This window comes from Hydrogenophaga bisanensis, assembly GCF_042665135.1.
GTDB classification, from domain to species: Bacteria; Pseudomonadota; Gammaproteobacteria; order Burkholderiales; family Burkholderiaceae_C; genus Hydrogenophaga; species Hydrogenophaga bisanensis.
In genome coordinates this window covers 167,733-223,665 of record NZ_JBHTBX010000003.1, presented here as the reverse complement: position 1 = coordinate 223,665, position 55,933 = coordinate 167,733, and the positions used below count along the sequence as shown (strand labels likewise).

Below are 55,933 nucleotides of genomic sequence, written 5' to 3'. Positions count from 1 at the left end.
GGCCACCCAGGCGCGCTTTGCCCGTGAAGTCGCGAAGTACCCGGCCGAGCAGGCCCAGTCGGCCGTGATGGCCTGCCTGTCGATCATCCAGCAGGAGCAGGGGTATGTCAGCCGGGAAGCCGAGCTGGCCATCGCAGCCTATCTGGGCATTGCCCCGATGGCCGTGCATGAGGTGACCACGTTCTACAACATGTACAACCAGCAGCCGGTGGGCAAGTACAAGCTCAACGTCTGCACCAACCTGCCGTGCCAGCTGCGCGGCGGCAACGAGGCGCTGGCCCATCTGGCCCGCAAGCTGGGCATCGAGATGGGGGGCACCACCGCCGACGGCCTGTTCACCCTGCAGCAGTGCGAATGCCTGGGCGCCTGTGCCGATGCACCGGTCATGCTGGTGAACGACCGCAACATGTGCAGCTTCATGAGCAACGACAAGCTCGACCAGCTGGTCGACGGCCTCAAGACCGCGGAGGGCAAGGCATGAATGCCCAGCAAGTGATCGAGCAGTTCCGCGCCACCGGCGTGCAGACCTGCTTCCATGACCGGCACATCAACCCGCAGATCTACGCGGGTCTGAACGGCAGCAACTGGTCGCTCAAGGACTACGAAGCGCGTGGAGGCTACCAGGCCCTGCGCAAGATCCTGGGCAAGGACGGCGGTGAAGGCCTGACGCAGGATCAGGTCATTGCGACCGTCAAGGACTCTGCGCTGCGCGGCCGCGGAGGCGCAGGTTTCCCCACTGGCCTGAAGTGGAGCTTCATGCCCCGCCAGTTCCCGGGTCAGAAGTACCTTGTCTGCAACTCTGACGAAGGGGAGCCGGGTACCTGCAAGGACCGCGACATCCTCATGTACAACCCGCACATCGTCATCGAAGGTATGGCGATCGCGGCGTATGCCATGGGCATCAGCGTGGGCTACAACTACATCCACGGCGAGATCTTCGAGGTGTACGAACGCTTCGAGGCGGCCCTGGAAGAAGCCCGCGCGGCCGGCTACCTCGGCAACAACATCATGGGCTCGAACTACTCGTTCCAGCTCCATGCCCACCACGGCTTCGGCGCCTACATCTGCGGCGAAGAAACCGCGCTGCTCGAATCCCTGGAAGGCAAGAAGGGCCAGCCCCGCTTCAAGCCGCCGTTCCCGGCCAGCTTCGGTCTGTACGGCAAGCCCACCACCATCAACAACACCGAAACCTTCGCGGCGGTGCCCTGGATCATCCGCAACGGTGGGCAGGCCTACCTGGAGTGTGGCAAGCCCAACAACGGCGGCACCAAGATCTTCTCGGTCAGTGGTGATGTCAACCAGCCGGGCAACTACGAGGTGCCGATGGGCACCCCCTTCGCCAAGCTGCTGGAGCTGGCCGGTGGCGTTCGCACCGGCCGCCAGCTCAAGGCGGTGATTCCCGGCGGTTCTTCGGCCCCCGTGCTGCCTGCGCACATCATGATGGAGTGCACCATGGACTACGACTCGATCTCCAAGGCGGGATCGATGCTGGGTTCGGGCGCCGTGATCGTCATGGATGACAGCCGCTGCATGGTCGAGTCGCTCAAGCGACTGTCCTATTTCTACATGCACGAATCCTGTGGACAGTGCACGCCCTGCCGCGAAGGCACGGGCTGGTTGTGGCGCCTGGTCGACCGCATCCACCGCGGCGAGGGACGTCCTGCCGACATGGACCTGCTCGACAACGTGGCCGAGAACATCATGGGCCGCACCATCTGCGCGCTGGGCGATGCCGCTGCCATGCCGGTGCGGGCCATGCTCAAGCATTTCCGGCCGGAGTTCGCGGCCATGATCAAGTCCGACGCCGCCAGCACCAGCTCCACCACTGGACAGGCCGCCTGAACACGAGACGAACAGCCATGGTTGAAATCGAAATCGACGGCCAGAAGGTCGAAGTGCCCCCGGGCAGCATGGTGATGCATGCCGCCGAAAAGGCCGGCACCTACATCCCTCACTTCTGCTACCACAAGAAGCTCTCCATCGCCGCCAATTGCCGCATGTGCCTGGTGGATGTGGAAAAGGCGCCCAAGCCCATGCCCGCCTGCGCCACGCCCGTGACGATGGGCATGATCGTGCGCACCAAGTCCGAGAAGGCCATCAAGGCCCAGAAGTCGGTCATGGAGTTCCTGCTGATCAACCACCCGCTGGACTGCCCGATCTGCGACCAGGGCGGTGAGTGCCAGCTGCAGGATCTGGCCGTCGGCTACGGCGGCGGAGCCTCGCGCTACGAGGAAGAAAAGCGCGTGGTGTTCCACAAGAACGTCGGGCCGCTGATTTCCATGGAGGAAATGAGCCGCTGCATCCACTGCACCCGGTGTGTGCGGTTCGGTCAGGAAATCGCCGGTGTCATGGAACTGGGCATGTCCCATCGCGGCGAGCATTCCGAAATCGAGACCTTCGTGGGTGCCACGGTGGATTCCGAGCTGTCGGGCAACATGATCGACATCTGTCCGGTGGGGGCCCTGACCAGCAAGCCCTTCCGCTACAGCGCCCGGACCTGGGAGCTGTCGCGCCGCAAGAGCGTCAGTCCGCACGACTCGACCGGCGCCAACCTGATCGTCCAGGTCAAGAACCACAAGGTCATGCGCGTGGTGCCCCTGGAGAACGACGCTGTCAACGAGTGCTGGATCGCCGACCGGGACCGCTTCTCGTACGAGGCGGTCAACAGCGAGGAACGCCTTACACAGCCCATGCTCAAGCAGGGCGGCCAGTGGCAGACCGTCGACTGGCAGACGGCCCTCGAGTATGCGGCGCACGGCCTCAAGTGCGTGAAGGACAAGCATGGTGCACAGGCGATTGGTCTGCTGGCCAGCCCGCACAGCACCGTCGAGGAGCTGGCGCTGGCTGGTGCTCTGGTGCGTGGTCTGGGCAGCCAGAACATCGACAGCCGTCTGCGTCACGCCGACTTCACCAACCTGGCACCTGCGGGCAAGTCCCGCTGGCTGGGCACTTCGATTGCCAGCCTGTCGTCCCTGCAACGCGTGCTGGTGGTCGGCTCCAACCTGCGCAAGGACCATCCGCTGTTCGCCCAGCGCATCCGCCAGGCGGCCCGCAAGGGCGCCCAGGTCAGCGTGATTGCCGGCGCTGCCCAGGACTGGGCGATGCCGCTGGCCACCACGGTGGTGGCTGACGCGAGCGTCTGGGTGGCCGCTCTGGCCAATGTGGTGGCCGCCATCGCGGCCGAGCAGGGCGTGTCTTCGCCCGTGGCCGGTCAGGTGACCGACGAAGCCAAGGCCATCGCCAAATCCCTGCTGGGTGGCGAACACAAGGCGGTCCTGCTGGGCAACGCCGCTGCACATCACGAGAAGGCTTCCAGCCTGCTGGCCCTGGCCAACTGGATCGGCCAGCAGACGGGTGCATCGGTGGGCTACCTTACCGAGGCAGCCAACACCGTCGGCGCGCAGCTGGTAGGCGCCGTGCCTGCCCAGGGTGGGCTCCACGCGGGTCAGATGCTCGCCACGGGTGGCCTGAAGGCGGCGATTCTCCTGAACAACGAACCTGATCGCGACAGCGCGGCCGGTTCACAGGGCCTGGCCTCCGCCGAGATGGTGGTCACCCTCAGCCCGTTCAAGACCAATCTGGACATCAGCGATGTGCTCCTGCCCATCGCGCCCTTCACCGAAACCTCGGGCTCCTTCGTCAACGCCGAGGGGCGTCTGCAAAGCTTCCATGCGGTCGTGCGTCCCTTGGGCGAAGCCCGTCCGGGCTGGAAGGTGTTGCGCGTGCTGGGCAACCTGCTGGGTCTGCCGGGATTTGACGCCGATTCTTCGCAGGCCGTGCTGGCCAGTGCGCTGCCTGGTGTGGCCAGCGGTGACACCGTCGACGCTGCGCGCCTGTCCAATGCCGACACCGTGACCGGTCCTGCCGGGGCAGACCTCACGCCGGCCCGTCAACAGCCTTGCGTGGCCGCCATCTACGAGCTTGACTCGCTGGTGCGCCGTGCCACCTCGCTGCAACTCACGAGCGATGCACGCGCCGCCCGCGCTGCGGAGCAAGGAGCCCACGCATGATCGACGCGATGTACAACGGAGGTCTCGGCCTCATCAACGCTTCCTGGTGGACGACCGCCGCCTGGCCGGTGATCTGGGGCTTGCTCAAGATCGTCGCCTTGCTGGCGCCGCTGATGGGTGCCGTGGCTTACCTCACCCTGTGGGAACGCAAGCTGCTGGGGTTCATGCAGGTGCGCTACGGACCCAACCGCGTGGGGCCTGCAGGCCTGCTGCAACCGATCGCCGACGCCGTCAAGCTGCTGACCAAGGAGTTGATCCGTCCGTCTGCGGCCGCCAACGGCCTGTTCCGCCTCGGTCCCATCATGGCCATCATGCCCGCGCTGGCCGCCTGGGTGGCGGTGCCCTTTGGCCCGGAAGCCGTGATCGCGAACATCAACGCCGGCCTGCTGGTCATCCTGGCCATCACCTCCATCGAGGTCTACGGTGTGATCATCGCCGGCTGGGCGTCAAACTCGAAGTACGCCTTCCTGGGCGCCTTGCGAGCCTCGGCGCAGATGGTGAGCTACGAAATCGCCATCGGTTTCTGTTTCCTGGTGGTCGTCATGACCGCCGGCAGCCTGAACCTGGGTGAGATCGTCGCTTCGCAGTCGCGCGGCATGGGCGCCGACATGGGCCTGAATTTCCTCTCCTGGAACTGGTTGCCCCTGCTGCCCATCTTCATGGTGTACCTGATCTCCGGCGTGGCCGAAACCAACCGGCACCCGTTCGACGTCGTCGAGGGAGAGGCCGAGATCGTGGCCGGCCACATGGTCGAGTACTCGGGCATGGGTTTCGCGATCTTCTTCCTCGCCGAGTACGCCAGCATGTGGCTGGTGTCCATCCTGGCGGTGCTGATGTTCCTGGGTGGCTGGCTGCCGCCCATCGACAGCGCCGTCTTCAACTGGATCCCGGGCTGGATCTGGCTGGGCATCAAGACCTTTGTCGTGGTGTCCATGTTCATCTGGATCCGTGCCACCTTCCCCCGTTTCCGTTACGACCAGATCATGCGCCTGGGCTGGAAGATCTTCATTCCCGTGACCCTGGTCTGGCTGCTGCTGGTCGGCGGCCTGATGCAGACGTCCTGGAACATCTGGAAATAAGCTGGGACCACAGACCATGAGCACCACCGCTGTCGCCCCGTTTTCGATCCGCGACTTCTTCAAGAGTTTCCTGCTGGTTGAACTGTTCAAGGGCATGGCCCTGACCGGCCGCTATGCCCTGCGCCGCAAGGTCACCGTCCAGTTCCCGGAAGAGAAGACCCCGCTGTCACCGCGTTTTCGCGGACTGCACGCCCAGCGCCGCTATGAGAACGGCGAAGAGCGCTGCATTGCCTGCAAGCTGTGTGAAGCGATCTGTCCGGCCATGGCCATCACCATCGAGGCCGGCGAGCGCGAGGACGGCACCCGCCGCACCACCCGCTACGACATCGACCTGACCAAATGCATCTTCTGCGGCTTCTGCGAGGAAGCCTGCCCGGTCGATGCGATTGTCGAAACCCACATCCTCGAGTACCACGGTGAGAAGCGGGGTGACCTGTACTTCACCAAGGAAATGCTGCTGGCGGTGGGCGACCGCTACGAACCCGAAATCGCCGCGGCCAAGGCAGCCGATGCGAAGTACCGCTGAGCGACGGGGAAAGACACAGACCCATGGACTACCAGACCGGTTTCTTCTACCTCTTCGCGGCGGTGCTGCTGTTTGCAGCCTTCCGCGTGATCACCTCGCGCAATCCTGTGCACGCGGTGCTCTATCTCATGCTGGCCTTCTCGCAGGCCGCCGCCTTGTGGCTCATCCTGAAAGCGGAGTTCCTGGGTCTGACCCTCGTGCTGGTGTACCTGGGTGCCGTGATGGTGCTCTTCCTGTTCGTGGTGATGATGCTGGACATCCGCATCGAGGGTGATCGCTGGACCTTCTGGCAGCACTTTCCTCTCGCGGCCGTGATCGGTGCCGTCGTCGCGGCCGAGATCGCTGCCGTGATGTGGGTGGGCTTTCCCTCGCTTGCTTCCAGCGCACCGGCTGTCTCTAGCGACGTGTCCAACACCAAGGCGCTGGGCATCCTGCTCTACACCGAATATCTGTATCCGATCCAGGTGGCGGCCGTCATCCTGCTGGTGGCGATGATCACCGCCATCGCACTGACGCTGCGCCAGCGCAAGGACAGCAAGGCCATCAACCCCGGCGATCAGGTGCGTGTGCGCGCCGCCGACCGCCTCGTCGTGGTCCCGATGGCCGTGACCCAGAAGGCCGCCGAAGCGGCCCCGACCCCGGAGGAGGGCAAGGCATGAGCCTCACACTCGGACATTTTCTGACGGTGGGCGCGATCCTGTTCGCGCTCTCGGTGATCGGCATCTTCCTGAACCGGAAGAACCTGATCGTCCTGCTCATGGCCATCGAGCTGATGCTCCTGGCCGTGAACATGAATTTCGTGGCGTTCTCCCACTACCTGGGTGACATGCACGGCCAGGTGTTCGTGTTCTTCATCCTGACCGTGGCTGCCGCCGAGTCGGCGATCGGCCTGGCCATTCTGGTCCTGCTGTTCCGCAACCGCTCCAGCATCAGTGTCGAGGAACTCAACACCCTCAAGGGTTGAAGCCCGCGAAAGAACAGGCAAGAAGATGAGCACAACCCTTTCTGCAAGCACACTGCTGGCGGTACCGCTGGCTCCCCTGGTGGGCTCGGCACTGGCCGGCATCCTGGGCACCACCTTTGGCGGCAACGTCATCGGTCGCCGTGCCTCGCACACCTTCACCATCCTGGGTGTCTTCGTCGCGTTCATCCTGTCGGCGATGACGCTCAAGGATGTCATCGGCGGCGCCCGCTTCAACGAAACCATCTACGAGTGGATGGTGATCGGCGGCCTGAAGATGGAAATCGGCTTCATGGTCGATGGCCTGACCGCCATGATGATGTGTGTGGTGACCTTCGTGTCCCTGATGGTGCACATCTACACCATCGGCTACATGGAGGAAGACGCCGGCTACAACCGCTTCTTCGCGTACATCTCGCTCTTCACCTTCTCCATGCTGATGCTGGTGATGAGCAACAACCTGCTGCAGCTGTTCTTCGGCTGGGAAGCGGTGGGTCTGGTGTCGTACCTGCTGATCGGTTTCTGGTTCAACAAGCCGACGGCCATCTTCGCCAACATGAAGGCCTTCCTGGTGAACCGGGTGGGTGACTTCGGCTTCATCCTGGGCATTGGCCTGATCGTGGCCTACACCGGCACGATGAACTACACCGAGATCTTTGCCAAGGCTGGCGACCTCGGCCAGATCACCTTCCCGGGCACGACCTGGATGCTGGTGACCGTGATCTGCATCTGCCTGTTCATCGGCGCGATGGGCAAGTCGGCCCAGTTCCCGCTGCATGTGTGGCTGCCGGATTCCATGGAAGGCCCGACCCCGATTTCGGCGCTGATCCACGCGGCGACGATGGTGACGGCCGGCATCTTCATGGTCTCGCGCATGTCGCCGCTGTTCGAGTTGTCCGACACCGCCCTGAACTTCGTGCTGGTCATCGGTGCCATCACTGCCCTGTTCATGGGCTTCCTGGGCATCATCCAAAACGACATCAAGCGTGTGGTGGCCTATTCGACGCTGTCGCAGCTGGGCTACATGACCGTCGCGCTGGGCGCCTCGGCCTACTCGGTGGCGGTGTTCCACCTGATGACCCATGCCTTTTTCAAGGCCCTGCTTTTCCTGGCGGCCGGCTCGGTCATCATGGGCATGCACCACAACCAGGACATCCGCTGGATGGGCAACGTGCGCAAGTACATGCCGATCACCTGGATCACCTCGCTGCTGGGTACCCTGGCCCTGATCGGCACGCCGCTGTTCTCGGGCTTCTACTCCAAAGACTCGATCATCGAGGCGGTGCATTTCAGCAACCTCCCGGGCAGCGGTTTTGCCTACTTCGCGGTGCTGGCCGGCGTGTTCGTGACCTCGTTCTACTCGTTCCGTCTCTACTTCCTGGTCTTCCACGGCAAGGAGCGCTACGACCAGAACCCGGACGCCCACCACGACGATCATCACCACGATGATCACGGGCACCATGGTGATGGCAAGCCGCACGAGTCGCCCTGGGTGGTGACAGTGCCGCTGCTGCTGCTGGCGATTCCTTCGGTGGTCATTGGCTACCTGACGATCCAGCCGATGCTGTTCGGTGACTTCCTCAAGGACGCCATCACCATCAACGCCGCGGCACACCCGGCCATGACGAAGTTCGCCGAGATCTTCCACGGCCCCTTGTCCATGGCCGCGCATGCGCTGTCCACGCCGCCGCTGTACCTGGCCCTGGCCGGAGCCGTGTCGGCCTGGTACATGTACCTGATCAACCCGGCCGTACCCGCCGCCTTCGCCCGTGCCTTGCGTCCGCTGATCGTCATCCTCGAGAACAAGTACTACATGGACTGGTTCAACGAGAACGTGCTGGCGCGCGGTGCCCGTGCGCTCGGTGTCGGTCTGTGGAAGGGTGGCGATCGCGGAGTGATCGAGGGCGGCGTCGTCAATGCCAGCTGGAAGCTGATCGGCGCCATCTCGGGGGTGGTCCGTCGCCTGCAGTCCGGCTACCTCTACCACTACGCGCTGATGATGATTGTTGGCGTGCTGCTGTTCATGACCTGGTTCGTCTGGCTGGCCAAATAAGGAGAACAAGAACATGGGTTTGCTGAGCCTTGCGATCTGGGTGCCGATCTTTTTCGGCGCCGTGCTGCTGGCCTTTGGCCGCGATGAGCATGCCAATGCGGTCCGCTGGATCGCCCTGGTGGGCGCACTGGCGGGACTGGCCGTGACCATTCCGCTCTACACCGGCTTCGAGGTCGGTTCGGCTGCGATGCAGTTTGTGGAGAAGAGCGTCTGGATTGAGCGCTTCAACATCCACTACCACCTGGGTGTGGATGGCATCTCCCTGTGGCTGGTGCTGCTGACTGCTTTCATCACGGTCATCGTGGTCATTGCCGGCTGGGAAGTCATCACCGAGCGCGTGAACCAGTACATGGGCGCCTTCCTGATCCTCTCGGGCCTGATGATCGGTGTGTTCGCTTCGCTGGATGCGATGCTGTTCTACGTGTTCTTCGAGGCCACACTGATCCCGATGTATCTGATCATCGGCATCTGGGGCGGACCGAACAAGATCTACGCGGCTTTCAAGTTCTTCCTGTACACGCTGATGGGTTCGCTGCTGATGCTGGTGGCCCTGATCTACCTGTACTTGCAGGCGGGCGGCAGTTTCGATCTGGCGACCTGGCACAAGCTGCCGCTGGGCGCCAACGCGCAGACCCTGCTGTTCTTTGCCTTCTTTGCGGCCTTTGCCGTGAAGGTGCCGATGTGGCCGGTGCACACCTGGCTGCCCGATGTGCACGTCGAAGCCCCGACCGGCGGTTCGGCCGTGCTGGCCGCCATCATGCTCAAGCTCGGTGCCTACGGCTTCCTGCGCTTCTCGCTGCCCATCGCACCCGATGCCTCGCACGAGTGGGCGTGGCTGATGATCACCCTGTCGCTGGTGGCCGTGATCTACGTGGGCCTGGTGGCGATGGTCCAGCAGGACATGAAGAAGCTGGTGGCCTATTCGTCGGTGGCCCACATGGGCTTCGTGACGCTGGGCTTCTTTGTGTTCAGCGACCTGGGGGTGTCGGGCGCCATCGTCCAGATGATTGCCCACGGCTTCGTCTCGGCCGCCATGTTCCTGTCGATCGGCGTGCTGTATGACCGCGTGCATTCCCGCGAGATTGCCTCTTACGGTGGCGTGGTCAACACGATGCCCCGGTTTGCCGCCTTTGCCCTGCTGTTCACCATGGCCAACTGCGGCCTGCCGGGAACCGCTGGCTTCGTCGGCGAGTGGATGGTGATCCTGGCCGCTGTGAAGGCCAACTTCTGGATCGGCCTGCTGGCGGCGTCGGCGCTGATTTTCGGCGCGGCCTACTCGCTGTGGATGTTCAAGCGGGTCTACCTGGGCGCGCCCGGCAACGATGACGTGAAGGCGCTGACCGACATCAACAGCCGCGAGTTCCTGGTGATGGCGCTGCTGGCGATCATGGTGCTGTACATGGGTATCCATCCCAAGCCTTTCACCGACGTGATGGATGCTTCGGTGGCCGAGCTGCTGCGCCATGTGGCCATTTCCAAGCTGAACTGAGATCCGGACCTGGCCAGAAAGACAAGAGAGCGTTCACATGATTGACAACCTCAGCTGGGTCGTGGCGTACCCTGAAATCCTGTTGCTGGTGATGACCTGCGTGATTGCGCTGCTTGACCTCGGGGTCAAGACGCCGATGCGCGGCGCCACCTACGTGCTGGCGCTGCTGACGCTGGTTGTGGTGGCGATCCTGACGGGCAACTACGCGGCCTCCGGCAAGACCCTGACCGGCTTCGGTGGCATGGTGGTCAGCGATCCCATGGGCAATTGGCTCAAGTGCTTTGCCGCGGTGGCCATGATCGTCACTTTTGTTTATGGCCGGGCCTATTCGGCTCAACGTGACATGCTGCGCGGCGGCGATCTGTTCACGCTGGGCCTGTTCTCGCTCCTGGGCATGTTCGTGATGATCTCGGGCCAGAACTTCCTGGTCATCTATCTCGGGCTTGAACTGCTGACCCTGTCCGGCTACGCCCTGGTGGCCCTGCGCCGCGATGATCTGCGGGCCACCGAGGCGGCCATGAAGTACTTTGTACTGGGTGCCCTGGCCAGCGGCTTCCTGCTGTACGGCCTGTCCATGGTCTATGGCGCCACCGGCTCCCTGGACTTGTCTGAGGTGCTCAAGGCCATCGCCGGCGGCGAAGCCACGCTCAAGGGCTCCAAGCAAGTACTGGTGCTGGGTCTCGTGTTCGTGGTGGCCGGTCTGGCGTTCAAGCTGGGTGTCGTGCCTTTCCACATGTGGGTGCCCGACGTGTACCACGGCGCCCCCACGTCGATCACGCTGATGATCGGCGGTGCGCCCAAGCTGGCGGCATTTGCGATCGTGATCCGTCTGCTGGTGGAAGGTATGGCCGCCCTGGCCATCGACTGGCAGCAGATGCTGGCCGTGCTGGCGGTGGCCTCGCTGCTGGTGGGTAACCTGGCGGCCATTGCACAGACCAACCTCAAGCGCATGCTGGCCTTCTCCACGATTGCGCAGATGGGTTTCATGCTGCTGGCGTTGGTGGCCGGTGTGGGCAAGGACGGTGCCAACATGGCCAACGCCTACGGCTCGGCGATGTTCTATGTGGTTACCTATGTGCTGACGACGCTGGGCACCTTTGGTGTCATCCTGCTGCTCTCGCGCAACGGGTTCGAATCCGAAGAGGTGGCCGATCTGGCTGGCCTGAACCAGCGCAGCCCCTTGTACGCCGGCGTCATGGCCATCTGCATGTTCTCGCTGGCCGGTGTGCCGCCGCTGGTCGGCTTCTATGCCAAGCTGGCGGTGCTGCAGGCCCTGGTGGCCGGTGGTACCAGTTTCCACATCGGTCTGGCCGTGTTCGCCGTGCTGATGTCCCTCATTGGCGCCTTCTACTACCTGCGCCTGGTCAAGGTCATGTACTTTGATACCGCCTCGCAGACCGCACCGATCGAGGCGGGAGCCGATGTGCGTTCTGTGCTGTCGATCAACGGCGCACTGGTGTTGGTGCTGGGTATCGTGCCGGGTGGACTGATGGCCTTGTGCGCGCAGGCCGTGGCATCGTTGATCGGGTGATTTTCCCGCCTCACTACGGAACCTTGGGGGCCCGCGAGGGCTCCCACGCCCCATGTCCCTGAACGCATCTGTCTGGCTGGTGATTCTGGTGGCCTTGCTGGCCGCCAATCTTCCCTTCTTCAATGACCGCATCCTGGCCGTCGGGCCACTCCGGCAGCCCAAGACCCTGTGGTGGCGTGTGCTCGAGTTGCTGGTCTGCTACTTCGTGGTCGGTGCCGTTGGCCTGGGGTTGGAGCATTCCGTGGGTCAGATCTATCCTCAGGGCTGGGAGTTTTACGCCACCACCGCTGCCCTGTTCCTCACCTTTGCATTCCCTGGGTTCACCTGGCGCTATCTGTTCCACCGGCGCCACTGAGTACAGGGGACCCCGTTGATGAGCGAGAACGACCGGCACCTGCGCGAGATTGCCTTGCGGCGAGACGAGTTGCTCAAAGGTCACTTCCTGCACGTGGTCCGGGACGAGGTTCGCCTGCCTTCGGGGCGCACGGCCACCCGTGAGTTCGTGTTGCACCCCGGCGCCGTGATGATCGTTGCCCAGCTGGATGATGGACGCATCGTGATGGAGCGGCAGTACCGGCATCCCATGGGTGAGGTCATGCTGGAGTTGCCGGCAGGCAAGCTGGACGCCGGGGAAGGCAGCTTGGCTTGTGCCCGGAGGGAGTTGCGCGAGGAGACCGGCTACGAGGCCAGCGAGTGGGCCTTTGCCGGGCAGCTGGCACCCACGATCGCCTATTCGAACGAGCGCATCGACATCTGGTTCGCCAGGGGCCTGCACCCTGGAGAACGGCAGCTGGATGAGGGTGAGTTCCTGGATGTGCTGAGCCTGTCACCCGACGAGTTGCTGGCCTGCTGTCGAGACGGACGCATCCAGGATGCCAAGACACTGGTGGGCGCGCTCTGGTTGCAGAATGTCCTCTCGGGCCATTGGACCCTGGCGTGGTCAGACGGCGTGGAGTCGGGGGTTGCCGGATAATCCGCCGCATGAAGGTTCTCGATCTGCAGTGCGAGCGCCAGCACGTCTTTGAGGGCTGGTTTGCTTCCGAAGATGACTACCACCAGCAGCTGGAACGCGGTCTGCTGGGGTGTCCTGTGTGCGCGAGTGTCCGGGTCGAAAAGAAGCTGTCGGCACCGCGTCTGAATCTGGGCCGTGGAGACGTGCAGGAGGTGCCTGCGCCGGCCGGTGCCGTCCAGTCGGCGGTCAAGGCACAGGGACTGCCCCATGGCATTCAGGCGCAGGTACTGCACGCCATGCGCGAGTTGATGGCGAGGACCGAGGACGTTGGGGAACGCTTCGCCGATGAGGCCAGGGCCATGCACCATGGTGATATCGAGCAGCGAAACATTCGTGGGCGCACCACCGCGGATGAGGCCCGCGAGTTGATCGAGGAGGGCATCGACATTCTGCCGCTCCCCGATCTACCGGTCATCAAGGAAACACTTCAGTAATCAAGGGTAGAGTCCCCGCAGGTCGCGGGCATGCAGGATCCGTTTGCAGGCCACGATGAAGGTGGCGGTGCGAAGGCTCACCTTGTGCTCTTCGGCCACCTGCCAGACCCCTGCGAAGGCGCCCTTCATGATGCGCACGAGGCGCTCGTTGATCTCTTCCTCGCTCCAGAAGAAGCTGGAAAAGTCCTGCACCCACTCGAAGTAGCTCACGGTCACGCCACCGGCGTTGGCGATCACGTCGGGCAGCACCAGCACGCCGCGCTCGTGGAGGATGTCATCGGCCAGCGGTGTGGTCGGGCCATTGGCACCCTCGATGATCATGCGCGCCTGGATGCGGCCGGCGTTGGCTTCGGTGATCTGCTGCTCCAGCGCCGCGGGGATCAGGATGTCGCAAGGCGTGTCCCAGAAGGCGTCGCGCGAGAGAGCCTCTGCCTGGGGGAACCCGGCCACGGTACCGTGGCTGGCCACATGGGCCAGCAGGGCAGGCACGTCCAGACCACTTTCACGGTAGACGGTGCCGCCGTGGTCCTGCACGGCCACGATCTTAGAGCCCGCTTCGGCGAACAGCTTGGCCGCCACGCCGCCCACGTTGCCGAAGCCCTGGACGGCAACGCGTGCCTGGGTGATGTCCATGCCGATGCGCTGGGCAGCCTCGGTGCCCACGGTGAAGACGCCGCGCCCAGTGGCTTCCCGACGACCGAGCGATCCACCGAGGTCCACCGGCTTGCCGGTGACCACGCCGGTGGCGGTGGAGCCCTCGTTCATGGAATAGGTGTCCATCATCCACGCCATCACCTGTTCGTTGGTGTTGACGTCGGGGGCGGGAATGTCCTTGGTGGGGCCGATGATGATCCCGATCTCGCTGGTGTAGCGCCGGGTCACCCGCTCAAGCTCTCCCCGGGAGAGCTGCCGCGGGTCCACACGGATGCCGCCCTTGGCGCCGCCGTAGGGCACGTTGACGGCGGCGTTCTTGATCGACATCCAGGCCGACAGGGCCATGACTTCGGACAGCGTGACGTCCTGGTGGAACCGCACACCGCCTTTGCCGGGGCCGCGGGAGGTGTTGTGCTGCACGCGGTACCCCTCGAAGTGGGCGGTGGTACCGTCGTCCAGCAGGATCGGCACGTCCACGATCAGGGTGCGCTTGGGGCGTTTGAGGGTTTCGACCCAGCGGGCCAGGGACCCAAGATAAGGGGTCACCCGATCGACCTGCTGCAGGTAAATGCCCCAGGGGCCGAGGTGGTTCGGATCCAGGTAGGAGGGAAGGGCGTGAGTGAAGGTGGCCGGGCTGTTGGCGGGTGTGCTGCCCGGCCGTTGCGATGCTTGTGACATGGTGCAGAGGTCTCCTTGTGGGTGGGTGCTGCACCGTACAGGTGCAACGGACGAGACTGTACGAAGACCTGTCTGCGCTGTCCAAGGCCGCCTTGGGATGCCTTTATGCGTTCAATGCATAACCGACCGGAATCAGCTCAGGTCTGGAACTGCAGCGCCGCCAGCCGGGCGTAGACCCCGTCCATGGCCAGAAGCTCGGCATGGGAGCCTTGCTCCACCAGGCGGCCATGGTCCAGCACGACGATGCGGTCGGCCCGCTGGACAGTGGCCAGGCGGTGGGCGATCACGAGGGTGGTACGGCCCCGCATCGCCGACTCCAGCGCAGCCTGGACCATGCGTTCGCTTTGCGCATCCAGTGCGCTGGTGGCTTCATCCAGCAGGAGCAGGGGCGGGTTCTTCAGCATGGCCCTGGCGATCGCGATGCGTTGTCGCTGACCGCCCGACAGCCTGACGCCCCGTTCGCCCAGGTAGGTCTCGTAGCCCTCGGGCAAGCGGGTGATGAACTCGTCGGCAAAGGCGGCGCGCGCAGCCTCGCGCACCTCGTCGTCGGACGCCTCCGGGCGTCCGTAGCGGATGTTCTCCAGGGCGCTGGTCGAGAAGATCACCGGGTCCTGGGGCACGATGCCCACGCGGTGGCGCAAGTCGGCCAGGGAGAGCTGCCCAACGGGGACGCCATCCAGCAGGATCTGGCCGCCCAGGGCATCGTAGAAGCGCAGCAGCAGGCTGAAGACCGTGGTTTTTCCTGCGCCGCTGGGTCCCACCAGCGCCACGGTCTGACCGGGTTCCACCGCCAGGCTGAAATCCTCCAGTGCGCTTTGCGTGGGCCGGGACGGGTACCGGAAGTACACCGCCTCGAAGCTGACACGGCTGCCGCCGTGCACGGGGGGCAGTGGCTGCGGCGAGGCGGGCTCCTGGACCGGTGAGCGTGCGGCCAGCAGCTCCATCAGCCGCTCGGTGGCACCCGCCGCACGCAGCAGGTCACCGTAGACCTCTCCCCAGACAGCGACCGCGCTGGCAAAAAGGATCACCAGCACCACCGCCTGTCCCAGTTGTCCCGCGCTGATCTGGCCGGCGATCACCGCCTGGGTGCCCTGGTACAGCCCCCAGAGGATCAGCGCGGCGTTGGCGATGATGATGAAGGCCACCAGCACGGCGCGGGCCCGGCTTCGTCGTACCGCCGTCTGGAAGGCACTGTCGGTGGACTGGCGGAAACGCGCCGATTCCCTGTCCTCGGCGGTGTAGCTCTGTACCAGGGGAATGGCGTTCAGCACTTCGGCTGCGATGGCGCTGGCGTCGGCGACGCGGTCCTGGCTGGCGCGAGAAAGCCGCCGGACTCTGCGGCCGTACCACATGGCCGGCAGGACCACCAGCACGACGACCAGCAGCACCTGCACCATCACGTAGGGGTGCGCCCAGACCAGCATGGCCAGCGCCCCCAGGCCGGTGACCGCATGCCGCAGTCCCATGGACAGTGAGGAGCCCACGACAGTCTGTACCAGCGTGGTGTCGGTCGTGAGCCGGCTGAGGACTTCGCCCGTGCGCGTGCTCTCGAAGAACGCGGGGCTCTGGCGCAGCACGTGCGCATAGACCGCGTCGCGGACATCGGCCGTGATCCGCTCGCCCAGCCAGCTCATGACGAAGAAGCGAAACGCAGAGGCCAGACCCAGCAGCACCGCGACGGCGAACACTTCCAGAAAATGCCCGCGCAGGGCCATCGCCTGGGTGCCCCTGTCTGCCTGCAGGCCTCCGTCGATCAGGTGTCGCAGCGCGACCGGGAAGAGCAGCGTGGCCGCTGCCGCGAGAATGAGGAACAGGATGGCGAGCCCGACCTGCAGGCGATAGGGGCGCACAAACGGCAGGAGACCGGTGAGTGCGCGCGGGTGGGCGCGTGCGGGGGCTTCGGTGGTGCTCATGTCATGACCGCAGCGATGATGAGGAAGTAGGTCACCAGGCTCAGCAGGTCCTGGATGATGGTGGCCAGTGGACCGCTGCCATAGGCGGGGTCGCTGCCCAGCCGGTCCAGCACCCAGGGCAGCACCAGCCCGATCGTGGTGGCGATGGCGCCGGCGGCCACCAGCGCTCCCGAGACGGCCAGGGCCAGGCGCAGATCGCCGAAGGCCAGCCAGACGCCAGGCAGGGTCAACCCGCCCAGCACCAGGCCGATCAGCAGGCCCGTGCGGACCTCGCCGCCGACGAGCGAGCCCAGGCGGGCATGGCTGAGTGAGAGTCCCCGCACGGCGACGGCCTCGGTTTGCGTGCCGATGGCATCGGCCAGATAGACCAGCCCCGGAACAAAAAAGGCAATCGCGGGGTTGATGCCCAGCGCATGCTCGAAACGGGCCATGATGAAGGTGGCCAGCGTGCTGCCCAGCAGGCCGATCAACAGCCACGGCAACCGGTGCCGAAGGCGGCGCAGGGGTGGCTCTTCGATCGCCTCCCTGGCGCGCACGGCTTCACGGGTGATGCCGGCGAAGCGGTGGATGTCTTCCACATGCTCACGGCGCAGGATGTGCAGCAGCGCCGAGGCGGGCACGATGCCCAACAGGCGGGTTTCAGTGTCCACCACAGGGACGGCCACGAGGGTGTGGTGCAAGGCCATGGAGGCCACGCGTTCCTGATCGGAATCGGCATGGATGCGCGGGAAATTTCGGTGCGCCGCCTCGCCCACCTGCTGATCACGAGGCAGTCGCAGCAGCTGCGCCAGATCCAGGATGCCGACGAGGTGCCCGCTCTCATCGGTCACGCACAGAATTTCGGTGTGCTCGGGGGGGTGGGCCAGCAGGCGGTCGAGCACCTGACCCGCCGTTTCGTCTCTCTGGGCGCGGGCCACGCTGGCAGACAGATAGCGACCGGCCACTTCCTCGTGTCCATGGTCGGCCTGCGATCCGCGCCCTCTGGCCAGGGTGGACCACTTGCGCTTCGTGCGATGGCGGGCAGTGTGTGTATCGGTCATGACCGGCAACGTGGGAGACAGCGTGATGTCAGGGGCAGTGTACGGCCTGTGTATGCTGGCGCGTTCGCGCAGACCGACCGTCTGCTGGCACACGACCGACAAGGAGGGACTTCCATGAAGCGGCAACGGTGGGGACGATGGCTGGGATGGGGGTTGCTGGGGGCAGCGGTGCTGGGCGTCGGGGTGTTTCTCACCTTGCCGACCATCGTGGACCGGCGCATGAACACGGTGGAGCAGACACCGCCGTATGTGGCGTCGGAGCGGGCCCGTGCACTGCATGAGCGCCTGTTCATTGCTGACCTGCACGACGATGCCCTGCTGTGGTCTCGCGACCTGTTGCGTCGCTATTCGTATGGACACAGCGATCTGCCGCGTCTGGTGGAGGGGCGGGTGGGTCTGCAGGTGTTTGCGACCGTGACCAAGACCCCCAAGGGCATGAACTTCGAGCGCAACGCCTCGGACACCGACAGCATCACCATGCTGGTGATGGCGCAGCGTTGGCCCGTGCGCACCTGGGACAGCCTGCTGGAGCGGGCGCTGTACCAGAGCGAACGCCTGCATGCGGCACAGGCGGGCAGCGAAGGCCGGCTGCGCATCGTGCGCACGGCCAGGGATCTGTCGGCCTTGCTGGCCGAGCCCCCGGGCAAGGGCTTGCTGGGGGCGGTGCTGGCCACCGAGGGGCTGCAGCCGCTGGAGGGCCAGCTGGAGAATGTCGACCGGTTGTATGACGCCGGCTTCCGGATCACGGGCCTGACGCACTTCTTCGACAACGAGGTCGGTGGATCGGCGCACGGGTGGGACAAGGGTGGACTGACTGCCTTCGGTCGTCAGGTGGTGCAGCGCCTGCAGGAGCGGCGGATGATCATCGACCTGGCGCATGCTTCACCGGCGCTGATCGATGATGTGCTGGCCATGACCACCCGCCCGGTGCTGGTGTCGCACACCGGGGTCAAGGGCACCTGTCCCGGGCCGAGAAATCTCAGTGACGATCACATCAAGGCCATTGCCAGGACCGGCGGCGTGATCGGCATTGCCTACTTTGAAGGGGCTGTGTGCGAGTTGTCGATCGCCGCCATCGTCAAGGCCATCCGGCACGCCGCCGATGTGGCCGGTGTGGACCATGTGGCGCTGGGGTCGGACTACGACGGGGCGATCCGTGTGGCCATCGACACCACGGGGCTGGTGCTGCTGACCCAGGGGTTGCTGGAGGCAGGCTTCAGCGACGACGAGGTGGCCGCCATCATGGGCGGCAATGTCCGGCGCTTGCTGCTGCAGGAGTTGCCGCCGGGTTGACCCGCGACTTCAGAGCACCAGGCGGCTGGCGTAGCCGGTCATCTCCAGGTAGCCGCGACCGACCGCACGGTCGTGTTGATCGAGCAGATCGGACACGCCCTCCCAGTACACCGTGCCGGTGCTGGCGCGGCTGTCGAGTTCCTGGGCATCCACCAGGGCATTCACGGTGAAGCGGCCCACCGGTGTGAGGACCTGCCACTCGACGGGGTAGCTCGCCCCGGTGCGTGGGCTGGTCCAGCGCCGGCCGGGCAGCCATTGCACCTCGTCGGGTCCGAATGGCCGCGCCGGTGCCACCCCGGTGGCGCCCGAGACTGGGCCCCGCCAGGAGCCGCCGGCCCAGACGGCGCTGCCATCGCGCCGTCGCAGCCGGAAAGCGGTGAGGCTGCTGCCGTCATGCAGGTTCATGCCGATCCAGTCCCAGCCGACGGCGTCCGGGTGCATCAGGGCTTCGCTCCATTCGTGGTCCAGCCAGGCACGACCCGTGATCTGAACCATGCGGCCGTCGATGCGAAGCTGGCCTTGCACCGCCAGTTGGGGGTGGGTGATGTAGAAGCTGGACTGGGAGGGATCGGGGCCTTTTCGCGAGAAGCCGCGGTCGCCCTGCAGCAACAGCGGTTGCGTGGGCTGGGCGGTCAGCTCGATGCCCAGGGCGTTGCCGGAGATGCGGGTTTGGTAGCGGCCCGAGGGGTCGCGCTGCAGGTGCCAGTCGTGCAGGCGCACCGAAGTGTCGGCGTCGCTGGCGAAGGCGTGTTGCTGGGCCAGCGGGCTGCCGGGGGGCGCTCCGTTCCATCGGACCATGCGCTGGTCGTGATACAGCCGTGCCGCCCGCACGTCGGTGATGGCTGCGTGGGCGAACAGCAGGTGTCGTGCGGCCAGCCGGCTGGACAGCGACGAGGCCGGGTCGACGCGGCTGCGGAAAAAGGTGACCTGGAAACCCCAGGGCTGGCCGTTGGCGTCTTCGCCGTGACCGGTCAGGTACCACCATTCGGTGCGGGCTTCATTGTGGGTGCCGTGATCGCGGGGGAACCGAAGTTCGCGCGGCTGGAGCACCTCTGCGGGGCTGTCCTCGCCGGCCCGTGACGTGATCGGGTGGCACAGCATCCAGGCCGCGGTCGATGCGAGCCATTGGCGTCGCCGGGTGGGCATCATCACCAGTCCTCCTTGACAGCCTGAACCGCATCGCCGCTGGCCGCTGCCCGGCCAGCCAGCCACGCCGTGATGGTGCCCGCCACGACGACGGCCAGGCACAGGGCCGCCAGACGGCCGGCGGGCAGCGCGAGGTCCATCGTCCAGTGAAAGCTCTGCGGGTTGACCACGTGCACCAGGATCACGCTGACGAGCAGTCCCAGGCCCAGACCGGCCAGGGCGCCCAGCGTGGTCCAGGCCAGTCCTTCACCCGCGACCACCCGCAGGATGTCCTGCCTGGTCAGGCCCAGGTGCGCCAGCAGGCCAAATTCGCGCCGGCGTGCCAGCACCTGCGCGCTGAAGCTGGCTGCCACGCCGAACAGCCCGATGCCGATGGCGACTGCCTGCAGCCAGTAGGTCACCGCAAAGCTGCGGTCGAAGATGCGCAGCGAGATGGCCCGGATCTCGCTGGCCGAGGCGAATTCCAGCAACTCGCTGGCGCCATGGCGACCGGCCGCCTGGCGAATGGCTTCGCGCACGAGGTCTTCGTCGGCCCCCTCGTTCAGGTGGATGGCGATGTCGTTGATCCGCTGGTCGCCGGTCAGGCGCCGGTAGTGGTCGCGGTCGATGACGATGCTGCCGTGCTGACGGGCATAGTCGCGCCAGACACCCGCCACGAAGAAGGCGACCGGCTGCTGCGTCTGCGTGACCATGGCGCGGGACCAATCGGGCAGCCATTGGCCGGGTCTTGCACCATGCAGGTCAACCATGGCCTCGCTGACGTACACCGGCACCACCTGTGCGCCGCCCGGTCCCAGGTCCGGTGGGGTGACCGGGTTGCCGACGAGCGGCAGGGATTGGCCGGCCCGCCCGGCGCCCGTGGTGTCCAGGGGCCTGGCCAGCAGCACCACGGGCGGCAGGGCAGGGTCGATCTGCAGACGGGTGGCGCGCAGCGGATCGACGCGGTACACCCCGGGCAAGGCTGAAATTTCGGTCATCAACGCAGGCGGAAGGACGTTGCCGTCACCCACGCTGGTGTCGCTGGCACGGACGTACAGCTGGGCCGGCAGGACGCCATCGAGCCAGATGGTCACCGAGTCACGGAAGCTGGCGACCATGACCGTCAGGGCCACCGACAAGGCCAGGCTGGCGACCACGCCGCTGGTGGCCACCGCGGCGGTCTCCCTCTGGCGACGCGCACGCTCCAGGGCCAGCATGGGAATCGCACGGCGGGTGAGCACCGGCGCCAGTCGGTCGAGCAGGATACCGATGCCCAGTGGCAGCGCGGCAATGCCGCCGACCAGCAACAGACCGATCGCCACATAGGCCCCCAGCGGGATGCCGGCCACGGGAGGCAGCAGCGCCAGCAGCACCGCGCCGGTGATCATGGCCAGGGCCGGCAGGTGCCGGCGAGGTCCGGGCACAGGCGCAGATCCGAGGCCCTTGAGGGCCAGTGCCGGCGCCATGCGCTGGCTGCTCCGCGCAGGCCACCAGCCACCCGCGATCGCTGCAACCACGCCCAGGCCGCCGAACAGCAAGGCATCCCAGGCGCGCCATTGCAGTCGTGGGCTGACGCCGTCAAAGTAGCCGCCCCCCAGATCGCCCCCCAGCAGCCTGAGGGCCAGCGCCGCCAGGCCTGTGCCCAAGGCCACGCCCAGGGCGCTGCCCAGCAAGCCGAGCAGGGCCGATTCGGCCAGCACCAGGCGCAGGCGGTCCTGCCCCGACATGCCCAGCAAGGCCAGCTGCTGCTGGCGGCGCGCCACCGAGAGGGCCATGACCGAAAAAACGAGAAAGGCCCCCGTGAACAGTGCCACCAGCGCCAGCACGCTCAGGTTGACCCGGTAGGCGCGCGAGAGGTTGCTGGCGCGTTCGTTGCCATCGTCGGGACGCTGCGCCAGCCAGTGGGCCGGCAGTGGCAAGTCTGCGGTCAGGTCGTCGCCATTCGTGCCCGCCTTCAACCGCAGGTCGATCCGGCTGAGTTCGCCCACGCGGTCCGCGAGTTCCTGGGCCGCGGCAATGTCCATCACCAGCAGGGGCGGGCCCGGGGCTGCCACCGTGCCGGCCACGCGCAAGCGGTGCCAGCGCAGGCCGCTTTGCACCTCCAGCGTGGTGCCAGTGCCCAGCTGCTGTCGGGCGGCAGGGTTGAGGAACACGGCATCGGCCGCGAAGAGGTCCAGCCGATCTCCGCCCTCGATGCGGGGCATCAGGGCGGGTGATACGGCCGCCACCGACAACGCGTCCACGCCCAGCAGTCGGACCGGTTGCCCGGACGTCGTGCCCGCCGTGCGCACCGAGGTGGGTACCTCCAGAATCGGGCTGGCGGTCTGCACCGACGGATGCGTGGCGATGCGCTCCAGCCAGGCGTCGTCCAGGCTGCCGTTGCGGGCGCGCAGTTCCAGATCCGGGCGGCCATTGACCGCACTGACCGCGCCTGAAAACTCGGACAGGGCCGAGGCGTTGATCAGTTGCACGGCCAGGGCCAGCGCCACGCCGAGCATGACCGCCAGGATGGCGGCGGCGGTGCGCCAGGGATGGTGCCGCCATTCCTGCCAGGAAAAGGTGCGCAAGAGCTGCCACATGCCGCCAGCTTAAGCCCTGGCGCATCCGGGGATGGATCGCAGACCTAAAATACCACTCTTCACCGGGGGTGCCAGGCCGAATCCGCGATGCGGCGAAGGCCGGGGCTGAGAAATACCCCTCTCACCTGATCTGGGTCGTGCCAGCGTAGGGAGCGTGAGTCCGCCTCAGGGATCGTTTCCCTGTCTCCGGGTCCCGCTTCCTCCGGGACGACCGGCATTCGACACAAGGCGGTCCTCATGCAACGTCGTTCTCTGCTTCTGACCCTTTCCGGCCTCGCAATGGCCACTGCGCTGCCGCTGTTCGCGCACGCTGCGCCCACCACCCTGCGGGTGATGACACACAGCTCGTTCGATCTGCCCAAGGAGCTGCTGGCGCAGTTCGAGAAGGACGCAGGGGTCAAGCTGCAGGTGGTCAAGGCTGGCGATGCGGGCGAAATGGTCAACAAGCTGATCCTGACCAAGGCCAAGCCGGTGGCCGACGTGGTCTACGGCATCGACAACACCTTGCTGCCGCGAGCCCAGCAAGCCGGCATCATCGAGCCCTACACCGGACCGGCCAGCCAGCGGGCGTCGGTGGTGACCCTGGGCGAGGGCGTGGTGCCGGTGGACTACGGGTACGTCACGCTCAACATCGACAAGGCCTGGTTCGCCAAGGCGGGGCTGGCGCTGCCCACCTCGCTGGCCGACCTGACCCAGCCGGCCTACGCCAAGCTGCTGGTGGTGCAGAACCCGGCCACCTCCAGCCCGGGGCAGGCCTTCCTGATGGCCACCATCGCCGGCCTGGGTGAGGAGGCGGCATTCGACTGGTGGGCGAAGATGCGCGCCAACGGCGTGAAAGTGGCCAAGGGCTGGACCGAGGCCTACTACACCGACTTCAGCCGCAACGGCGGCACACGTCCCATCGTGGTGAGCTACGCCAGCAGCCCGGCCGCCGAGGTGTTCTACAGCAAGGAAAAGATCAGCGAATCGCCGACGGCCAACCTGTTTCTCAAGGGCGGCGTGTTTCGTCAGGTCGAGGGCGTGGCGCTGGTCAAGGGAGGCAACCCGGCCGCGCGCGAGGCGGCCGGCCGCTTTATCGAGTTCATGCGTTCGGCACCGGTGCAGGAAGCCCTGCAGACCACCATGTGGATGTACCCGGCCGATGCCGCCGTGCCAGCGGTGGAGGTGATGCAGCGCCATGCGGCCCAGCCGACGTCGTTTGACAACCCCGAGCCCGCCCGCATGCACAGCCAGGCCAAGGCGTGGACTCAGCGCTGGACGCGCACCGTCCTGAAGTAAGGCGGCGGATGCGCGGGCTGCGTGCCCCGGGCTGGCTCCTGCTGGCTCTGCCCCTGGCCTTCATGGGCCTGCTGCTGGTGGCGCCGGTGTTGCGCCTGCTGGCCCAGGGCCTGGGCACGGCCGACCTCTCGCTGATCGGGGTGTGGTCGGATGGCCACCTGCGCTGGCGGCTGGCCTGGTCGGTCCTGCAGGCGGCCATCACCTGTCTGCTGGCGCTGGTCCTGGGCCTGCCTCTGGCCTGGCTGCTGGCCCGTCTGTCCTTCCCGGGCCGCTGGCTGGTCCTGCGGCTGCTGATGCTGCCCTTTGTGGTGCCCACCCTGGTGGCCGCGCTGGGTGTGCTGGCGCTGTGGGGGCCGCGCGGCATCATCGGTCAGCCACTGGCTGGTTGGGGCATCGACCTCACGGAGACACCATGGCTGCTGTTGTACGGCAACCTGTTCTTCAACCTGTGCCTGGTGGTTCGCGCGGGGGTGGATGCGCTGGAGCAGGTCAACGCGCAGCAGCTGGCCGCCGCGCGCACGCTGGGGGCCACCGCGTGGCGCGCGTTCTGGCGCATTGAATGGCCGTCCATCCGGCCCTGGATGCTGTCGGCCCTGTGTCTGGTGTTCCTGTACTGTTTTGCCGGCTTTGGCCTGGCGCTGGTGCTGGGCGGGCATCGCTACGCGACGGTCGAAGTCGAGATCTATAGCCTGGTGGCGCACGAGCTGGCCCTGGCCGAGGCCAGCGTGCTGGCCATCTGGATGCTGGGGCTGACGGGGCTGGTCGCTCTGGTGTACGCCTGGATTGAACGACGGTTGGCGGCGCCGGTGCGCACATCGCCGCTGCCACGGCGGCGGCCCGATACCGTGGGCGCCTGGCTGGCGCTGGTAGGGGGCCTGCTGGTGTTATTCCTGCTGTGTGCTGCGCCGCTGCTGGCCATCGTGTGGCGCGCGTTGCTGGCCTTGTCCGACACCGGTGCGGCTGTGCTGGCCGAACCGGACACCTGGCAGGCGGTGGGCAACACCCTTCGCTTTTCCCTGATGGCCCTGGTGCTGGCCACCGTGCTGGGGCTGGCGCACGCACTCGGCGTCCATGCCCTGGACCAGTGGCGCACCCGCCGCGGTGAGGCCGCCGCCGCGGGCTGGGCGCTGGGTTGGCGTGCGCTGGAGTACCTGCCTTTCGTGGTGTCGGCCGTGACCGTGTCCTTTGGGTTGTTGCTGCTGTACCCGGACTGGACCGCGAGCCTGTCCCTGCTGGTGGGTGCCTATGCGTTGCTGGCCTATCCCTTTGTGGCCCGCTCGGTCACGTCGGGACTGGACGCCATGCCACCGAGTCTGGGTCAGGCGGCCGCGACGCTGGGTGCATCGCCCTGGCGCGTGACCTGGCGCGTCGTGCTGCCGCTGGTGGCCCCGGCTCTGCGTCGCGGCATGGCCTTTGCTGCGGCCACGGCCCTGGGCGAGTTCGCGGTCTCGCTCTTTCTCTCGCGCCCGGAGTGGACGACACTGACCACCCTGATCTACCAGCGTCTGGGACGGCCCGGCGAGAGCAACCTGGATGCCGCCATGCTGCTGGCCTGTCTGCTCATGGCGCTGGCGCTGCTGGCCTTTGTGCTCATTGAAGGCCGCCCTCGACGGACATCGAACCAACATGCTTGAACTGCGCGAGATCCACAAACAATGGCAGCAGCGTCCCTTGTTGCGCGGGGTCGGCCTGCGGGTGGCGGCGGGCGAAACCGTCGCTCTGCTGGGGGCGTCGGGCAGCGGCAAGAGCACGCTGCTGAAAATCATCGCTGGCCTGGATGAGCCGGAGTCCGGCACGGTGTGGTGCGATGGACAGGACGTCACGCGCTGGCCACCGGAGCAGCGCCGCTTTGCGCTGATGTTCCAGGACTTTGCTCTGTTTCCGCATTTGGACGTGCAGGACAACGTGGCCTTCGGTCTGGTGGAACAGCGGCGTGGGCGCCGGCAGTCCAGGGACGAGGCCCGAGCCATGCTCGAGCGCTTCGGCCTGGCGTCTCACGCGCGCAGCCGGACCTGGACCTTGTCCGGGGGTGAGCAGCAGCGCGTGGCGCTGGCCCGGGCCCTGATCACCCGACCCCGGGTGCTGCTGCTGGACGAGCCCTTCTCGGCCTTGGACGCCGACTTGCGTGAGCAGTTGCGGCGCGAGTTTCTGCTGCGCATCAACGAGGCCGGGATGGCCGCGGTGCTGGTCACCCACGACGAGGCCGAGGCGCGCGCCATGGCCCGGCATGCGTGGCGATTGCAGGACGGTCTGCTGCAGCCCTTGTGGTGAGCGAGAGCCGGTGATCAGCGACCGGCCTTGAGCGCCTGCAGCAGCTTTTGGCCGCCGCGCCCGGTGGCTTCATGGCACAGGCGTTGCTGCTCGGCGCGGATGGCCACCCGGCTGCGTTCGCCCAGCATGCCATCGACCTCACCAATGTCATGTCCGCGCAGGATCAGCAGGCCCTGCAGCTCGCGGCGCTCGGCTCGGGACAGGCCAGGGTCATCAGTGGGCCAGGGCGTGACAAAGGGACCGCCACCGCGCAGTCGATCCGACAGGTGGGCAATGGCCAGGCCATAGCTCTCGGCCGCGTTGTAGCTGTAGATGGCGTCGAAGTTGCGGAATACCAGGAAAGCGGGGCCGTTGGGTCCCGCTGGTGCCAGCAGGCCGGCCGGCCCGGCGCCGGCCGGCAGCGCGGAACCGTCGGCTCGGCGCAAGCCACGGGCGGCCCACTCGGACAACGGGCGTTTGGTGCGCCGTCCCTCGCCGGACAGGCTGAAGCCGGCTGGCAGCTTCACCTCGAAACCCCAGGGCTGCCCGCTTTGCCAGCCCGCCTTGTCCAGGAAGTTGGCGGTGGAGGCCAGCGCATCGGCGGTGTTGTCGATGAGGTCCCGGCGTCCGTCGCCGTCGAAGTCCACCGCCAGCCGCTCGAAGGTGGTGGGCATGAATTGCGTGTGGCCGAACGCACCGGCCCATGAGCCCACCAGCTTGTCGGGGGCGACGTGGCCCGCCTGCAGGATGCGCAGGGCCGAGAAGAACTCTTTCTGGAAGAAAGCCTGTCGGCGACCATGACAGGACAGGGTGCCCAGGGCCTGCAGCAACGGGTATTTGCCGAAGGACTGCCCGAAATTGCTCTCCACCCCCCAGACCGCCACCACCGTGGCCGGGTCGACGCCAAAGCGCTGCTGCACCTGGCGCAAGGTGGCCGCGTGCCGTTCGAGCAGCAGCTTGCCTTCGGCGACACGCTCTTCGTCGACCAGGCCCGCCAGGTAGTCCCAGATGGGCAGGCGGAACTCGGGCTGGTAGTCCAGCTTCTCGATCACGCTCATGTCGGGCGTGAGATCACGCGTCAGGCGGGCGTAGGTGTCGGGGCTGACGCCCGCAGCACGCGCCGGTGCTTGCAGTCGGTCGAGGCAGGCATCGAACGAAGCATCTGCTTGCGCGGGCAGGGCCAGGCTCAGGAGGGCCAGAGCGGCAGACAGGGGGCGAAGGATGGGCATGTGCATGAGCATCAGACCGCCCAGGTGCTGCCATGTTCCGGCACCATTGCGTGCCAGCCCAGCTTGTCTTCGATGCTTTGACGGAACCGGTCCGACGCTTCCATGTCGCCATGGGTGACGAAGACACGGTGCGGAGCCTTGGGCAGGGCGCGCAACCAGTCCATGAGCTGGCTGGCGTCGGCATGGGCCGACGCCGAGGTCATCTGGACCACCTCGGCGCGCACCGGAATGTCCTGCCCGTGGATGCGCAGGTGTTCGACGCCGGCCGACAGCGAGGCACCCCGGGTGCCCGGTGCCTGGTAGCCGGTGAGTACCACCATGTTGCGGTGATGGCCCAGGTACTGCACCAGGTGGTGCAGGACACGGCCGCCGGTGGCCATGCCGCTGGCGGCCAGAATGACCTTGGGCCCGTGTTGCTGGGCGATGGCCTTGGATTGGTCCACCGACGACACCATGCGGGCGGCATGCTCCATGTCATGGCACTGGCGGGCGTTGAGGCGGTGTTCCCCCGGATGGCGGGCGAACAGGCCGGTGCTCTGGATGGCCATCGGGCTGTCCAGGTACACCGGCAGACTGCCTGGCAGGACACCATTGGCCTTGAGCAGGGCGATCGCGTGCAGGATTTCCTGGGCACGTCCGACCGCGAAAACCGGCAGCACCGCCGTACCGCCACGTGCCGCTACCCGCTGCAGGGCTGGGCCCAGCTCCGCCAGCACGTCCTCGTCCGGATGCTCGCGGTCGCCATAGGTGGACTCGATGATTACGGCGTCGGCAGCTGGGGGCTGATCGGGCGGGTTCATCAGGGTGTCATCGCTGCGGCCCAGATCACCCGAGAACAGGATGCGCCGGTTGCCCACTTCCAGCAGCAGGCTGGAGGCTCCCAGGATGTGGCCGGCATGGATGAAGGTGGCTTTCCAGCCGTGGATGGGCTCGAAGGTCTCGCCCATGTGCACGGTCTTGAAGAACTTGAGACTGTCGCGTGCGTCCTGTTCGGTGTACAGCGGCAGGGCCGGCGCATGCTTGCTGAAACCATGCCGGTTGGCAAAGGCGGCGTCCTCTTCCTGCAGGTGGCCGCTGTCGGGCAGCAGAATGGAGGCCAGGTCACGGGTGGCTGGCGTCGACCAGATCTTGCCGTGAAAGCCCTCCTTGGTCAGGACCGGCAGGTAGCCGCTGTGGTCCAGGTGGGCGTGCGTGAGCAGCACGGCATTCAGGTGGTTGGGCAGGAAGGGCAGCGGATCGCGGTTGCGCAGGCGCAACTGCTTGTAGCCCTGGAACAGACCGCAGTCGACCAGCAGGCTCTGGTTGTTGAATTCGACAAGGTATTTGGAGCCGGTGACGGTGCCTGCGGCGCCCAGGAATCTCAGATGCACGTTCATGGATGCATCTTAGCGCTGCCCTGCGCGGTTTCAGAGTGCCGAGTCCAGCAGGAGCATGAAGATGAATCCACCCATCAGCGTCACGGAGGCCAGACCCTCGAAGCCGTTGCGGTGCGTCTCGGGAATGATTTCGTGGCTGACCACGAAGATCATCGCGCCGGCGGCCAGGGCCAGGCCGACCGGGTACAGCGCCGGCAGGCTGCCCAGCAGTGACAGGCCGAGGATGGCACCCAGTGGCTCGGCCAGTCCGGAGAGCACCGCGGCAGCCCAGGCCTGCCAGACCGGTCGGCCGAGTGAGCGCACCGCCATCGCCACCAGCAAACCCTCCGGCATGTTCTGCAGGCCGATGGCCAGCGCCACCGACGCGCCTGCCCGGACGTCATCGGTCCCTTCGATGCCCAGGGCGGCACCCGAGTAGGCCGCACCGACGGCCAGGCCTTCAGGGATGTTGTGGATCAGCAGTGCCAGCACCATCAGCCACGCCCGCTGGGCCGAGGCGACTTGCCCGTCGCCGGCAGCGGTCCATTGATGGGCATGACCGGGTGCCGACGGTGGCAGTACGGCATGTTCGTGCGGCAGCAGCCGGTCCATGCCCATCATGAGCAGCATGCCCAAAAACAGTCCGACAGCGGTGAGTCCGGCCGCGCCCAGGCCTGCCAGGCTGGCGGGACCCAGCAGGGCGCGCCCGGCCTCCAGCGACGGCATCAGCAGCGCAAACAGGGCGGCGGCCAGCATCACGCCCGCAGCAAAGGCCATCAGGGCCGATTCCTGGCGCTTGCTCACCCGCTGCACCAGAAAGACGGGCAGGGCGCCCACGGCGGTGGCCATGGCCGCCAGCAGCGCGGCCTGAACGCCGGCGGCCATGGCGCTGCCATGCGCCAGACCGTCCCACCAGGCACGGGTGGGGCCCCAGAGGGTGGTGGCGGCCGCCAGGCCCGCCATGACCAGCAGGCCCACGCCCAGTGCCAGCAGGGCCTGGCGCAGCGCGTGGGCTGGCACCGGCAGTTCCATGCGTTGCACTTGGTACCAGACGGGCTGGATCTGACGGATGAGGGTGGCCATGGCAAATCCTTGTGAATTGTCTGATAGTTTATAAAAACTATTCTTCGCAAGGATCAATAGATTCTATTTATGTCATAGTGGCTGCTACCCCGATGGCGACACGCTCACCGTCCGGTATGGCCAGCTTTCTCCCTGGCCGGATGGCGTGGGGTCATTCCACGTTGCGGTCGAGGCTCTTCAGATGGGCGCTCACAGCGTCTTCAAGACCGGCGATCGCCTCGTTCAAGGAGGCAAGCAACCGGGGAACTGGCTGAGTCTCGCTGACGATGATGGCATGCTCGAGCAGTCCCAGAACCTCGGCGCAGGATGATGCGCCCACCACCGCCGAGGTTCCCCGGTATTTGTGGGCATAGTTCTGCACCACCTGCCACTGGTTTTCCTGGCAGGCCTGCTGCATGGCGGGAAGCGCGGCCCGCAGTTCCTCGACCAGCTTCTCCAGGACATGGCGCTGGGCATCAGGCGCGGGACCGATCAGGAGCTCCAGCTTGCTTGGATCAAACATGGACATTCCCCACCGGGCTTGACCGCTGGATAGGCGGCTTGGATGTTGCATAAGTAAGCAATTGTTGCCACTGTTGCGGTCGTGCAGCGGCAAGTCACTGCGATTTTCGTGAATCATTTCGCAGTCTTGCGGTTTCCTGCAAGCCCTCCAAACCCGAACTTTGGAGGTAATTTCCGGTACCGCGGGCCTTTTTGCAGGGTCAGCCCCCGCCGGCGATCAGAAGCCGACGGCCTGGCCGTCGCGGCGGGGATCGCTGGCGGCGATGTAACCCTCGGTACCAGGATCGCCCAGGCGCCAGATGAACTGGCCGGCGCCGAAGTCCTGGTAGGGGTCGTCGATGCGGCGGGTCTGGTGCCCCAGGGCCTGCAGGCCCTGAACGACTGCGGGGTCCATGGCCGATTCGACATTGATGTGCATGCCCGCATCGAAGCGCCAGCGGGGCGCGTCGCAGGCCGCTTGCGGGTGCTGGCCATGATCGAGCATGCGCACCAGGGTTTGCACATGGCCCTGGGGCTGCATGTTGGCGCCCATCACGCCATAACTCATCACCGGCTGGCCGTCGCGGGTCAGGAAGGCCGGGATGATGGTGTGGAACGGGCGTTTGCGCGGTGCCACCAGGTTGGCGGTGTTGCGACCCGGGGCTGCGCTCAGGTTGAAACCGTGACCCCTGTTCTGCAGGCTGATGCCGAACGCAGGCTCGACCGCGCCGGAGCCAAAACCCATGTAGTTGCTCTGGATGAAGCTGACCATCATGCCGCTCTCGTCGGCGGCCGTGAGGTAGACCGTGCCGCCCTTGGCCGGGTTGCCGGCGCCAAAATCCTGCGCCCGCGTCATGTCGATCAGCGCGGCGCGTTGCCGCAGGTAGGCGGGGTCAAGCATCTGCTCGGCGGACACATCCATGGCGCCGGGCTCGGCCACGTAGCGGTAGGTGTCGGCAAACGCCAGCTTCATGGCCTCGATCTGCAGATGTTGTGCGGCCACGCTGTCGACCTTCATCGATGCCAGATCGAAGTTCGACAGGATGCCCAGCGCGATCAGTGCGGCAATACCCTGGCCGTTGGGTGGAATTTCGTGCAGGGTGTACCCGCGGTAGTCCTGCCCGATGGGCTGGACCCATTCGGGCCGGTAGCTGGCCAGATCGTCCTCGGTCAGTGCACCGCCATGTTCGGCCGAGAAGCGCGCCAGCGCTTGTGCGATCGGGCCGCGGTAGAAGGCCTCGCCACGGCTGTCGGCGATCGCCCGCAGACCGCGGGCCGCCGCGGCAAAACGGAACAGCTCGCCCACTTCGGGCGCACGGCCCCGGGGCAGGAAGGTTTCGGCAAAGCCGGGCACGGATTGCAGTTCGGGCGTGGCGGCCGCCCACTTCTGTTGCACCACCACCGGGACCGCGTAGCCGCGCTCGGCCAGTTCGATGGCCGGCTGCATCAGATCGGCAAAGGGCAGCTTGCCAAAGCGCTCGCTCAGGGCGACCCAGCCGGCCACGGCGCCGGGCACGGTCACCGAATCGAGGCCGCGCTTGGGCGGGGTCAGCGCATCGGTGCCGTACTTGCGGTGGAAGTAGTCGGGTGTCCAGGCGCGGGGCGCGTGGCCGCTGGCGTTCAGGCCGTGAAGTTGCCGGCCGTCCCAGAGAATACAGAAGGCGTCCGAGCCCAGGCCGTTGCTTACCGGTTCGGTGATGGTCAGCGCGGCGGCGGCCGCGATGGCCGCATCCACCGCATTGCCACCGGCCAGCAGCATGCGCAGGCCTGCCTGTGCCGCCAGCGGGTGCGAGGTGCTGACGATATTGCGGGCGAAGAGGGGCAGGCGGGCGCTGGGGTAGTGGGCTCGGTAGTCGAACGGGGTCATGGCAGGGTTTCCGGAGTCGGCCTGCCATTCTGCCGCGTCTGGGCGGCGACTTCAGCCACCACTGCGCAGCAGCATGGCCGGGTTCAGCCGCATCTGTGACAGCAGGTAGCGAGCACCCAGGCCCAGACTCAGCGCGCTGACGCCCAGTGCGGTCAGCAGGCCACTCCAGTAAAGGCCCGCGGGACTCATGTCCAGGCGCCATTGCAGCAGACCGGTGGCCAGGGCACTGCCGGCCAGCAGCGCGAAGCCGGCGGTGATCAGGGCCAGCAGGATGTATTCCCACACCAGCACACCGCGCAGCAGCGAGTGGCGCGCGCCCAGCGCGTGCATCACCGTGGCGTCATAGAGCTGGCGGCTTCGGCTGGCGGCCACCACGCTGGCCAGCGCCAGCAGGCTCGCGGCCAGACAGACGCCGGCCACCACCGCCAGGCCACTGCTGGCGCGACCCATCAAGGCACGGGTCTCGCGCAGGAGCGACTCGGTACGCACGGTGGCGATGTTGGGGGCCACCCCAGCCAGCCGGTCCTGGGCACCCAGTGTCTGGTCGGCCGGCATCCAGGCGGCGCCCACGTGCCGGGTGATGAAGGGGTCGAGCACACCGTCGCTGAAGATGGCCTCCAGCCACAGGCGCGACTGCATGCGGCGCTGGCTGTAGATGGCCGCCAGCGTCGCCTCGACCGGGCTGCCCAGGATGTCAAAGCGCAGTCGGTCGCCGACCTTCAGTCCGAGTTCGTCCGCTTCGCGGTCCTCCATCGCCACTAGGGGCTCACCCGCGTGGGACTCGGGCCACCAGGCACCGCGGTCGATGATGACGTCGTCGAAGTTGCCCGCCCGATTGCTGAGCTTGTGCTCGTCCCGTGCTTCACGGGCACGATCGCCGTTGTCGCTCGCTCGCAGCTCCTCGCCATTGACCGCCGACAGGCGACCGAGCACCAGAGGTGCCGTCCGCAGGTCCTGCAGGCCGGGCGTCGCCTCCAGGCTTTCGCGCAGCAGCGGAATCTGGCCGGTCTGCACGTCATAGAACACCAGGGCGGGTGCGTTCGCGGGCACCGTGTCGTTGACCGTGCGCAACAGGGTCATGACCACCAGGGTGCAGGCCACCAGCAGGGTCAGCGCCGAGCCCAATGACAGCAGGGCAGTCCGCAGGGGCGAGTGCGGCTGCTGCAGGCCGGCCAGGGCCAGTTGCAGGGGCAGCGGCAGGCGCGGGTGATGCTGCCACCGTGCGGCCAGGCGGCGCAAGCCGCGCGTGGCCGCATCGAGCACCGCCAGCAGTGCCGCCGTGGCCACCACGAAGGCCAGACCGAAACGCGGGTCGGGCAGGACGGCCACCAGCAGACACAGGGTGAGCGTCGCCACCCCGGCCGTCAGCCACCAGGCACGGCGTGGTGTGTGCAGCGCCAGGCCCTCCACGCCACGAAACAGGGCGGCGGGGCTCACCGACAGGGCGCGGGCCAAGGCAGGCAGTGAAAACGCCAGGGCGGTCAGCACACCAAACAGCAAGGCCACCAGCGCGGGCTGCCACAGACCGCCCAGCAGCAACGCCACCGGCAGCCGGTCGGCGGCCAGCTGAGCGCCGGCCAGCGCCAGGCCCAGGCCCAGCGCCACGCCCACGGCACTGGCCAGCACGGCCAGCATGCCGATCTGCAGCAACACGAGGGCAGCAAGGCGGCCGTCCCGCAGGCCCAGGGCACGCAGGGTGGCCAGGCTGGTCAGCTTGCCCTGCAGGTAGGCCTGCACGCTGTTGGCCACGCCCAGACCACCGATGAACAGGGCCGAGAAGCCGATCAGCAGCAGGCCCGAGGCAATCTGGCCCAGCACCTCGGCCATGCGGTCGCTGCGCTCGTCGAAGCTGCGCACCTCGGCGTCCAGTGCCGGGAATGCGGCCATGAAGGCATCGCGCCAGCGGGCGGCCGAGCCAACGTCGCTGTCGCTGATGCGTACCCGGTATCGGTACTCGACGCGACTGAGCGGCTGCACCAGACCTGTGGCCATCAAGGCATCTTCGGACACCAGCACCGGTGCGGCGCCCCAGTCGGCGCGCAGGCTGCGGTCAGGCTGCCGAACGATGCGGGCCTGGACCGTCAGCCCGATGTCGCCGATCGATACCGCATCGCCTGCGTTCAGTCCCAGCCGCGTGGCCAGTGCTCCATCCACGGCAGCGCCCCAGCTTCCTGCCTGCTTCGCCAGTGCCTGCTCGATCGGTCCGGCCGGTGCCAGCTCGACCTGGCCGTACAGCGGGTACTGACCGTCGGCACTGATGAGCTCGATCAACTGCGCCCGGCCATCGGGCAGGCGCAGCATGGTGCGCAGCTCGATCACCCGCGAGACCATGCCTCGCTGCGACATCCAGGCCAGGGCTTCGGGGGGCAGTGGTGATGGCGATTCGATCTCGACGTCGCCACCGAAGATCAGGCGCGCATCGTTGCGCAGGGCGTCGGACACCTGGCGGTACAGGCCACCACCAGCGGCGACCAGGGACACGCCCAGTATCAGGCAGGCCACGAAGATCCACAGTCGCCGCCCGCTGGCCCGCAGGTCGCGCCAGGCCAGGTCAAGCAGGAAGGGCATCGAGCGTCTCCGGTTGACGGGTCACGGGTGTCTCGTGCAGGGCGCCGTCGTGCAGGCGCAGTACCCGATCGCAGCGGGCGGCAAAGTCCATGTCATGGGTCACCAGCACCAGCGTCGTGCCCAGTTCCCGGTTCAGGCTGAACAGAAGCTCGCGCACCGACTCGGCGGTCTGGTCGTCCAGGTTGCCGGTGGGCTCATCGGCCAGCAGCAGGCGCGGGCGGTGAACCAGGGCGCGGGCAATGGCCACCCGCTGCTGTTCACCACCCGAAAGCTGGCTGGGCCGGTGGTGCATGCGGTCGCCCAGACCGACTCGGCGCAGCATGTCGGCTGCCATGTCCCTGGCACCGCTGGCGCCGGACATCTGCAGGGGCAGGGCCGCGTTGTCCAGCGCGCTCAGGCTGGGCAGCAGGTGAAAGCTCTGGAACACGATGCCGATGCGCTCACGCCGCAGATCGGCCAGGCCGTCGCTGTCCAGACCGCCCAGATCGATGCCGTCAATGCGGATGCGGCCCGCCGCCGGGCGCTCCAGCCCCGACAGCAGGAGCAGCAGCGACGTCTTACCTGAGCCCGACGGTCCGGCGATCGCCACCCGGGTTCCCGCCCGGATGCGCAGTGTCACATCACGCAGCACCGGCACCTGGCGTTGGCCGACCAGGTAATGCATGGACAGGCCGTCGGACTCGATCAGGTGGGGGGTGTTGTCGGTCATGCGGCGTCAGAGGATGGCCGTTGCCCTCAAGTTCCCGGCAAGGCCCAGACCCGTTGCCCGCCGACGGCATACCGCTGGCGCCCGGGTGCTGCCGCCACCGGGTGTCCTCCGGTGAAAGCGCCAAAGGCCGGCAGGATCGCCAGCCCCGGGTCGTGAACGAAGCAAGGCAGGCGCAGCGAGTCGCGTGCCGCGCCCTGCAGGCGACACACCGGGTGCAGGTGGCCCGCCAGCACGAAGTGGGTCGGGTGCGGCTGGGGATGGTGGCAGCAGGCGAAGGGTCCCAGCAACCAGGGCTCATCGACCACCTCGATACCCGCGTCTGGCGGAGGATCACCCGCCCGGTCGTCGTGGTTGCCGCGCACCAGGGTCATCGCGATCGGCGCATGGCGATTGCGCCAGTCGCTCAGGGCTTGCAGAACCGGGGCAGTTCGGCCGCTGGCCGCGTGCAGGAAGTCCCCCAGGAACACCAGCCGCTGTGGATTAAGGGTGGCGATCAGCCCATCGAGCCGTCCCAGGTTGTCATCGGTCGTGCCGACGGGCACCGGCTGGCCCAGGGCACGGTAGCTGGCGGCCTTGCCCAGATGCAGGTCGGCGATGAGCAGCGTCCGGCCCGCCGGCCACCACAGCGCGTGTTCGGGCAGCAGGTGCAGCGACTCGCCTGCCCAGCGGACGGTGGCGTGCGGAGGCGAGCGATCCGGCGCTGGGCCGCCCCAAGCCGGATCAGCCCCTGGACCTGGCAAGGACCGGAGCCCTTCCCGGTCCTGGGGCAGCGACCCGCGCAGCGGTGGAGCGTGGGGGCTCATGCGTAAGCGTAACTGCCGCCCTTTTTCAGTGCGGCCTGGTAGGCCGGACGGGCATGGATCTTCTTGAGCCAGGCCATGGTGGCGGGGCGTGATGGGCCCAGCCCCGCACGTGAGGTGGCCGCCTCCAGCGGGAAGCTCATCATGATGTCGGCGGCGCTCATCTGCTGGCCGGCAAACCACGGACGCGATGCCAGCACCTGCTCGATGTAGTCCAGGTGGGTGTCCACCATCGGTTGCACCTTCCTGACCGCGACCTTGCCCAGCAGCGGCACCTTGGACATGGCCAGCATCAGCAGCAGCATGGGCATGACCGATCCCTCGGCATAGTGGATGAACTGCCGGTAGTCGCGCAGCCCTTGATCGTGGTCGGCCGGGCCCAGTTTTCCGGTCTTCTCCACCAGGTACTCGCAGATGGCTCCGGTTTCCACCAGCTTGATGCGGCCGTCCTCGAGCACCGGCGACTTGCCCAGCGGGTGCACCTGCTTGAGCTCCGGCGGAGCGAGCATGGTGCGCCTGTCGCGCTCGTAGAAGCGGATTTCGTAGGGCAGTTCCAGCTCTTCGAGCATCCACAGCAGGCGCTGTGAACGGGAGTTGTTCAGGTGGTGGACGATGAGGCTCATGGTGCAAGTCTTGATGGCCGAAAGCGCCGATTGTGGCGTGAGCCAGAGAAATCCGCTGCCCGATGCCCAGGTCATCGAGGCCGCCGGTGCCGATCTGGACGGCCCCTGGACGCAGAGCGCGATGCCGGCGGGTCGATGGCGCTGTCCCGTCCGAAGGACAGTGTCCGTTGCACGCCCCCCGTGTCATCGACCTGGCCACCCCCGGCGGCCTTCTCCAGCTGGGACAGCATGCGTGCGATGCGGTCGGCCACGCTTTCGTTGCTCAGCTTCTCGCGCAGGCGTTCGATCATCAGCGGAAAGGCAAAGGGCGTGGCGCGCTCCAGCCCTTTGAGCACCAGGGTCTGCCGGGCCATTCGGTGCAGCGCTTCCTTCAGGCGTCCGATCTCCAGCTCCTGCGCCAACAGCTCGGCCTCGGCCTGCTGCAGCAGGCGGTTGTCCGGGTCGTACTTGCGAAACACCTCCCAGAACAGGCTGCTGGAGGCCTGCAGCTGCCGGCTGCTGCGCTTCTCGCCCGGATGTCCCTGAAAGATCAGTCCCGAGACGCGCGCGATTTCGCGGAAGCGCCGTTGCGCGAGTTCACTGGCGTTCAGGCTCTGCAGGACTTCGCCCAGCAGCGCGTTCTCGTCGGTCTGCTCCTTCAGCAGTTCGGGCAGCAGCGACGGCCAGTCGATCTCCGTCGCGCTCAGCAGCTCGAAGCCGTAGTCATTGACCGCCATGGAGAAGGTATTGGGCGCGCGTTGCGCCACGCGCCAGGCCAGCAGATTGGCCAGGCCCAGGTGGGCATGCCGGCCCGCGAACGGGTAGAGGAACAGGTGCGTGCCCTCGCGCGATTGCATCACTTCGGCCAGCAGCGTGTCGGGTGAGGGCAGGGCAGACCACTGCGCCTGCAGGTCCAGCAGCGGCCGCGCGGCCTGCAGTTCGGGGTCCTCATAGTCACTCGACTGCACCCGCGCCAGCTGCGCCACGACCGCATCGGCCAGTGTGGTGGACAGCGGCATCTTGCCGCCATTCCAGCGAGGGACGGCGGGTTTGCGACCGGTGGTGCGTTTGACCCAGGCCGTCATGTCGTGGATGCGCACCAGCTCCAGCAGGCGCCCGCCGAAGGTGAAGCAGTCGCCGGGTTTCAGGCGCGCGGCAAAGCTCTCTTCCACGTTACCGACCTTGCTGCCGCCCACGTATTGCACCGCCATGCTGGCGTCGCTGACGATGGTGCCGATGTTCATGCGGTGGCGTCGCGCCAGCCGTGCGTCCGGCACGCGCCAGACGCCGCGTTCGTCGGGCGCGGCGCGGCGGTAGTCCGGGTAGGCGGCCAGCGAGGCGCCGCCTTGCGAGACGAAGTCCAGACACCAGCGCCAGTGGTCCTCGGACAGATCGGCGTAGGCCGCGGTGGTGCGGACTTCCGCCAGCAGTTCATCGGGCGTGAAGCCGCCGCCCAGCGCGACCGTGACCAGGTGCTGCACCAGCACGTCCAGCGGCTGGCGCGGCGTGTCGCGCGCTTCGATCTGCCCGGCCAACACAGCCGCGCGCGCGGCTGCGCCTTCGACTAGCTCCAGGCTGTGTGTGGGCACGATGCTCACGCGCGAGGGCCGACCCGGCGCGTGGCCCGAGCGGCCGGCGCGCTGCAGCAGGCGCGCGATGCCCTTGGGCGAACCGATCTGCAGCACCCGCTCCACCGGCAGGAAGTCCACCCCCAGGTCCAGGCTGCTGGTGCAGACCACCGCGCGCAACTCGCCCGCCTTCAGTCCGGCCTCCACCCATTCACGCACCGCGCGGTCCAGCGATCCGTGGTGCAGAGCGATCTGACCGGCCCAGTCGGGCCGCGCGTCCAGCAGCGCCTGGTACCAGATCTCGGCCTGCGACCGCGTGTTGGTAAAGACCAGTGTGCTGCCACTGGCGGCAATCTCGCTGACCACCGACGGCAACATGGCCAGACCCAGGTGGCCGCCCCAGGGAAAGCGGTCCACGCGCGGCGGCAACAGGGTGTCGATGGTCAGTTGCTTGGGCGTCTGTCCGCGCACCAGCCGACCGGTGTTTGCCGCCTGCGGGCCGAGCAGGGTGTGCATGGCTTCATCGAGGTTGCCCAGCGTGGCCGACATGCCCCAGATGCGCAGGGCAGGGTTCCAGTGCCGCAGCCGGGCGATCGCCAGCTGTGCCTGCACACCGCGCTTGTTACCCATCAGCTCGTGCCATTCGTCCACCACCACCAGGGCGGTGCGGCCCAGCACCTCGGGCGCGTCCGCTCGTGCCATCAGCAGGCTCAGGCTCTCGGGCGTCGTCACCAGCACGGTGGGCAGGCGCTCGGCCTGCTTCGCGCGTTCGCTGCTGCTGGTGTCGCCACTGCGCACGCCGGCTGTCCAGGCGGGAGCCAGGTCGGGCAGCGGCTCCTTCAACGCCCGCAGGGTGTCGGTGGCCAGTGCCCGCATGGGCGTGAGCCAGACCACCGTCAGCGGCGGCGTGCGCTTCGCCTCGGCATCGGCCAGTGCCTGCAGCGCACCCAGCCACACGGCGTAGGTCTTGCCTGCGCCGGTGGTGGCGTGCAGCAGGCCGCTCTCGCCACGGGACATGGCGTCCCAGACCTCTTGTTGAAACAGGAAGGGCGACCAGCCGCGCGCGGCCATCCAGGCGGCAGCGTCGGGCGTCTTCACGCGGCGCCCCCGGGCAGCAGGGCGGACAGCGTCTGCAGTGTGTCGGCATCATCCACCGGCTTGTCCTCGCGCCAGCGCAGCATGCGCGGAAAGCGCACCGCGATGCCGCTCTTGTGGCGCGGGCTGCGCGCAATGCCCTCGAAGCCCAGCTCGAACACCAGCGTGGGCCGCACACTGCGCACCGGGCCGAAGCTCTCGAGGGTGGTGGCGCGGATGATGGTGTCCACCTTGGCCATCTCGGCGTCGCTCAGGCCCGAGTAGGCCTTGGCGAAGGGCACCAGCTGCCGGCCCTCGGTGCCGGGCGGCGCGTTCCACACGGCGAAGGTGTAGTCGCTGTAGACGCTGGCGCGGCGGCCGTGGCCGCGCTGGGCGTAGATCAGCACCGCGTCCACGCTCATCGGGTCGATCTTCCATTTCCACCAGGTGCCCGCGGCCTTGGTGCGGCCCACGCCGTAGGCGCTGGCGCGTTGCTTGAGCATGAAGCCTTCGGTGCCACGCTCCCGGGCCTGCTCGCGCAGCCTCGCAAGGTCGGCCCAGTTCTCACCCGTCAACACCGGGCTGGCGATCAGCAGCGGGTGGTTCATGTCCTGTACCAGCACATCCAGCGCCGCGCGGCGCAAGTGCAGCGGCTGCTCGCGCAGGTCCTGGCCGCCGTGCTCGATCAGGTCATAAGCCAGCAGGGACACGGGCAGTTCGCGCAGGATCTTCGGGCCCAGCGTTTTGCGGCCGATGCGCTTCTGCAGGTCTGCGAAAGGCTGCGGGTTGCCATCCCGCCACACCACGATCTCGCCATCGAGCACAGTGCCCTCGGGCAGGGCCTCGCCCAGCGCAGCCAGTTCGGGGAAACGCTCGGTCAACAGTTCTTCGCCGCGCGACCACAGCCAAGCCTGACCGGCACGCTTGACCAGTTGCGCGCGGATGCCGTCCCACTTCCATTCCACCTGCCAGTCGGCGGGCGGGCCGAGCAGCTCGTCGAAGCGCTCCAGCGCTTCGTTGAACGGATGGGCGAGGAAGAAGGGGTAGGGCTGCCCGCTGGTCTGCTGGTTCTGTTCGGTGGGGCTTTCGGGTGCCACCAGCGCGGCGTAGTCGGCGGCGGTGGGCTGCGCGCCGATGTGGGTGTAGCCCATGAGCCGCTGCGCCACGCGTTTGGGGTCGACACCGGCCACCGCCGCCAGCGCCTGCGTGACCTGCAGCTTGGAGACACCGACGCGAAAACCGCCAGTGATGAGCTTGAAGTAGACGAAGCGCTGGTCGTCGGGCAGGGCGTTCCACTGTTCCCGCAGCCTGACGGCCAGTACATCGGGCGTCAGGCCACGCAGCGGCAGCAGGTGCTGCGTCAGCCACTCGGCCAGGCCCCGGTCCACCGGTGCACGGGCCGGCGGCAGCAGCAGCGACACGGTTTCGGCCAGATCGCCCACGGTCTGGTAGCTTTCCTCGAACAGCCATTCGGGCAGGCCGGCTGCTGCCTGCGCCAGCGCGCGCAGCGCGCGCGTGGGCACGGTCTGGCGCGGTTTGCCGCCGGCCAGAAAGTACACCGCCCACGCCGCGTCTTCAGCCGGTGCCTCGGCAAAGTAGTGCTGCAGCGCGGTCTGCTTCTCGCGCGTGGCGGTGCTGGCGTCCAGTTCGCGGTAGAGGGCGGCGAAGCGCTTCATGCGACCGGCTCATCAGGCAGCGTCTTGTCCGCCGCGTCCTCATCCCCGTACTCGGTCTCGAAGGCCTGCGCGTCCAGCCCTTGTTCGGTTAGCCAGCGCACCAGCACCGGCACGCTGCCGTGCGTCACGCGGATGTGCTCGGCACCCGTGGCTTTGATCGCGCTCATCAGCCCCGGCCAGTCCGCGTGGTCGGACATCACGAAGCCACGGTCCACCCCGCGCCGTCGCCGCGTGCCGCGCACCAGCATCCAGCCGCTGGCAAACGCGTCCACCGCTTCGGGGCCGAAGCGCTTCATCCACGGCGTGCCCTGGGCCGAGGGCGGGGCGAGCACCAGCGCGCGCCGCAGCGCGGTCTTGTCCAGCTCGGTCACTCGGTGGGTGGGTGGCAATGACACGCCCGCCGCCCGGTACACCGCGTTCAGCGGCTCCACTGCGCCATGCACGACGATGGGGCCGATACTGGCGTCCACCCCGTGCAGCAGTCGCTGCGCCTTGCCGAAGGCGTAACACAGCAGCACCGAGGCGCGGCCTTCGTCTGCGTTGCGCCGCCACCAGGCGTTGATCTCGTCGAACAGTACTGCCTGCGTGGGCCAGCGGTAGATGGGCAGGCCAAAAGTCGATTCGGTGATGAAGGTGTCGCAGCGCACCGGCTCGAACGGGGTGCAAGTGCCGTCGGCCTCGGTCTTGTAGTCACCCGAGGCGACCCAGACCCGCCCACCGTGTTCGAGCCGCACCTGGGCCGAACCCAGCACATGCCCGGCCGGGTGAAGCGACAGGCGCACGCCGTGGTGCTCGATCACTTCACCGTAGTCCAGCGTCTGCAGGTGGATGTCCGCCCCCAGCCGCTGGCGCAGCGTGCCCGCGCTGTGCGTGTGCGCCAGGTAGTGCGCATGGCCCCAGCGCGCGTGGTCTGAATGCCCATGCGTGATGACGGCGCGCTCCACCGGCCGCCAGGGGTCGATGAAAAAGTCACCCGCCGGGCAGTACAGACCCTCGGGGCGGGCGACGATGAGGTCGCTGTGGCTAAAGGACATGACCTTGTGCAGTGTGCCGCATGTGCTTCAACCGAGTGGGCTGGGTGGATAGGCGCACACGGCCGTCAACATGGAAAAAGCCCCACCGCCGTGAAGCGATGGGGCTTGGGGAGCCGGTCTGAGGGCCGACAGTGTCGGCCGGTGGCCGTCAGGCGATCAGAAGCTGATTTCGCCGGTGGCGATCTTGCCAGCGCTCAGGGCCATGCGGCCTTCCTGGCGCACTTCGGCGCGGGTCAGCTGGGCATCGGCGGGCTTGGCGGCCTGCAGGGTTTCGTTGTTCAGCTTGTGGGCGGCTTGCGGATCGTTGGCGGCTTCAATGCGGGCGGTGGCGCGGGTCAGGCCTTGCGAAGGAGCGGCTTCGATCTGGTCGACGGCCGAGAACTCACCGGCAGCGGGGCCGCCAGCGAAGGCAGCGGAAGCACCCAGCAGGGCGGAGACGGCGGCGATGGTGCGCAGGGACTTGGCGTTGAAGTTCATGATGTTTCCTTAGGGTCAGAAAAAAGAGTGGATGAGAACGTGGACAGAACGCTCCGGCGGGTGCGCAGACCGGGGGGTCTGTGGCTCGTCGGCCTCGGTGAGCGATGGGACCAAACTCATTCGTTCATCGATGGGATGAACTGTATTCTTCTCTGATTGATAGAAAAACAGCGCTCGGTATCATCTTGTATTTCTAAATAGGAAATAATTTTCGGAAACTTTCGGCATGTTTCTGTGCACCCGATCGGCAAGTTGCCGGTTTCGGTGTGTTTCAGCCACTGCGCTGCTGCCCGCTGGATCGCCAGACAGCAAAAAGCCCCACCGCTGTGAGGCGATGGGGCTTGGGGTGCCGGTCTGAGGGCCGACGGTGTCGGCCGGTGGCCGTCAGGCGATCAGAAGCTGATTTCGCCGGTGGCGATCTTGCCGGCGCTCAGGGCCATGCGGCCTTCCTGGCGCACTTCGGCGCGGGTCAGCTGGGCGTCGGCGGGCTTGGCGGCCTGCAGGGTTTCGTTGTTCAGCTTGTGGGCGGCTTGCGGGTCATTGGCGGCTTCAATGCGGGCGGTGGCGCGGGTCAGGCCTTGCGAAGGAGCGGCTTCGATCTGGTCGACGGCCGAGAACTCACCGGCAGCGGGGCCGCCGGCGAAGGCAGCGGAAGCACCCAGCAGGGCGGAGATGGCGGCGATGGTGCGCAGGGACTTGGCGTTGAAGTTCATGATGTTTCCTTAGGGTCAGAAAAAAGAGTGGATGAGAACGTGGACAGAACGCTCCGGCGGGTGCGCAGACCGGGGGGTCTGTGGCTCGTCGGCCTCGGTGAGCGATGGGACCAAACTCATTCGTTCATCGATGGGATGAACTGTATTCTTCTCTGATTGATAGAAAAACATCCTTAATCGCCATTTGGTGTTTCCATATTAGAAATAAAAACGCCATGTCCATGGATGCTCCTAGGCAGCCTTGACTTCGACAGGGGGAGATGTGGGCGGTCAGCCCCGCAGCGACGCCCTGGCGGGTGACAGCATCGCCGCCGTCAGTCCGCAGTCGGCGATGTGGGCCGGCAGCGGCAAACCCCGCGCCAGCGCCGCGCAGGCCTCGCCCATGGCGGCACTGGTCTGGATGCCATAGCCTCCCTGGGCCGCGCACCAGAAGAAGCCCGGCACCGTCGCATCAAACCCGCCCACCAGATCGCCGTCGGCCACGAAAGACCGCAAGCCCGCCCAGGTGTGCGTGGGCCGGGGTTGCAGCGTGGTCCAGGTCTCGATGGCGTGCATGCCCAGGGCAATGTCCAGTTCCTCCGGCTGCACGTCCTGCGGCACGGTGGGGTCGGCATTCACCGGCGAGGCCAGCAGCGCCCCGGCATCGGGCTTCATGTAGAAGCTGTCGTCGGCAGCCAGCAGCAGTGGCCAGCCCGATGTGTCGGTGCCCGCCGGCGCGGCAAAGGTGAAGGCGCTGCGCCGCTTGGGCACCAGCCCGATCGGCGCCACCCCGGCCATCCGGGCCAGTACATCGCACCAGGCCCCGGCCGCGTTGATCAGCACCGGCGCCGCCCACTCGACCCCCGCCGCCGTGCGCACCCGCCACAGCCCGTCGCCGCCTCGCTGCGCTGCCACCACCTCGGCATCGGTCACCACTTGCCCACCCGCCTGCCGGAAGCCGCGCAGATAGCCCTGGTGGATGGCGTGCACATCCATGTCGAAGCTGTCGGGCTCGTAGATGGCGGCCGTCACCTTCTCCGGCCGCAAGGCCGGCACCATGGCCAGCGCCTCGGCCGCCGACAGGCGCCGGCCCTGGGGGCTGGTCTGCGACAGCGTGGCCCAGGCCTCGTCCAGGTGCGCCAGTTCATCCGGCCCGGCGACCGTCAGCAGGCCGCGCGGCGCCAGCAGCGGTGCCTCATTGCCGAAGCTGACCGGCGGGTTCACAAAGAAAGGCTCGCTGGCGCGAGAGAGGGCGCGCACCTGCGGCGGCCCATAGCTGGCAATGAACTGCGCGGCCGAGCGGCCGGTGCTGTGATAGCCCGGCTGGCTCTCGCGCTCCAGCATCACGCAGCGCGCCTGCGGCGCCAGAAAGTAGCCCACCGACGCGCCGGCAATACCGCCACCGACGATCAGGAAATCCACAACTTTGGGGATGGAAGCGTTGGTCTGTTGCATGCCCACATCGTACGACTGCCAGGATCAACAGGATGATGATCAAAATATTTTGTACTTTAGATATAGTCCAAAAGAATTCATGTGCTTCACCCAAACCAGCAAGGTGCAAGCCATGTGAGTCGGCTTGAGTTCGACGGCGATACGTTCGCGTCAACTGATTTCAGGGAGTCTTCATTGATGTTGATCAGTACACGTTCTGTCGGTGCCACAGCACTTTTCTGTGCAGCCATGTTGTCAGGCTGCGCCACATCTGGTCCGCCTGCAGTCCATGGTGGCGCTTACGAGGGAAGTGTGGAGGGTCAGCGTTTCGCACTGAGTTGCCCTGACGCGGCGGTCATCGATGTACCTTGCCGCTTGGAAATTGGATCGCACGCCAGCATGGATCTGGAGTTCTCCCGGCAGCCCACAAGCTTTACACCCCTGTTTCGTCAAGCTGTCGATGAGGCGATGACAGGCTCAACGCAGGCGGGGCCGGTGTCAACGACTGACAGGCGACTGCTCCGGCGGCTGGACTTTGATCGGTGCCACCCTGTAAAGGATTCGCGTGCCTGGTCTGGAGATTTGCTGCAGATGTGTTTGCCCTCGGGAGAGACAGATGCGTTGGTGGTGTTCTTGCGCGGCTTGTGCGACCGGTGCCAGTTCGTCCCTGTGGTGCTCAGGCGCAGAGCCGGTGGATGACCTGACCCGCAGGCCGCAAAAAAGAAAGGGCAGCCGGATCACTCCGGCCGCCCTGGCGGCTGTCAGGTCGAGACGCCCGCTCAGCTGAAGAAGCTCTTCGCCTTTTCAAACCAGCCCTTGTCGTTCGGGCTGTGCTTGTGGCCGCCCTTCTTGAACGACTCGTCCAGTTCCTTCAGCAGCTTGCGCTGGTGCTCGGTCAGCTTGACCGGCGTTTCCACCGCCACGTGGCAGTACAGGTCGCCGGGGTAGCTGCTGCGCACGCCCTTGACGCCCTTGCCGCGCAGGCGGAAGGTCTTGCCGCTCTGGGTGCCTTCGGGCAGGTCGATGGTGGCCTTGCCCTGCAGGGTGGGCACGTCGATCTCGCCGCCCAGCGCCGCGGTGGTGATGCTCACCGGCACGGTGCAGTGCAGGTCGTCGCCGTCGCGCTCGAAGATGTCGTGCTTGCGCAGACGGATCTCGATGTACAGGTCGCCGGCCGGGCCGCCGTTCTGGCCGGGCTCGCCGTTGCCGCTGCTGCGGATGCGCTGGCCGTCGTCGATGCCGGCCGGGATCTTGATCTCCAGCGTCTTCTGCTTCTTGATCTTGCCCTGGCCGCTGCAGGTGGTGCAGGGCTCGGGGATGATCTTGCCGCTGCCGTGGCAGTGCGGGCAGGTCTGCTGCACGCTGAAGAAGCCCTGGCGCATCTGCACCACGCCCTGGCCGTGGCAGGTCGTGCAGGTCTTGGCGCTGGTGCCGGGCTTGGCGCCGGTGCCCTTGCAGGTTTCGCAGTCGTCCCAGCTGGGAATGCGGATCTGCGTTTCCTTGCCGTAGGCCGCTTCTTCCAGCGTGATCTCCATCGCGTAGGACAGGTCAGCCCCACGGTAGACCTGGCGGCCACCGCCGCCGCGGCGGGCGCCGCCGAAGATGTCGCCGAAGATGTCGCCAAAGGCCTCGCCGAAGCCGGCAAAGCCCTCGCCGCCGGGGCCACCCGGGCCGCGCATGTTGGGGTCCACCCCCGCGTGGCCGTACTGGTCGTACGCAGCCTTCTTCTGCGCGTCGGACAGCATTTCGTAGGCCTCTTTGGCCTCCTTGAACTTTTCCTCGGCTTCCTTGGCCGCATCACCCTGGTTGCGGTCAGGGTGGTATTTCATCGCCAGCTTGCGATACGCCTTCTTGATCTCTTCGTCAGAGGCGTTCTTGGGGACGCCCAGGACTTCGTAGTAGTCGCGTTTTGCCATGGTGGAAAAGGGTTCTGTTTGAGCGCGAACGCCGCGTCAGGTTGCCCCGACGCGGCGGTGATGGTCAGTCGGCCGGGGCAGCCGATCAGCCCTTCTTCACTTCCTTGACTTCGGCGTCGACGATGTCGTCGTCCTTGGCCGACGAGGAGGCACCACCGGCGCTGGCGGTTTGCTCGGCACCACCGGCGGCACCGGCCGCAGCGGCTTCGGCCTGCGAGGCGGCGTACACCTTCTCGCCCAGCTTCTGGCTGGCGGTCATCAGGGCTTCGGTCTTGGCGTCGATGTCGGCCTTGTCGTCGCCCTTGACCGACTCTTCCACCGCCTTGATGGCGTCTTCGATGGCGGTCTTCTCGGCCGCATCCAGCATGTCACCGTGCTCGCCCAGGCTCTTCTTGACGCTGTGCACCATGGCTTCGGCCTGGTTGCGGGCCTGCACCAGTTCCACACGCTTGTGGTCTTCGGCGGCGTTGAGCTCGGCGTCCTTCACCATCTTCTGGATTTCCTCCTCGGACAGACCCGAGTTGGCCTTGATGGTGATCTTGTTTTCCTTGCCGGTGCCTTTGTCCTTGGCGCCCACGTGCAGGATGCCGTTGGCGTCGATGTCGAAGGTCACTTCAATCTGGGGCATGCCACGCGGCGCGGCGGGGATGCCTTCCAGGTTGAATTCGCCCAGCAGCTTGTTGCCGGCGGCAATCTCGCGCTCGCCCTGGAACACCTTGATGGTCACGGCCGGCTGGTTGTCCTCGGCGGTCGAGAATACCTGGCTGAACTTGGTCGGGATCGTGGTGTTCTTGGCGATCATCTTGGTCATGACACCGCCCATGGTCTCGATGCCCAGGCTCAGCGGGGTCACGTCCAGCAGCAGCACGTCCTTGCGGTCGCCGGCCAGCACCTGGCCCTGGATGGCGGCACCCACGGCCACGGCTTCATCGGGGTTGACGTCCTTGCGCGGGTCCTTGCCGAAGAACTCCTTGACCTTCTCCTGCACCTTGGGCATGCGGGTCATGCCGCCGACCAGGATCACGTCATGGATGTCACCCACGCTGATGCCGGCGTCCTTGATGGCGGTGCGGCAGGGCGCGATGGTGCGCTCGATCAGCTCTTCCACCAGGGCTTCGAGCTTGGCGCGCGTGAGCTTGATGTTCAGGTGCTTGGGGCCGGTGGCATCGGCCGTGATGTAGGGCAGGTTGATGTCGGTGGCGGCCGAGGACGACAGCTCGATCTTGGCCTTCTCGGCGGCTTCCTTCAGGCGCTGCAGGGCCAGCACGTCCTTGCTCAGGTCGACGCCCTGTTCCTTCTTGAACTCGCCGATGATGAAGTCGATGATGCGCTGGTCGAAGTCTTCGCCGCCCAGGAAGGTGTCGCCGTTGGTGGACAGCACTTCGAACTGCTTCTCGCCATCGACGTCGGCGATTTCGATGATGGACACGTCGAAGGTGCCGCCGCCCAGGTCGTACACGGCGATCTTGCGGTCACCCTTTTCGCTCTTGTCCAGGCCAAAGGCCAGGGCGGCAGCGGTGGGTTCGTTGATGATGCGCTTGACTTCCAGACCGGCGATGCGGCCGGCATCCTTGGTGGCCTGGCGCTGCGCGTCGTTGAAGTAGGCCGGCACGGTGATGACGGCTTCGGTCACTGGCTCGCCCAGGTAGTCCTCGGCGGTCTTCTTCATCTTGCGCAGGATGTCGGCCGACACCTGCTGGGCCGAGATCTTCTTGCCGCGCACTTCCACCCAGGCGTCGCCGTTGTCGGCGGCCACGATGGTGTAGGGCATCAGGTCGATGTCCTTCTGGACTTCCTTCTCGGTGAACTTGCGGCCGATCAGGCGCTTGATGGCGTAGAGCGTGTTCTTGGGGTTGGTCACGGCCTGACGCTTGGCAGAAGCGCCGACCAGCACCTCACCATCTTCCTGGTAGGCCACGATGGACGGCGTGGTGCGCGCACCTTCGCTGTTCTCGATCACCTTGGTGGTATTGCCTTCCATGATGGACACGCAGCTGTTGGTGGTGCCCAGGTCGATGCCGATGATTTTTCCCATGTGATGCTCCGGTTTCTGATGATTGGATAAGTGTGGGGGTGGGCTGTGCGCCCGCTGTGGAGGAGGTGTGGATAACTCGGCCGGATTTCAAGAGCGGCGAGCCACGTTTTTCCTTATTTGGGCGCTGCCACGGTGACCAGGGCCGGGCGCAGCACGCGCTCGGCGATCAGGTAGCCTTTCTGCAGCACCGCGACCACGGTGTTGGGTTCCTGGTCGGCCGGCACCATGCTGATGGCCTGGTGCTGGTGCGGATCAAACTTCTCGCCGGCGGCCGGGGCGATGGCGATCACCTTGTGGCGGGTCAGGGCGCTCTGCAGTTGCTTGAGCGTGGCTTCAGACCCTTCGCGGATCTGGGCCAGCGAGGCTTCCTGGATCGACAGCCCGGCTTCGAAGCTGTCGAGCACCGGCAGCAGGCTTTCGGCGAAGCTCTCGACCGCAAACTTGCGGGTTTTGGCGATTTCCTCGTCGGCGCGGCGGCGGGCGTTCTCGGCCTCGGCCTTGGCCCGCAGGTACTGATCGGCCAGGTCGGCGTTCTTGGCCTTGAGTTCGGCCAACTCATTGGTCAGGGCGGCCAGGGCATCGGCCTCGGCCACGGCGGCGGCAGCCAGCGCCTCTTCCGGGCTCTGGGCGTGGTCGTTCTGGGCGGGGGTTCCCTCGGCGGTGTTCTGTTGGGTCATTTTTTCCACGTTGGTTGGGTCAGCGGAGAGCCTGCCGGGCAGGCCAAACCTGCTCGCGCACGGTAAATGAAGGCGCCAGAGCGGATTTCAAGAGGTGACAGCCTGTGGCTGCCGGTACCGTCACAATTGGGGCCCTCGACGGCTTGTATCAAGGACTCTTCCGATGAAATTCATCCGATTCGGCCAGCCTGGTGCCGAAAAACCCGGGCTGGTGGATGCCAGCGGCACTTGGCGGGATCTCAGCGGCGTGGTGGCCGACATGGCCGGGTCCACCCTGGGGCAAGATTCTATGCGCCGTCTGGCGGCGCTGGACGTGGCCAGCCTGCCGGTGGTGCCCGCGGGCACCCGCCTGGGCCCCTGCGTGGGTGGTGTGGGCAATGTGGTGGCGATTGGCCTGAACTATGCCGACCATGCCGCCGAGGCCGGCCTGAAGGCACCCGGCCAGCCCATCGTCTTCAACAAGCACAACGGGGCCATCAGCGGCCCCAACGATGACATCTGGCTGCCGCCGGGTTCCGCCAAGCTCGATTGGGAGGTCGAGCTGGGCATCGTTATCGGCGAGCGGGCTTTCCATGTGACCGAGGCCGACGCAATGCGGCATGTGGCCGGCTTCTGCCTGGTCAACGACGTGTCAGAACGTGCCTACCAGATGGAGTACGAGGGCCAGTGGGTCAAGGGCAAGAGCTACCCCACGCACTGTCCGATCGGCCCCTGGCTGGTCACGCCCGATGAACTCGGTGATCCTCAGGGCGTGGATCTCTGGCTGGAGGTCAACGGCCAGCGATGCCAGACCGGCAACACCCGCACCATGATCTTCGGGGTGGCGCACATCGTCAGCTACCTCAGCCGCTTCATGGCCCTGCAGCCGGGCGATGTGATTCCCACGGGCACGCCACCGGGTGTGGGCATGGGCATGAAGCCGCCGGTGTTCTTGAAGCCGGGTGACGTGATCCGCCTGGGCGGGCGGGGCCTGGGCGAGCAGCAGCAGCGGGTGGTGCCCAGCCCGCTGGCCTGAGGCGCCGGCTCAGGGTCGGGCTTGCGCGGCCGCCTGGCTGGCCTGTGAGGCAGCGGCGCGGGCCTGCTGCTGCGACCATTTGCCGGCGAACTGCTGGATTTCCTGCATGCGGCGGGCCAGGTCGGCGCCCTGGTGCGTCAGGCGGTAGCCGTCACCGGTATGGTCCACCAGGCGGGCGGCCCGCAGTTCCTTCAGCCGCGTGTTGAGGGTGTTGGGCGTGACGCCACCGACGCTGTCCTGCAGCAGACGAAAGGTCTGGGGGTGGCCGTCGCTCAGCGCCCAGATCACCCGCATGGCGTAGCGGGACTCCAGGAGGTCGAACAGCCGGATGATGGCAGCGTTTTCCTTGGCACTCATGCGCAGTCTCCTGTCGGCGGCTACCTTGGGTGGGGCCGCTGGGTGGTTCTTTTTTGCGCAATATACGCCTGAAATGGCCAATTGCTAGCACTTTGCTAGCTGTGTGCACTGCAGCAATGTCGCGCCAAGGCGACCACCTTCGGGTCTGTCCGGATTGCGGGCGCCGCCAGATCGCGTCAGGGCAGGTAGACCCGGCGCAGCAGCGACTTCAGGGTGTCGAGCTCGTCGGCGCTCAGCCGGCTGGCGACATCGGATTCCAGTTTGGTCGCCGTCCCCTGGGCGGACTTCTGGAGCTTTTTCCCCTCGGGCGAGAGGTGCAGGCCCTGGGCGCGCCGGTCGGTGGGGTGGGTGCGGCGCTCGATCAGGCCGCGCTTGTCCAGCGCCTTGATCATGCCCACCAGGTTGGGGGGCAGGATGTCCAGCGCGGCGCAGATCTGGCGTGAGGTGATGCCGGGGTTGTGGGCGATCAGGGTCAGCACCGAAAAGTCCACCGGCCGCAGACCGTAGGGCGCCATGCGCTGCAGGAACACGCCAATGACCGCCAGGGCGGCCCGGCGGGCGTTGTAGCCCAGCAGGCTCTCCAGGTAGGTGGTGTCAATGCTGACACTGCCGGGGTCCACCGCCATCGGCTGTGCAGCCGCAGAAGAGGTCTTTCGGGCAGCGCGGGGGCGGCGCAGGGTGTTGGCTACGGAGGCGTCAGACATGGTTGCCAAGCATAACGTCTGCGGGCCGCACGGCATCTTGGGGTGTTCACCCAGCCGACAGGGTGGCGTCCATCATGGCCACGCGCATGTCGAACTCGGGCCAGACCCAGCGCCAGAAGCCGGTCTGTGCCGCCTGCCAGCGCGGCGCGTCGGCGCCGGGGGCTGCGCCGATCCGCGACCACGCCCAGGCCATGAGCAGCATGGCGACCGCGCGCAGGAAATCGTCGGCCAGCCAGTTCGCCAGATCGGCCGGGGCGTCCTTGGCCGTGGCACGGGGCAGGAGGCGGTCGCGCAGAAACGCGGTGAACCGCTCCATCCCGGCGCGGGTCCGTTGCGACGAGAGATCGAGCCCCAGTTCGGTCTGCAGCTCATCGAGCAGCTTCAGCAGCGCGGCGCCGCCATCGGGCAGGGTCTTGCGCAGCAGCAGGTCGATGGCCTGGATCTCGTTCGTGCCCTCATAGATCATGGCCACGCGCGAGTCGCGCACGATCTGCTCGATGCCCCATTCGCGAACGAAGCCATGGCCGCCGAAGACCTGCAGGCAGGCGCTGGCGCCGTGGAAGGCCTGGTCGGTCCATGCCGACTTGAGCACCGGCGTAACCAGCGCGCACCAGCGGTTGGCGACCTCGCGCCTGGCGGCATCGCCGTGGTGCTTGAGCACGTCCAGCTCCAGCGCGGTGCGGTAGGCCACCACGCGGCCGGCGTCCACCCAGGCGCGCTGCGCATCCAGGATGCGGCGCACGGCCGGATGGGCTTCGATCAGGTCCGCCTCGCCGGCCTTGGCACTGCTGCCGGGCGCGCGCATCTGGCGGCGCTCCTTTGAGTACGCGTCGGCCTTCTGCCAGGCGGCTTCCAGCAGGCCGATCCCCTGCAGGCCCACGTGCAGGCGCGCGGCGTTCATCATGATGAACATGGCGTTCAGGCCCTTGCCCGGTTCGCCCACGATCCACGCGGCGGCTTCGTCAAAGCGCATCACGCAGGTGGGGCTGCCGTGCAGGCCCATCTTTTCCTCGATGCGCTCGCACACCACGGCACTTCGGGTGCCGTCGGCGTAGAACTTGGGCACCAGGAACAGCGACAGGCCTTTGGGGCCGGGTGGCGAATCGGGCAGGCGCGCGAGCACCAGGTGCACGATGTTGTCGGTCAGGTCGTGCTCGCCGCCGGAGATGAAGATCTTGGTGCCCGACAGCGCGTAGCGGCCGTCGGCCATCGGCACGGCCTTGGTTCGGCACAGCCCCAGGTCGGAACCGGCGTGCGGCTCGGTCAGGCACATGGTGGCCAGCCATTCGCCGGTGGCGACCTTCTCCAGATAGGCCGATTTCAGCTCATCGGAGGCGTGGTGCTTGATGCACTCGTACGCGCCGTGCAGCAGACCAGGGGCCATGGTCCAGCCGTGGTTGGCGGCGCTGAGCATTTCGTACAGCGTGGCTTCCAGCACGGCGGGCAGGCCCTGGCCGCCGTCTTCGGGCGCGCAGGCCAGGGCGGGCCAGCCGGCCTGCCAGAAAGCCTGGTACGCATCGCGAAAGCCCGGTGGCATGGTGACGGCGCCGTCCTTCCACTGCGCGCCGATCTCGTCGCCGTCACGGTTGAGCGGGGCCACCACCTCGGCCACGAATTTGCCGGATTCGTCCAGCACCTGCTGCATCAGGTCGGCGTCGGCCTCGGCGTGCGGGGGCAGCGCCTGCAGCTGCTGCGGGGCCTGCAGCACCTGCTGCAGGATGAACATCATGTCGTCGGTGCGGGGCTGGAAGTGGTTCACGGCGTGGGGCTCGGAAGGCAGTGTCGGGTCAAGGGTGGCGGGCTTGGGCGGCCTTGTCGGGCGAGCCCTCCAGGCCGGCCAGCAGGGCCTTGCTGTTGCCGGGGATGACCATCTGGAACTTGCTGTCGACGGTCGTGTAGTCGAAGTAGCCCATGCGGGCGATCGGCCGGATCTTGAGGATGTCCACCAGGCCGTTGCTGTCGATGTACTGGTCGTCGATGTGGATGCCGACCACGCGGCCGAACACCACGTCCACGGTGCCCATGGGCGGCTTGCCGGGGAAGCGCACGGTGTTGAGGTACTCGCACTCGAACTGGATGGGCGAGCCCTTGACGCGCTTGGGCCTGACGATCCGGCTCTCCAGCTTTCCCAGTCCGGCACGCTCGAATTCGTCCACGCCGTGCGGCAGTTCCTCGGCGCTGATGTTGACCGCCTCGCGCAGGTTCCAGGTGGCCATGTTCCAGACGAACTGGCCCATCTGTTCGGCGTTGCGCACCGAGTCCTTGCGCTCGCCCTGCGTGGTCTGGTTGGCGCTGAACATGACGATCGGCGGATCGAAGGTCACGTTCTGGAACTGGCTGTAGGGCGCGAGGTTGTCTCGACCCTGCGCGTCCACGGTGGAGATCCAGCCGATGGGGCGGGGCACCACACAGGACTTGAACGGGTCGTGTGGCAGACCGTGGGGTGTCTTGCCGGGTTCGTAGTACATGGGTGTCTCCGTTCAGCGATGGATCTGGTGTGGCTCGGTCAGCTGCACTTGGCCTTGATGTCCTCGGGCACCGGGATCGCCTTGATGCGATCCGGGTCTTCGGGCAGGCGCATGCAGAAGGCGCGTGTCTCGGTGCCTTCGCACAGCACCGTGTCGCCGCGCTTGACCACGTGCTTGTGGATGAACACCTTCTCGCGCCATTCGATGACGCTGGTGTGCACCTGCAGGCGTTCGCCGTAGGTGGCGGGCTTCATGAACCTGGTGTTGATCTCCAGCAGCGGCGTGCCGATGATGCCGGTGGTCTTGACCAGCTCGCGCCAGGGCGGTACGCCGCACTGGACGAAGAAGTTCAGCGACGAGGCGTCCATCCACTTGCTGAAGTTGGGAAAGAACACGATGCCGGCCGGATCACAGTCGCCGAACATCACTTCCACTTCATAGACAACGGTTTTGCTCATGTCGGTCCTTCAGCGTGGGGCCATGCGCAGGGCACCATCCAGGCGGATCACCTCGCCGTTGAGGTGGCCGTTGCTGACGATGTGAGTGGCCAGCTGCGCAAACTCTTCAGGCTTGCCTAGGCGCTGCGGGAACGGAATGCTCTTGGCCAGCGATTCCTGCACCGGCTCAGGCAGTTCCTTGAGCAGCGGCGTGGCGAACAGGCCCGGGGCGATGGTGCACACGCGGATGCCGTGCTGCGCCAGGTCGCGCGCCATGGGCAGCGTCATGCCAACCACACCGGCCTTGGACGCGCTGTAGGCCTGCTGGCCCACCTGACCGTCGAAGGCGGCCACGCTGGCGGTGAACACCATCACGCCACGCTCGCCGTCTTCCATCGGGTCCAGCTTCGCGCAGGCGGCAGCAAACAGGCGGGCGGCGTTGTAGGTGCCGATCAGGTTGACGTTGATGACGCGCGCAAAGTCGGCCAGCGGTGCGGCATTGCCGCCTTTGCCCACCACGCGCTTGGCAGAGCCGATGCCGGCGATCTGCATCAGGATGCGCGCCGGGCCGTGAGCGGCGGCGGCCTGCTCGATGGCTGCCTGCATGCTGTCCGGGTTGGACACGTCGCACTGCACCGCCACGCCGCCGATGTCGGCCGCCACGCGCTGCGCATTGTCCAGGTTCAGGTCCAGCACCGCGACCTTGGCACCGAGTCGGGCCAGTTCGCGTGCGGTGGCCTCGCCGAGGCCCGATCCGCCGCCGGTCACGAGGGCGGCATGTCCTTGGATGTTCATGGGGTGTCCTTTCAGGCGTTCAGGTTTTCGATCAGCAGGGCAATGCCCTGACCACCGCCCACACAGGCGCTGGAGATGCCGTACTTCAGGCCGCTGCGCTGCAGCTCGCGCGCCAGCGTGAGCGTCAGGCGCACACCGGTGGCGGCCAGCGGGTGGCCCAGGGCGATGGCGCCGCCGTTGACGTTGAGCTTGGCGATGTCCATGCCCAGGTCCTTGGCCACCGACAGGGTCTGTGCGCCCTGCGCTTCGTTGATCTCGAAGCGGGCGATGTCATCGAGCTTGAGGCCGGTGCGCTCCAGCAGCAGGCGGATGGCCGGCGCCGGGCCGATGCCCATGATCTCGGGCGGCACGCCCACCACGGCGGCTGCGACCACGCGGGCCAGCGGGGCCTTGCCCTGGGCCTTGGCGTAGGCGCCCGAGGTCACCACACAGGCCGCGGCCGCATCGACCAGGGCCGAGCTGTTGCCACCGGTCTGCACGCCACCTTCGAATACCGGCTTGAGCTTGGCCAGCACCTCCATAGGGGATACGCGCGGATGCGTGTCGCGGTCCACTTCGGTGATCTTGCCCTGCAGCCGGATGCCGCGGGCCTTGTAGCCCTCGATCTCGAACTTCTCGGTGACCACCGGCACGATTTCGCCGGCCAGGAAGCCGTTTTCCTGCGCGGCCACTGCCTTGGCGAAGGAGGCCGAGGCGAACTCGTCCACCGACTCGCGGGTGATGCCGTACTTCTTGGCCAGGTTCTCGGCGGTCTGGATCATGTTGATGCCGGCCGCCGGGTCCTTCAGGGCTTCCCACATGTAGTCCTTGAAGCCCACCGGGGCGCCCAGCTTGAAGCCGGTGCGGTGGTCGAAGGCCGCAATCGGGTTGCGCGTCATGTTCTCGGTGCCCACCACCAGCGCGGCGTCGCAAAGACCTCCGCTGATGTGCTCACCGGCCTGGCGGAACAGCTCGAAGCCGGTGCCGCAGATGCGTT

The 55,933-nt window shown here is 66.7% G+C and carries 48 protein-coding genes and 1 riboswitch (2 of these 49 only partly in view); of the genes, 18 read left to right on the top strand and 30 right to left on the bottom strand.

The genetic code is table 11. From position 1 onward, the window contains the following. The 13 genes in view from nuoE to ACFQNJ_RS06305 are tightly spaced (at most 52 nt apart) and all read left to right on the top strand, a layout consistent with a single transcriptional unit that may run on beyond the window. A protein-coding gene (gene nuoE / locus ACFQNJ_RS06365; protein ID WP_382255072.1) for an NADH-quinone oxidoreductase subunit NuoE crosses the window boundary here: on the top strand, window positions 1–481 show its 3' portion. The gene continues 50 nt to the left of window position 1, outside the view; 481 of the gene's 531 nt are visible here — the last part of the coding sequence; its start codon lies off the left edge, out of view; the stop codon is at window positions 479–481. Further along, entirely contained in the window at window positions 478–1,842 is a 1,365-nt protein-coding gene (nuoF, locus tag ACFQNJ_RS06360) for an NADH-quinone oxidoreductase subunit NuoF (protein ID WP_382255069.1), read from the top strand. The genes nuoE and nuoF overlap by 4 nt, the downstream gene beginning before the upstream one ends. A 17-nt stretch (window positions 1,843–1,859) precedes the next feature. Next, window positions 1,860–4,010, top strand: a complete 2,151-nt coding sequence (gene nuoG, locus ACFQNJ_RS06355; RefSeq protein ID WP_382255067.1) for an NADH-quinone oxidoreductase subunit NuoG — start codon at window positions 1,860–1,862, stop codon at window positions 4,008–4,010. Then, complete coding sequence (nuoH, locus tag ACFQNJ_RS06350) at window positions 4,007–5,089, top strand: NADH-quinone oxidoreductase subunit NuoH (protein WP_382255064.1); 1,083 nt, start codon at window positions 4,007–4,009, stop codon at window positions 5,087–5,089. Before nuoG ends, nuoH begins: the two co-directional genes overlap by 4 nt. 16 nt (window positions 5,090–5,105) lie before the next feature. Next, on the top strand, window positions 5,106–5,615 hold the full coding sequence (nuoI, locus tag ACFQNJ_RS06345; RefSeq protein ID WP_374642736.1) for an NADH-quinone oxidoreductase subunit NuoI: 510 nt from the start codon (window positions 5,106–5,108) through the stop codon (window positions 5,613–5,615). A 23-nt stretch (window positions 5,616–5,638) separates the two neighbouring features. Beyond that, a complete protein-coding gene (locus tag ACFQNJ_RS06340) occupies window positions 5,639–6,274 on the top strand; it encodes an NADH-quinone oxidoreductase subunit J (RefSeq protein ID WP_382255061.1) in 636 nt (211 codons plus the stop codon). Further along, window positions 6,271–6,579, top strand: a complete 309-nt coding sequence (gene nuoK, locus ACFQNJ_RS06335; protein ID WP_374642732.1) for an NADH-quinone oxidoreductase subunit NuoK — start codon at window positions 6,271–6,273, stop codon at window positions 6,577–6,579. Before ACFQNJ_RS06340 ends, nuoK begins: the two co-directional genes overlap by 4 nt. 25 nt (window positions 6,580–6,604) lie before the next feature. Further along, complete coding sequence (nuoL, locus tag ACFQNJ_RS06330; protein WP_382255058.1) at window positions 6,605–8,629, top strand: NADH-quinone oxidoreductase subunit L; 2,025 nt, start codon at window positions 6,605–6,607, stop codon at window positions 8,627–8,629. A 13-nt stretch (window positions 8,630–8,642) separates the two neighbouring features. Next, entirely contained in the window at window positions 8,643–10,118 is a 1,476-nt protein-coding gene (locus ACFQNJ_RS06325) for an NADH-quinone oxidoreductase subunit M (RefSeq protein ID WP_374642728.1), read from the top strand. 37 nt (window positions 10,119–10,155) lie between these two features. Further along, a complete protein-coding gene (gene nuoN / locus ACFQNJ_RS06320) occupies window positions 10,156–11,649 on the top strand; it encodes an NADH-quinone oxidoreductase subunit NuoN (protein ID WP_382255055.1) in 1,494 nt (497 codons plus the stop codon). A 52-nt stretch (window positions 11,650–11,701) separates the two neighbouring features. Continuing rightward, window positions 11,702–12,004, top strand: a complete 303-nt coding sequence (locus ACFQNJ_RS06315) for a DUF2818 family protein (RefSeq protein WP_374642725.1) — start codon at window positions 11,702–11,704, stop codon at window positions 12,002–12,004. Between the two features lie 18 nt (window positions 12,005–12,022). After that, a complete protein-coding gene (locus tag ACFQNJ_RS06310; protein WP_382255052.1) occupies window positions 12,023–12,622 on the top strand; it encodes an NUDIX domain-containing protein in 600 nt (199 codons plus the stop codon). An 8-nt stretch (window positions 12,623–12,630) separates the two neighbouring features. Further along, window positions 12,631–13,095: a DUF1178 family protein gene (locus ACFQNJ_RS06305; protein WP_382255049.1), complete on the top strand. Its 465-nt coding sequence runs from the start codon at window positions 12,631–12,633 to the stop codon at window positions 13,093–13,095. Here ACFQNJ_RS06305 and ACFQNJ_RS06300 read toward each other — a convergent pair whose 3' ends face one another. From ACFQNJ_RS06300 to ACFQNJ_RS06290, 3 genes are all read right to left on the bottom strand, one after another. Then, window positions 13,096–14,427, bottom strand: coding sequence for a Glu/Leu/Phe/Val family dehydrogenase (locus ACFQNJ_RS06300; RefSeq protein ID WP_382255046.1), 1,332 nt, complete (start codon window positions 14,425–14,427; stop codon window positions 13,096–13,098). 137 nt (window positions 14,428–14,564) lie between these two features. Beyond that, window positions 14,565–16,340, bottom strand: a complete 1,776-nt coding sequence (locus ACFQNJ_RS06295; protein ID WP_382255043.1) for an ABC transporter transmembrane domain-containing protein — start codon at window positions 16,338–16,340, stop codon at window positions 14,565–14,567. Next, window positions 16,337–17,380, bottom strand: a complete 1,044-nt coding sequence (locus ACFQNJ_RS06290; protein WP_382255040.1) for a magnesium transporter — start codon at window positions 17,378–17,380, stop codon at window positions 16,337–16,339. Before ACFQNJ_RS06290 ends, ACFQNJ_RS06295 begins: the two co-directional genes overlap by 4 nt. Before the next feature lie 114 nt (window positions 17,381–17,494). Between ACFQNJ_RS06290 and ACFQNJ_RS06285 the strand changes: the two genes are divergently transcribed. Further along, window positions 17,495–18,673 (top strand): dipeptidase, encoded by a 1,179-nt coding sequence (locus ACFQNJ_RS06285; protein ID WP_382255037.1) that lies wholly within the window; start codon window positions 17,495–17,497, stop codon window positions 18,671–18,673. Window positions 18,674–18,682: 9 nt separating this feature from the next. Here ACFQNJ_RS06285 and ACFQNJ_RS06280 read toward each other — a convergent pair whose 3' ends face one another. Together ACFQNJ_RS06280 and ACFQNJ_RS06275 are read right to left on the bottom strand one after the other, a co-directional pair. Beyond that, complete coding sequence (locus ACFQNJ_RS06280; RefSeq protein ID WP_382255388.1) at window positions 18,683–19,822, bottom strand: lipocalin-like domain-containing protein; 1,140 nt, start codon at window positions 19,820–19,822, stop codon at window positions 18,683–18,685. Further along, a complete protein-coding gene (locus ACFQNJ_RS06275; RefSeq protein WP_382255034.1) occupies window positions 19,822–22,377 on the bottom strand; it encodes an FtsX-like permease family protein in 2,556 nt (851 codons plus the stop codon). Before ACFQNJ_RS06275 ends, ACFQNJ_RS06280 begins: the two co-directional genes overlap by 1 nt. Before the next feature lie 54 nt (window positions 22,378–22,431). Next, window positions 22,432–22,547: riboswitch (TPP riboswitch) on the top strand. Window positions 22,548–22,614: 67 nt separating this feature from the next. Here ACFQNJ_RS06275 and ACFQNJ_RS06270 point away from each other — a divergent pair. From ACFQNJ_RS06270 to ACFQNJ_RS06260, 3 genes are read left to right on the top strand one after another with little or no spacing between them, the layout of a single operon-like run. After that, window positions 22,615–23,655: a thiamine ABC transporter substrate-binding protein gene (locus ACFQNJ_RS06270; protein WP_382255031.1), complete on the top strand. Its 1,041-nt coding sequence runs from the start codon at window positions 22,615–22,617 to the stop codon at window positions 23,653–23,655. Window positions 23,656–23,663: 8 nt separating this feature from the next. Next, on the top strand, window positions 23,664–25,289 hold the full coding sequence (locus ACFQNJ_RS06265) for an ABC transporter permease (protein ID WP_382255028.1): 1,626 nt from the start codon (window positions 23,664–23,666) through the stop codon (window positions 25,287–25,289). Then, entirely contained in the window at window positions 25,282–25,926 is a 645-nt protein-coding gene (locus ACFQNJ_RS06260) for an ABC transporter ATP-binding protein (protein WP_382255026.1), read from the top strand. The genes ACFQNJ_RS06265 and ACFQNJ_RS06260 overlap by 8 nt, the downstream gene beginning before the upstream one ends. 14 nt (window positions 25,927–25,940) lie before the next feature. Here the strand turns inward: ACFQNJ_RS06260 and ACFQNJ_RS06255 are convergent, their stop codons facing one another. The 18 genes from ACFQNJ_RS06255 to grpE all read right to left on the bottom strand — a co-directional run bounded on the left by ACFQNJ_RS06255 (window position 25,941) and on the right by grpE (window position 49,181). Beyond that, a complete protein-coding gene (locus ACFQNJ_RS06255; RefSeq protein WP_382255023.1) occupies window positions 25,941–27,134 on the bottom strand; it encodes a lytic murein transglycosylase in 1,194 nt (397 codons plus the stop codon). An 11-nt stretch (window positions 27,135–27,145) separates the two neighbouring features. After that, on the bottom strand, window positions 27,146–28,510 hold the full coding sequence (locus ACFQNJ_RS06250) for an MBL fold metallo-hydrolase RNA specificity domain-containing protein (RefSeq protein ID WP_382255020.1): 1,365 nt from the start codon (window positions 28,508–28,510) through the stop codon (window positions 27,146–27,148). Window positions 28,511–28,540: 30 nt separating this feature from the next. Next, complete coding sequence (locus ACFQNJ_RS06245; RefSeq protein ID WP_382255017.1) at window positions 28,541–29,572, bottom strand: ZIP family metal transporter; 1,032 nt, start codon at window positions 29,570–29,572, stop codon at window positions 28,541–28,543. A 151-nt stretch (window positions 29,573–29,723) separates the two neighbouring features. Beyond that, window positions 29,724–30,074, bottom strand: coding sequence for an Hpt domain-containing protein (locus ACFQNJ_RS06240; protein ID WP_382255014.1), 351 nt, complete (start codon window positions 30,072–30,074; stop codon window positions 29,724–29,726). A 216-nt stretch (window positions 30,075–30,290) separates the two neighbouring features. Further along, window positions 30,291–31,919, bottom strand: coding sequence for a gamma-glutamyltransferase family protein (locus tag ACFQNJ_RS06235; RefSeq protein WP_382255012.1), 1,629 nt, complete (start codon window positions 31,917–31,919; stop codon window positions 30,291–30,293). 51 nt (window positions 31,920–31,970) lie between these two features. Beyond that, window positions 31,971–34,487 carry an ABC transporter permease gene (locus tag ACFQNJ_RS06230; RefSeq protein WP_382255010.1) on the bottom strand — a complete coding sequence of 839 codons (2,517 nt, stop codon included), beginning with the start codon at window positions 34,485–34,487 and terminating at the stop codon, window positions 31,971–31,973. Then, window positions 34,471–35,196, bottom strand: a complete 726-nt coding sequence (locus ACFQNJ_RS06225; RefSeq protein ID WP_382255007.1) for an ABC transporter ATP-binding protein — start codon at window positions 35,194–35,196, stop codon at window positions 34,471–34,473. The genes ACFQNJ_RS06230 and ACFQNJ_RS06225 overlap by 17 nt, the downstream gene beginning before the upstream one ends. Before the next feature lie 26 nt (window positions 35,197–35,222). After that, on the bottom strand, window positions 35,223–35,999 hold the full coding sequence (gene pdeM, locus ACFQNJ_RS06220; protein ID WP_382255005.1) for a ligase-associated DNA damage response endonuclease PdeM: 777 nt from the start codon (window positions 35,997–35,999) through the stop codon (window positions 35,223–35,225). Next, window positions 35,996–36,619, bottom strand: a complete 624-nt coding sequence (locus ACFQNJ_RS06215) for a glutathione S-transferase family protein (RefSeq protein WP_382255002.1) — start codon at window positions 36,617–36,619, stop codon at window positions 35,996–35,998. The genes pdeM and ACFQNJ_RS06215 overlap by 4 nt, the downstream gene beginning before the upstream one ends. A 71-nt stretch (window positions 36,620–36,690) precedes the next feature. Further along, complete coding sequence (locus ACFQNJ_RS06210) at window positions 36,691–39,237, bottom strand: ligase-associated DNA damage response DEXH box helicase (protein WP_382255385.1); 2,547 nt, start codon at window positions 39,235–39,237, stop codon at window positions 36,691–36,693. A gap of 23 nt (window positions 39,238–39,260) precedes the next feature. Then, window positions 39,261–40,916 (bottom strand): ATP-dependent DNA ligase, encoded by a 1,656-nt coding sequence (locus ACFQNJ_RS06205; RefSeq protein ID WP_382255000.1) that lies wholly within the window; start codon window positions 40,914–40,916, stop codon window positions 39,261–39,263. Beyond that, window positions 40,913–41,950: a ligase-associated DNA damage response exonuclease gene (locus ACFQNJ_RS06200; RefSeq protein ID WP_382254998.1), complete on the bottom strand. Its 1,038-nt coding sequence runs from the start codon at window positions 41,948–41,950 to the stop codon at window positions 40,913–40,915. The genes ACFQNJ_RS06205 and ACFQNJ_RS06200 overlap by 4 nt, the downstream gene beginning before the upstream one ends. Window positions 41,951–42,106: 156 nt before the next feature. Further along, on the bottom strand, window positions 42,107–42,427 hold the full coding sequence (locus ACFQNJ_RS06195; protein WP_374642776.1) for a hypothetical protein: 321 nt from the start codon (window positions 42,425–42,427) through the stop codon (window positions 42,107–42,109). Between the two features lie 392 nt (window positions 42,428–42,819). Continuing rightward, window positions 42,820–43,140: a hypothetical protein gene (locus ACFQNJ_RS06190; protein ID WP_382254996.1), complete on the bottom strand. Its 321-nt coding sequence runs from the start codon at window positions 43,138–43,140 to the stop codon at window positions 42,820–42,822. Window positions 43,141–43,410: 270 nt separating this feature from the next. Then, a complete protein-coding gene (locus ACFQNJ_RS06185) occupies window positions 43,411–44,574 on the bottom strand; it encodes an NAD(P)/FAD-dependent oxidoreductase (protein ID WP_382254994.1) in 1,164 nt (387 codons plus the stop codon). Between the two features lie 758 nt (window positions 44,575–45,332). Continuing rightward, window positions 45,333–46,469, bottom strand: a complete 1,137-nt coding sequence (gene dnaJ / locus ACFQNJ_RS06180) for a molecular chaperone DnaJ (RefSeq protein WP_382254992.1) — start codon at window positions 46,467–46,469, stop codon at window positions 45,333–45,335. 85 nt (window positions 46,470–46,554) lie between these two features. Next, entirely contained in the window at window positions 46,555–48,504 is a 1,950-nt protein-coding gene (dnaK, locus tag ACFQNJ_RS06175) for a molecular chaperone DnaK (protein WP_382254990.1), read from the bottom strand. A 113-nt stretch (window positions 48,505–48,617) separates the two neighbouring features. Beyond that, on the bottom strand, window positions 48,618–49,181 hold the full coding sequence (gene grpE, locus ACFQNJ_RS06170) for a nucleotide exchange factor GrpE (RefSeq protein ID WP_374642762.1): 564 nt from the start codon (window positions 49,179–49,181) through the stop codon (window positions 48,618–48,620). Between the two features lie 163 nt (window positions 49,182–49,344). Here grpE and ACFQNJ_RS06165 point away from each other — a divergent pair, with 163 nt between their 5' ends. After that, on the top strand, window positions 49,345–50,196 hold the full coding sequence (locus tag ACFQNJ_RS06165; RefSeq protein WP_382254988.1) for a fumarylacetoacetate hydrolase family protein: 852 nt from the start codon (window positions 49,345–49,347) through the stop codon (window positions 50,194–50,196). Between the two features lie 9 nt (window positions 50,197–50,205). On the opposite strand, the gene ACFQNJ_RS06160 is transcribed toward ACFQNJ_RS06165, so the two are convergent. From ACFQNJ_RS06160 to ACFQNJ_RS06130, 7 genes are all read right to left on the bottom strand, one after another. Further along, window positions 50,206–50,553 carry a winged helix-turn-helix transcriptional regulator gene (locus ACFQNJ_RS06160; protein WP_374642758.1) on the bottom strand — a complete coding sequence of 116 codons (348 nt, stop codon included), beginning with the start codon at window positions 50,551–50,553 and terminating at the stop codon, window positions 50,206–50,208. Window positions 50,554–50,729: 176 nt separating this feature from the next. Continuing rightward, complete coding sequence (locus ACFQNJ_RS06155) at window positions 50,730–51,257, bottom strand: MarR family winged helix-turn-helix transcriptional regulator (RefSeq protein WP_374642756.1); 528 nt, start codon at window positions 51,255–51,257, stop codon at window positions 50,730–50,732. Window positions 51,258–51,303: 46 nt separating this feature from the next. After that, complete coding sequence (locus tag ACFQNJ_RS06150; RefSeq protein WP_382255382.1) at window positions 51,304–52,986, bottom strand: acyl-CoA dehydrogenase family protein; 1,683 nt, start codon at window positions 52,984–52,986, stop codon at window positions 51,304–51,306. Window positions 52,987–53,044: 58 nt separating this feature from the next. Then, entirely contained in the window at window positions 53,045–53,725 is a 681-nt protein-coding gene (locus tag ACFQNJ_RS06145; protein ID WP_382254985.1) for a flavin reductase family protein, read from the bottom strand. 38 nt (window positions 53,726–53,763) lie between these two features. Beyond that, a complete protein-coding gene (locus tag ACFQNJ_RS06140; RefSeq protein ID WP_374642752.1) occupies window positions 53,764–54,183 on the bottom strand; it encodes an acyl-CoA thioesterase in 420 nt (139 codons plus the stop codon). A gap of 9 nt (window positions 54,184–54,192) precedes the next feature. Then, window positions 54,193–54,957 carry an SDR family NAD(P)-dependent oxidoreductase gene (locus tag ACFQNJ_RS06135; protein ID WP_382254982.1) on the bottom strand — a complete coding sequence of 255 codons (765 nt, stop codon included), beginning with the start codon at window positions 54,955–54,957 and terminating at the stop codon, window positions 54,193–54,195. Window positions 54,958–54,968: 11 nt separating this feature from the next. Then, window positions 54,969–55,933, bottom strand: the 3' portion of a protein-coding gene (locus ACFQNJ_RS06130; RefSeq protein WP_382254979.1) for a thiolase family protein. The gene runs 283 nt beyond the window's last position; the window shows 965 of its 1,248 coding nt (coding positions 284–1,248); its start codon lies off the right edge, out of view; the stop codon is at window positions 54,969–54,971.

Excerpts from the sequence above, each read along its gene's own strand:
- nuoF (WP_382255069.1), top strand. The coding sequence starts at position 478 with ATGAATGCCCAGCAAGTGATCGAGCAGTTCCGCGCCACCGGCGTGCAG.
- nuoG (WP_382255067.1), top strand. The coding sequence starts at position 1,860 with ATGGTTGAAATCGAAATCGACGGCCAGAAGGTCGAAGTGCCCCCGGGC.
- nuoH (WP_382255064.1), top strand. The coding sequence starts at position 4,007 with ATGATCGACGCGATGTACAACGGAGGTCTCGGCCTCATCAACGCTTCC.
- nuoI (WP_374642736.1), top strand. The coding sequence starts at position 5,106 with ATGAGCACCACCGCTGTCGCCCCGTTTTCGATCCGCGACTTCTTCAAG.
- ACFQNJ_RS06340 (WP_382255061.1), top strand. The coding sequence starts at position 5,639 with ATGGACTACCAGACCGGTTTCTTCTACCTCTTCGCGGCGGTGCTGCTG.
- nuoK (WP_374642732.1), top strand. The coding sequence starts at position 6,271 with ATGAGCCTCACACTCGGACATTTTCTGACGGTGGGCGCGATCCTGTTC.
- nuoL (WP_382255058.1), top strand. The coding sequence starts at position 6,605 with ATGAGCACAACCCTTTCTGCAAGCACACTGCTGGCGGTACCGCTGGCT.
- ACFQNJ_RS06325 (WP_374642728.1), top strand. The coding sequence starts at position 8,643 with ATGGGTTTGCTGAGCCTTGCGATCTGGGTGCCGATCTTTTTCGGCGCC.
- nuoN (WP_382255055.1), top strand. The coding sequence starts at position 10,156 with ATGATTGACAACCTCAGCTGGGTCGTGGCGTACCCTGAAATCCTGTTG.
- ACFQNJ_RS06315 (WP_374642725.1), top strand. The coding sequence starts at position 11,702 with ATGTCCCTGAACGCATCTGTCTGGCTGGTGATTCTGGTGGCCTTGCTG.
- ACFQNJ_RS06310 (WP_382255052.1), top strand. The coding sequence starts at position 12,023 with ATGAGCGAGAACGACCGGCACCTGCGCGAGATTGCCTTGCGGCGAGAC.
- ACFQNJ_RS06305 (WP_382255049.1), top strand. The coding sequence starts at position 12,631 with ATGAAGGTTCTCGATCTGCAGTGCGAGCGCCAGCACGTCTTTGAGGGC.
- ACFQNJ_RS06300 (WP_382255046.1), bottom strand. The coding sequence starts at position 14,427 with ATGTCACAAGCATCGCAACGGCCGGGCAGCACACCCGCCAACAGCCCG.
- ACFQNJ_RS06295 (WP_382255043.1), bottom strand. The coding sequence starts at position 16,340 with ATGAGCACCACCGAAGCCCCCGCACGCGCCCACCCGCGCGCACTCACC.
- ACFQNJ_RS06290 (WP_382255040.1), bottom strand. The coding sequence starts at position 17,380 with ATGACCGATACACACACTGCCCGCCATCGCACGAAGCGCAAGTGGTCC.
- ACFQNJ_RS06285 (WP_382255037.1), top strand. The coding sequence starts at position 17,495 with ATGAAGCGGCAACGGTGGGGACGATGGCTGGGATGGGGGTTGCTGGGG.
- ACFQNJ_RS06280 (WP_382255388.1), bottom strand. The coding sequence starts at position 19,822 with ATGATGCCCACCCGGCGACGCCAATGGCTCGCATCGACCGCGGCCTGG.
- ACFQNJ_RS06275 (WP_382255034.1), bottom strand. The coding sequence starts at position 22,377 with ATGTGGCAGCTCTTGCGCACCTTTTCCTGGCAGGAATGGCGGCACCAT.
- ACFQNJ_RS06270 (WP_382255031.1), top strand. The coding sequence starts at position 22,615 with ATGCAACGTCGTTCTCTGCTTCTGACCCTTTCCGGCCTCGCAATGGCC.
- ACFQNJ_RS06265 (WP_382255028.1), top strand. The coding sequence starts at position 23,664 with ATGCGCGGGCTGCGTGCCCCGGGCTGGCTCCTGCTGGCTCTGCCCCTG.
- ACFQNJ_RS06260 (WP_382255026.1), top strand. The coding sequence starts at position 25,282 with ATGCTTGAACTGCGCGAGATCCACAAACAATGGCAGCAGCGTCCCTTG.
- ACFQNJ_RS06255 (WP_382255023.1), bottom strand. The coding sequence starts at position 27,134 with ATGCCCATCCTTCGCCCCCTGTCTGCCGCTCTGGCCCTCCTGAGCCTG.
- ACFQNJ_RS06250 (WP_382255020.1), bottom strand. The coding sequence starts at position 28,510 with ATGAACGTGCATCTGAGATTCCTGGGCGCCGCAGGCACCGTCACCGGC.
- ACFQNJ_RS06245 (WP_382255017.1), bottom strand. The coding sequence starts at position 29,572 with ATGGCCACCCTCATCCGTCAGATCCAGCCCGTCTGGTACCAAGTGCAA.
- ACFQNJ_RS06240 (WP_382255014.1), bottom strand. The coding sequence starts at position 30,074 with ATGTTTGATCCAAGCAAGCTGGAGCTCCTGATCGGTCCCGCGCCTGAT.
- ACFQNJ_RS06235 (WP_382255012.1), bottom strand. The coding sequence starts at position 31,919 with ATGACCCCGTTCGACTACCGAGCCCACTACCCCAGCGCCCGCCTGCCC.
- ACFQNJ_RS06230 (WP_382255010.1), bottom strand. The coding sequence starts at position 34,487 with ATGCCCTTCCTGCTTGACCTGGCCTGGCGCGACCTGCGGGCCAGCGGG.
- ACFQNJ_RS06225 (WP_382255007.1), bottom strand. The coding sequence starts at position 35,196 with ATGACCGACAACACCCCCCACCTGATCGAGTCCGACGGCCTGTCCATG.
- pdeM (WP_382255005.1), bottom strand. The coding sequence starts at position 35,999 with ATGAGCCCCCACGCTCCACCGCTGCGCGGGTCGCTGCCCCAGGACCGG.
- ACFQNJ_RS06215 (WP_382255002.1), bottom strand. The coding sequence starts at position 36,619 with ATGAGCCTCATCGTCCACCACCTGAACAACTCCCGTTCACAGCGCCTG.
- ACFQNJ_RS06210 (WP_382255385.1), bottom strand. The coding sequence starts at position 39,237 with ATGGCCGCGCGCGGCTGGTCGCCCTTCCTGTTTCAACAAGAGGTCTGG.
- ACFQNJ_RS06205 (WP_382255000.1), bottom strand. The coding sequence starts at position 40,916 with ATGAAGCGCTTCGCCGCCCTCTACCGCGAACTGGACGCCAGCACCGCC.
- ACFQNJ_RS06200 (WP_382254998.1), bottom strand. The coding sequence starts at position 41,950 with ATGTCCTTTAGCCACAGCGACCTCATCGTCGCCCGCCCCGAGGGTCTG.
- ACFQNJ_RS06195 (WP_374642776.1), bottom strand. The coding sequence starts at position 42,427 with ATGAACTTCAACGCCAAGTCCCTGCGCACCATCGCCGCCGTCTCCGCC.
- ACFQNJ_RS06190 (WP_382254996.1), bottom strand. The coding sequence starts at position 43,140 with ATGAACTTCAACGCCAAGTCCCTGCGCACCATCGCCGCCATCTCCGCC.
- ACFQNJ_RS06185 (WP_382254994.1), bottom strand. The coding sequence starts at position 44,574 with ATGCAACAGACCAACGCTTCCATCCCCAAAGTTGTGGATTTCCTGATC.
- dnaJ (WP_382254992.1), bottom strand. The coding sequence starts at position 46,469 with ATGGCAAAACGCGACTACTACGAAGTCCTGGGCGTCCCCAAGAACGCC.
- dnaK (WP_382254990.1), bottom strand. The coding sequence starts at position 48,504 with ATGGGAAAAATCATCGGCATCGACCTGGGCACCACCAACAGCTGCGTG.
- grpE (WP_374642762.1), bottom strand. The coding sequence starts at position 49,181 with ATGACCCAACAGAACACCGCCGAGGGAACCCCCGCCCAGAACGACCAC.
- ACFQNJ_RS06165 (WP_382254988.1), top strand. The coding sequence starts at position 49,345 with ATGAAATTCATCCGATTCGGCCAGCCTGGTGCCGAAAAACCCGGGCTG.
- ACFQNJ_RS06160 (WP_374642758.1), bottom strand. The coding sequence starts at position 50,553 with ATGAGTGCCAAGGAAAACGCTGCCATCATCCGGCTGTTCGACCTCCTG.
- ACFQNJ_RS06155 (WP_374642756.1), bottom strand. The coding sequence starts at position 51,257 with ATGTCTGACGCCTCCGTAGCCAACACCCTGCGCCGCCCCCGCGCTGCC.
- ACFQNJ_RS06150 (WP_382255382.1), bottom strand. The coding sequence starts at position 52,986 with ATGATGTTCATCCTGCAGCAGGTGCTGCAGGCCCCGCAGCAGCTGCAG.
- ACFQNJ_RS06145 (WP_382254985.1), bottom strand. The coding sequence starts at position 53,725 with ATGTACTACGAACCCGGCAAGACACCCCACGGTCTGCCACACGACCCG.
- ACFQNJ_RS06140 (WP_374642752.1), bottom strand. The coding sequence starts at position 54,183 with ATGAGCAAAACCGTTGTCTATGAAGTGGAAGTGATGTTCGGCGACTGT.
- ACFQNJ_RS06135 (WP_382254982.1), bottom strand. The coding sequence starts at position 54,957 with ATGAACATCCAAGGACATGCCGCCCTCGTGACCGGCGGCGGATCGGGC.